Annotated in this window: 48 protein-coding genes, 1 tRNA gene, 2 rRNA genes and 1 pseudogene (2 of these 52 cut by a window edge); 30 read left to right on the top strand and 22 right to left on the bottom strand. The window is 40.8% G+C overall.

From position 1 onward, the window contains the following. From IPF37_03140 to IPF37_03090, 11 genes are all read right to left on the bottom strand, one after another. Nucleotides 1-253, bottom strand: partial view of a hypothetical protein gene (locus IPF37_03140; protein QQR49810.1) — the 5' end (the start) only. It extends 425 nt beyond the left edge of the window; the window shows 253 of its 678 coding nt (coding positions 1-253); it begins with the start codon at nt 251-253; the stop codon falls past the left edge of the window. 138 nt (nt 254-391) lie between these two features. Further along, a tRNA-Asp gene (locus IPF37_03135) sits at nt 392-468 on the bottom strand. 94 nt (nt 469-562) lie between these two features. Further along, complete coding sequence (locus IPF37_03130) at nt 563-2,449, bottom strand: transketolase (protein QQR49809.1); 1,887 nt, start codon at nt 2,447-2,449, stop codon at nt 563-565. Between the two features lie 4 nt (nt 2,450-2,453). Further along, nucleotides 2,454-2,705, bottom strand: a complete 252-nt coding sequence (locus tag IPF37_03125) for a nucleoside triphosphate pyrophosphohydrolase (GenBank protein QQR49808.1) — start codon at nt 2,703-2,705, stop codon at nt 2,454-2,456. Nucleotides 2,706-2,783: 78 nt separating this feature from the next. Further along, nucleotides 2,784-3,470, bottom strand: a complete 687-nt coding sequence (locus IPF37_03120; protein ID QQR49807.1) for a hypothetical protein — start codon at nt 3,468-3,470, stop codon at nt 2,784-2,786. 70 nt (nt 3,471-3,540) lie between these two features. Beyond that, the gene (locus IPF37_03115; GenBank protein ID QQR49806.1) at nt 3,541-5,763 is read right to left on the bottom strand and encodes a hypothetical protein; all 2,223 of its coding nucleotides are present in this window, start codon (nt 5,761-5,763) and stop codon (nt 3,541-3,543) included. Nucleotides 5,764-5,841: 78 nt separating this feature from the next. Further along, nucleotides 5,842-6,456, bottom strand: a complete 615-nt coding sequence (locus IPF37_03110; protein QQR49805.1) for an ankyrin repeat domain-containing protein — start codon at nt 6,454-6,456, stop codon at nt 5,842-5,844. Nucleotides 6,457-6,473: 17 nt separating this feature from the next. Beyond that, the gene (locus IPF37_03105) at nt 6,474-7,715 is read right to left on the bottom strand and encodes a hypothetical protein (protein ID QQR49804.1); all 1,242 of its coding nucleotides are present in this window, start codon (nt 7,713-7,715) and stop codon (nt 6,474-6,476) included. Between the two features lie 106 nt (nt 7,716-7,821). After that, nucleotides 7,822-9,030 carry a hypothetical protein gene (locus tag IPF37_03100; GenBank protein QQR49803.1) on the bottom strand — a complete coding sequence of 403 codons (1,209 nt, stop codon included), beginning with the start codon at nt 9,028-9,030 and terminating at the stop codon, nt 7,822-7,824. A gap of 2 nt (nt 9,031-9,032) precedes the next feature. Continuing rightward, complete coding sequence (locus tag IPF37_03095; protein ID QQR49802.1) at nt 9,033-10,349, bottom strand: hypothetical protein; 1,317 nt, start codon at nt 10,347-10,349, stop codon at nt 9,033-9,035. A gap of 8 nt (nt 10,350-10,357) precedes the next feature. Beyond that, on the bottom strand, nt 10,358-11,764 hold the full coding sequence (locus tag IPF37_03090; GenBank protein QQR49801.1) for a hypothetical protein: 1,407 nt from the start codon (nt 11,762-11,764) through the stop codon (nt 10,358-10,360). Nucleotides 11,765-12,015: 251 nt separating this feature from the next. Between IPF37_03090 and IPF37_03085 the strand changes: the two genes are divergently transcribed. The 3 genes from IPF37_03085 to IPF37_03075 all read left to right on the top strand — a co-directional run bounded on the left by IPF37_03085 (nt 12,016) and on the right by IPF37_03075 (nt 15,681). Further along, nucleotides 12,016-14,466 carry a leucine--tRNA ligase gene (locus IPF37_03085; protein QQR49800.1) on the top strand — a complete coding sequence of 817 codons (2,451 nt, stop codon included), beginning with the start codon at nt 12,016-12,018 and terminating at the stop codon, nt 14,464-14,466. Between the two features lie 64 nt (nt 14,467-14,530). Continuing rightward, nucleotides 14,531-15,025, top strand: a complete 495-nt coding sequence (locus tag IPF37_03080) for a hypothetical protein (protein QQR49799.1) — start codon at nt 14,531-14,533, stop codon at nt 15,023-15,025. Then, on the top strand, nt 15,022-15,681 hold the full coding sequence (locus IPF37_03075; protein ID QQR49798.1) for a fructose-6-phosphate aldolase: 660 nt from the start codon (nt 15,022-15,024) through the stop codon (nt 15,679-15,681). The genes IPF37_03080 and IPF37_03075 overlap by 4 nt, the downstream gene beginning before the upstream one ends. Here the strand turns inward: IPF37_03075 and IPF37_03070 are convergent. Further along, nucleotides 15,670-16,326: a DUF1669 domain-containing protein gene (locus IPF37_03070; GenBank protein ID QQR49797.1), complete on the bottom strand. Its 657-nt coding sequence runs from the start codon at nt 16,324-16,326 to the stop codon at nt 15,670-15,672. The two genes, IPF37_03075 and IPF37_03070, sit on opposite strands and share 12 nt — an antisense overlap. 129 nt (nt 16,327-16,455) lie before the next feature. On the opposite strand from IPF37_03070, the gene IPF37_03065 reads away from it, so the two are divergent. Further along, on the top strand, nt 16,456-17,043 hold the full coding sequence (locus IPF37_03065) for a hypothetical protein (protein ID QQR49796.1): 588 nt from the start codon (nt 16,456-16,458) through the stop codon (nt 17,041-17,043). Here IPF37_03065 and IPF37_03060 read toward each other — a convergent pair. The 3 genes from IPF37_03060 to IPF37_03050 are packed head-to-tail and all read right to left on the bottom strand — an operon-like array spanning nt 16,995 to nt 20,920. After that, entirely contained in the window at nt 16,995-19,763 is a 2,769-nt protein-coding gene (locus IPF37_03060; protein ID QQR49795.1) for a translocation/assembly module TamB domain-containing protein, read from the bottom strand. The two genes, IPF37_03065 and IPF37_03060, sit on opposite strands and share 49 nt — an antisense overlap. Further along, nucleotides 19,744-20,298, bottom strand: coding sequence for a hypothetical protein (locus IPF37_03055; GenBank protein ID QQR49794.1), 555 nt, complete (start codon nt 20,296-20,298; stop codon nt 19,744-19,746). Before IPF37_03055 ends, IPF37_03060 begins: the two co-directional genes overlap by 20 nt. A gap of 19 nt (nt 20,299-20,317) precedes the next feature. Continuing rightward, the gene (locus IPF37_03050) at nt 20,318-20,920 is read right to left on the bottom strand and encodes a Holliday junction branch migration protein RuvA (GenBank protein QQR49793.1); all 603 of its coding nucleotides are present in this window, start codon (nt 20,918-20,920) and stop codon (nt 20,318-20,320) included. A gap of 193 nt (nt 20,921-21,113) precedes the next feature. Between IPF37_03050 and IPF37_03045 the strand changes: the two genes are divergently transcribed. The 4 genes from IPF37_03045 (at nt 21,114) to IPF37_03030 (ending at nt 25,813) form a co-directional block, all read left to right on the top strand. Next, a complete protein-coding gene (locus tag IPF37_03045; GenBank protein QQR49792.1) occupies nt 21,114-22,739 on the top strand; it encodes a trypsin-like peptidase domain-containing protein in 1,626 nt (541 codons plus the stop codon). A gap of 141 nt (nt 22,740-22,880) precedes the next feature. Continuing rightward, on the top strand, nt 22,881-24,413 hold the full coding sequence (locus IPF37_03040) for a trypsin-like peptidase domain-containing protein (protein ID QQR49791.1): 1,533 nt from the start codon (nt 22,881-22,883) through the stop codon (nt 24,411-24,413). 20 nt (nt 24,414-24,433) lie between these two features. Then, entirely contained in the window at nt 24,434-24,907 is a 474-nt protein-coding gene (locus tag IPF37_03035) for a trypsin-like peptidase domain-containing protein (protein QQR49790.1), read from the top strand. 42 nt (nt 24,908-24,949) lie between these two features. Further along, complete coding sequence (locus IPF37_03030) at nt 24,950-25,813, top strand: hypothetical protein (protein QQR49789.1); 864 nt, start codon at nt 24,950-24,952, stop codon at nt 25,811-25,813. A 90-nt stretch (nt 25,814-25,903) separates the two neighbouring features. Here the strand turns inward: IPF37_03030 and gatB are convergent, their stop codons facing one another. Together gatB and IPF37_03020 are read right to left on the bottom strand one after the other, a co-directional pair. Beyond that, nucleotides 25,904-27,367 (bottom strand): Asp-tRNA(Asn)/Glu-tRNA(Gln) amidotransferase subunit GatB, encoded by a 1,464-nt coding sequence (gene gatB / locus IPF37_03025; protein QQR49788.1) that lies wholly within the window; start codon nt 27,365-27,367, stop codon nt 25,904-25,906. Between the two features lie 33 nt (nt 27,368-27,400). Then, nucleotides 27,401-28,912: an Rne/Rng family ribonuclease gene (locus IPF37_03020; GenBank protein QQR49787.1), complete on the bottom strand. Its 1,512-nt coding sequence runs from the start codon at nt 28,910-28,912 to the stop codon at nt 27,401-27,403. Between the two features lie 229 nt (nt 28,913-29,141). On the opposite strand from IPF37_03020, the gene IPF37_03015 reads away from it, so the two are divergent. From IPF37_03015 to IPF37_02920, 20 genes and pseudogenes are all read left to right on the top strand, one after another. Continuing rightward, entirely contained in the window at nt 29,142-29,837 is a 696-nt protein-coding gene (locus IPF37_03015; GenBank protein ID QQR49786.1) for an OmpA family protein, read from the top strand. A gap of 147 nt (nt 29,838-29,984) precedes the next feature. Then, nucleotides 29,985-31,691 carry a type II secretion system ATPase GspE gene (gene gspE, locus IPF37_03010; protein QQR49785.1) on the top strand — a complete coding sequence of 569 codons (1,707 nt, stop codon included), beginning with the start codon at nt 29,985-29,987 and terminating at the stop codon, nt 31,689-31,691. A 104-nt stretch (nt 31,692-31,795) separates the two neighbouring features. Beyond that, on the top strand, nt 31,796-32,359 hold the full coding sequence (locus IPF37_03005; protein ID QQR49784.1) for a dual specificity protein phosphatase family protein: 564 nt from the start codon (nt 31,796-31,798) through the stop codon (nt 32,357-32,359). A 112-nt stretch (nt 32,360-32,471) separates the two neighbouring features. Next, a complete protein-coding gene (locus IPF37_03000; protein ID QQR49783.1) occupies nt 32,472-33,038 on the top strand; it encodes a hypothetical protein in 567 nt (188 codons plus the stop codon). Next, nucleotides 33,035-33,367: a hypothetical protein gene (locus tag IPF37_02995; GenBank protein ID QQR49782.1), complete on the top strand. Its 333-nt coding sequence runs from the start codon at nt 33,035-33,037 to the stop codon at nt 33,365-33,367. The genes IPF37_03000 and IPF37_02995 overlap by 4 nt, the downstream gene beginning before the upstream one ends. Before the next feature lie 30 nt (nt 33,368-33,397). Beyond that, entirely contained in the window at nt 33,398-35,083 is a 1,686-nt protein-coding gene (locus tag IPF37_02990; protein ID QQR49781.1) for a type II and III secretion system protein, read from the top strand. A gap of 23 nt (nt 35,084-35,106) precedes the next feature. Beyond that, on the top strand, nt 35,107-35,700 hold the full coding sequence (gene cyaB, locus IPF37_02985) for a class IV adenylate cyclase (protein ID QQR49780.1): 594 nt from the start codon (nt 35,107-35,109) through the stop codon (nt 35,698-35,700). A 211-nt stretch (nt 35,701-35,911) separates the two neighbouring features. Next, nucleotides 35,912-36,217 (top strand): RNA-binding protein, encoded by a 306-nt coding sequence (locus IPF37_02980; GenBank protein QQR49779.1) that lies wholly within the window; start codon nt 35,912-35,914, stop codon nt 36,215-36,217. A 257-nt stretch (nt 36,218-36,474) separates the two neighbouring features. Continuing rightward, nucleotides 36,475-37,044, top strand: coding sequence for an ankyrin repeat domain-containing protein (locus IPF37_02975; protein QQR49778.1), 570 nt, complete (start codon nt 36,475-36,477; stop codon nt 37,042-37,044). Nucleotides 37,045-37,173: 129 nt separating this feature from the next. Next, complete coding sequence (locus tag IPF37_02970) at nt 37,174-38,703, top strand: YifB family Mg chelatase-like AAA ATPase (protein QQR49777.1); 1,530 nt, start codon at nt 37,174-37,176, stop codon at nt 38,701-38,703. Continuing rightward, entirely contained in the window at nt 38,700-39,128 is a 429-nt protein-coding gene (locus tag IPF37_02965; GenBank protein QQR49776.1) for a 4'-phosphopantetheinyl transferase superfamily protein, read from the top strand. The genes IPF37_02970 and IPF37_02965 overlap by 4 nt, the downstream gene beginning before the upstream one ends. Before the next feature lie 29 nt (nt 39,129-39,157). Further along, nucleotides 39,158-40,765: an ATP-binding protein gene (locus IPF37_02960; GenBank protein QQR49775.1), complete on the top strand. Its 1,608-nt coding sequence runs from the start codon at nt 39,158-39,160 to the stop codon at nt 40,763-40,765. A 133-nt stretch (nt 40,766-40,898) separates the two neighbouring features. Beyond that, nucleotides 40,899-41,486, top strand: coding sequence for an OmpH family outer membrane protein (locus IPF37_02955; GenBank protein ID QQR49774.1), 588 nt, complete (start codon nt 40,899-40,901; stop codon nt 41,484-41,486). Between the two features lie 22 nt (nt 41,487-41,508). Next, complete coding sequence (gene lpxD / locus IPF37_02950; protein QQR49773.1) at nt 41,509-42,570, top strand: UDP-3-O-(3-hydroxymyristoyl)glucosamine N-acyltransferase; 1,062 nt, start codon at nt 41,509-41,511, stop codon at nt 42,568-42,570. Nucleotides 42,571-42,573: 3 nt separating this feature from the next. Beyond that, nucleotides 42,574-43,509, top strand: a complete 936-nt coding sequence (locus tag IPF37_02945) for a ribose-phosphate pyrophosphokinase (protein QQR49772.1) — start codon at nt 42,574-42,576, stop codon at nt 43,507-43,509. Further along, nucleotides 43,503-44,069 carry an aminoacyl-tRNA hydrolase gene (locus IPF37_02940; GenBank protein QQR49771.1) on the top strand — a complete coding sequence of 189 codons (567 nt, stop codon included), beginning with the start codon at nt 43,503-43,505 and terminating at the stop codon, nt 44,067-44,069. Before IPF37_02945 ends, IPF37_02940 begins: the two co-directional genes overlap by 7 nt. Nucleotides 44,070-44,205: 136 nt before the next feature. Next, nucleotides 44,206-44,769 (top strand): elongation factor P, encoded by a 564-nt coding sequence (gene efp, locus IPF37_02935; protein ID QQR49770.1) that lies wholly within the window; start codon nt 44,206-44,208, stop codon nt 44,767-44,769. Nucleotides 44,770-44,803: 34 nt separating this feature from the next. Continuing rightward, nucleotides 44,804-45,343, top strand: coding sequence for a transcription antitermination factor NusB (gene nusB, locus IPF37_02930; GenBank protein ID QQR49769.1), 540 nt, complete (start codon nt 44,804-44,806; stop codon nt 45,341-45,343). Continuing rightward, nucleotides 45,318-46,164 (top strand): annotated as a pseudogene (gene kdsA, locus IPF37_02925) (3-deoxy-8-phosphooctulonate synthase). The gene nusB and the pseudogene kdsA overlap by 26 nt, the downstream one beginning before the upstream one ends. A 164-nt stretch (nt 46,165-46,328) precedes the next feature. Beyond that, a complete protein-coding gene (locus IPF37_02920; GenBank protein ID QQR49768.1) occupies nt 46,329-47,519 on the top strand; it encodes a hypothetical protein in 1,191 nt (396 codons plus the stop codon). An 82-nt stretch (nt 47,520-47,601) separates the two neighbouring features. Here the strand turns inward: IPF37_02920 and IPF37_02915 are convergent, their stop codons facing one another. The 5 genes from IPF37_02915 to IPF37_02895 form a co-directional block, all read right to left on the bottom strand. After that, nucleotides 47,602-48,321: a hypothetical protein gene (locus tag IPF37_02915; GenBank protein ID QQR49767.1), complete on the bottom strand. Its 720-nt coding sequence runs from the start codon at nt 48,319-48,321 to the stop codon at nt 47,602-47,604. Between the two features lie 228 nt (nt 48,322-48,549). Beyond that, nucleotides 48,550-48,957 (bottom strand): nucleoside-diphosphate kinase, encoded by a 408-nt coding sequence (gene ndk, locus IPF37_02910; GenBank protein ID QQR49845.1) that lies wholly within the window; start codon nt 48,955-48,957, stop codon nt 48,550-48,552. A gap of 139 nt (nt 48,958-49,096) precedes the next feature. Next, nucleotides 49,097-50,950 (bottom strand): 30S ribosomal protein S1, encoded by a 1,854-nt coding sequence (locus IPF37_02905; protein QQR49766.1) that lies wholly within the window; start codon nt 50,948-50,950, stop codon nt 49,097-49,099. A 132-nt stretch (nt 50,951-51,082) separates the two neighbouring features. Beyond that, a complete protein-coding gene (locus IPF37_02900) occupies nt 51,083-52,087 on the bottom strand; it encodes a PilN domain-containing protein (GenBank protein ID QQR49765.1) in 1,005 nt (334 codons plus the stop codon). Nucleotides 52,088-52,098: 11 nt separating this feature from the next. Further along, complete coding sequence (locus tag IPF37_02895; GenBank protein QQR49764.1) at nt 52,099-53,220, bottom strand: carbohydrate kinase family protein; 1,122 nt, start codon at nt 53,218-53,220, stop codon at nt 52,099-52,101. A gap of 645 nt (nt 53,221-53,865) precedes the next feature. On the opposite strand from IPF37_02895, the gene IPF37_02890 reads away from it, so the two are divergent. Together IPF37_02890 and IPF37_02885 are read left to right on the top strand one after the other, a co-directional pair. Next, a 16S ribosomal RNA gene (locus IPF37_02890) occupies nt 53,866-55,408 on the top strand. Nucleotides 55,409-55,632: 224 nt separating this feature from the next. Continuing rightward, a 23S ribosomal RNA gene (locus IPF37_02885) occupies nt 55,633-57,671 on the top strand; it runs 969 nt beyond the window's last position. Together the 16S and 23S rRNA genes form the textbook arrangement of a ribosomal RNA operon.

Raw genomic sequence — 57,671 nt, 5'->3', positions numbered from 1 at the left:
AAAAGCTCATATTTTCTGGTGTAATTTCAGGCATGACGTTATCAAACAAATTATCGATACCGACTTTTATCCAGAGATTTGGCATCATTAATTTTTGGAATTCTTTTTGAATTGAGCTCTTGCCAGAGCCAGATGGGCCGTTAAGAACGATGATAGTCCCTGAAGGAGCGCTATGTTTTTTGGTGTAAAACCAATAGCTTGAGCCGGTAATGAAGGTGAGTAGTACGAAGATATATAATTTATTTTTGTTCATATTCTTTGACCGTGCCGGCCCTACTTCGCTCTACGAGCTTCGAAGGGCATACTTCGCTTTATTCTAACGAGATATTATCTTTTTTAATATCAAGCCGTTAAAGAAAATGGCCGTGCCATACGAAGCCTTGGCGAAGTATGGCGGGGCTGACGGGACTCGAACCCGCGACCTTCCGCGTGACAGACGGACGCTCTAACCAACTGAGCTACAGCCCCTAAAATAAGTCAAAAGAACGACTTGAGTAGAGTTATTCTGCCATATTTAACGATTTTTGCAAGCAATAACTAAACTTTTGTCGTTCTTTTCTTTTTATCGCATTGATTCGATTGTTTGAACAATCTTTTCAGCATCTATGTCTGCATCGGCCAAAAGCCTGCTTGGGCTGCCAGAGCGCGAAAAATGCTTGACCGCGAGGCTCTTGATGGCAACGTTTTCATTAACCAACGCATGTGCTACCGCTTCACCAAGACCGCCCTGGCTGTAATGATCTTCGACCGTAATAATGCCGTGATGAGCTTTTTTTGCAACGCGCAAGATGGTTTTTGTATCGATCGGCTTAACGGAATACAAGTCGATGACGGCAATGTGAATACCTTTTTCCTTTAACAGCTTATAGGCTTTTAATGCCTCATGCAGTGTAATGCCGGCGCCAATAACGCAGGCAATGTCTTGCTCGCTTTCATGCAAAACCTTGCAGCCGCCAATAGGGAATTTTTCGCACGTGTCGTATAAGTTGGCCGTTGCTGCCCGCGTTGTGCGCAGGTACGAAATACCGTCGTGATAGTTAGCCATTTCTTGTGTTAGTTTGTAGGTTGAAACGCCGTCGCTTGGGTATAAAACGATTGAGTTTGGGAGCGCTCTGAAAAGCGCAATATCTTCAAGTCCCATTTGCGAAGGGCCGTCTTCGCCAATCGAAACGCCGACATGCGAGCCGCACAAACGTAGCGCATTGCGACCAATGCCCGCCATTCTAATTTGGTCGTGAGCGCGCGTGAAAAAAGCAGCAAAGGTTGCTGCAAAAGGTATGTTGCCGCGTGCTTGCAAGCCCGTTGCAACGCTGACCATATTTTGTTCGGCAATAAAACATTGAATAAAGCGCTCAGGAAATTCTTGTTCAAAATATTCGGTGTAGGTTGAGTTTTTAACGTCGGCATCCAAAGCAATTACTGCCTTGCTTGCGCGGCCAAGTGCGGCTAGTGCATAGCCAAAAGCCTGGCGCGTAGCGATTTTTTCGTTGTTCTGAAAGTGCATTAATTGTGGGTCTTGCGTAAGATCGAGCTCAATGTCTGGTTGCTTCTTTTGAAAGCACATGTTGGTTGTTTCAGGAAAATGAATGGTGCGATGTTCAAGGTTATGATTATATTCATATGCTTCTTTGAACGTACTTTTGAGTGCTTCAATAGCTGCGTGCTCTTCGTTTACGCTAAACGGTTTACCATGAAAGCCTGGTTTGTTTGAGCATGAATCGAGCCCGTATCCTTTAAATGTTTTGGCAACAATAACAACCGGTTGTTCGCTGTGTTGTGCCTCGTGAAGTGTTTTTACAATTTCGGTCATATCATGACCATTGATAATATATGCTTTCCAGCCAAAGGCTTCAAATTTTGCGGCAATTTTTTGAACGTTGTGTTCGTTAATAGCTGGTTCAGATTGTGCCAAGCGGTTGCAGTCTACAATGCCAACCAAGTTATTGAGTTTGTAATGAGCAGCTAAGTCTGCTGCTTCCCAAATGGAACCTTCGGCAATTTCGCCGTCGCCCATCATGACGTATGTGGTAAATTTGAGTCCATAATGTTTTGCGTGCAGTGCCATACCAACGCCAATGCCCAAGCCTTGCCCTAGTGATCCCGTTGCTGCTTCGTTGTACATAAAGCGTGGTGTTGGGTGGCCTTCCAAAATGGAATCAAAATTTCGTAGGCTCAACAATTCATGATCGTTGATGATGCCCAGTGCTTTGTAGGCGGCATATACAACTGGAATTGCATGGCCCTTGGAAAGAATGAATCGATCGTTATTGGCGGCTTTAGGGTTTTTTAAATCATGTTTAAGAACATTGAAAAAGAGAGCCGCTATAATGTCAGCAGCAGAAAGGCAGGAAGTAGGGTGCCCTGATTTGCTGGCTGATGTTGCGCGAATAGAATCAATGCGAATGTTGAGTGCTTTATTTTCAAGAAAAAGGCGTTGGTCTTTATTCACTGCGTTACCCTTGTTCTACTGTTTTGATCAGAAATATGTTGTGCGAAAAACTGCCATTGCGGTGTTTTTTATCCAAGCGTGCTTGTTCAAGAACTTCGAAAGGAATCTTTTTTGCTGCCAAGATGGCATGAATAACTTCAAGAACGTCTGCTAATTCTTCCAGTTGTTGTGCTGGCGCTGCAGCGATAAATTCTTGTGTTTCTTCTGCAAGTTTTTTGGTCAACGCCCATTCGACTTCAAGATTATCAGTGAGCACTCGGGTCGTTGCTGTAATCTTTTTTGTTCTAAGAGAGTAGGTACATTATTACGAACGATTTTATGATGAATAATTTCTTTAGCCATTATTTCGTTCCTTCAAATAATTAAAGACCAATTGTGTCCATGTTTCCATAGCATCATAGAAATTGGTGCATTCTTCGAGGGTGAGTAAATGCCCTTCTTTGAGCTCAGAGCGTACGCTGATGTTTGGATTATCGCCTTTTAACAAAAAAGCAAAGCCGGTATGAACCATCCCAACATCGTTGCTTTCGTCGTTGATCAAACCTAAAATTTCAACATCAAGCTTACCTTCATAGTTAACTTCTTCGTGAAACTCGCGTTTTGCCCAATCAATAATATCGCTGCCGGTAATATCGTCTTCGCGGATGTGCCCACCAATGCCCAGCGTATGTTTGTTTTTGAGCCGTTGTTCGCTTGCTCCAGCTTTACGTTGCATTAAAAAATATCTATTTTCGTGTGTAAAAATAAGGTAAGGGATAATTTGTTTGTAAGTAACATCCTCTTCCATGGCTGAACGCCATAAAAATTCCTTGTTGGTGGCGATAAGATTGGCATAAAAATCAAAATCTTTAAGTGGATGAAAGCCATTGATAGAACTGCTCGAAAAAAGCTTGCGAGCAGGAACAACTAATATTTTTTCATCTTTTTTTGTAATGGGGATGTTTTTGGGGGTTGTTTGGCTCATAAGCTCTCCATAATTGGCGGGCAGTTGCGTAGTAATTTTCCCCATAAGTATAAGCATAATTTTTTTTAGGTGGCAATTAAAAAAGCCCCTCGATTTGAGCGAGAGGCTTTGTTTTTTTTGTTAGAGATTAGTTGTCAAGGGGTCCACCATGATCAAAAAAATCTCTAAGGACGAACAGTAGGCGAAGGATTCGCTTTTGTTCCTCATTTGCAGGAATATTATTATAGTTTTCTGCAGGCTTTTGTTGCCCGGAATAGCTTGTTTGTAGGATTGTCGTGATTTTATTAAGGTAGCTCTTGCGGAGGTTTTCATCAATGTCAGACCATTTCATTTGATATTTAGGATTTTTGTATTTATACAAAATTTCGTCTTGTATTGTTTTATGAAACGTAATTATGGTGCCGTAGTCCGTAAAATCGCACAATTGATTTTGCTCTAGATAAGTATTAGTAAAAAGCTGCGCAATAGTTATATTTCCTTTTATTGTATCGCAAATTTTTTTAATGATTGTTTGTTCTGAAGAGATGAGATTTGGTTTGTTTAAAGAGTCACAAAAAATAAAATAAATTTGTCCATGGCGTTTTGCCGCACAAAGAAGGTAATAGTGCTCGGCTAGGCCAAGAGTCCAAAACAACAATGCCGAATCTTTAGTATAAAAATTTTCTAAGCACGGTATAAAATCAGGCTCAATATTTTCTTCTGCTTTGAGATTTGAAATATTATAAAGAGATGATGAGTAGGGAAAATAAATAATCTCTTTATTTGCGATAAGTTCTTTGATGTCTGTATCAAAATTTTTTATAAAATCTAAATAAGTAGTTGATAAGTCTCCGCCATTTGCTTGCCAGTTATATTTGTCCCCAAAAGCATCAGCTGAATTTTCTATATATTGTTTCCATTGATTGATTCTTTGATTAAAAGCGGAGATGTATTCTTGATTGTCAGGAAGCGTTTGTCTTTTTCCTTCCCATAATTTTGAAAGATTTATGGCATTGACTAAGGCATGGTAACCACATGAAAAATCTGGATAAATACAATTGTATTGTGGGACGACTTTAATGTGGTAGATATTTTTTGCTTCGTCAGACTGACCGTTTGTAAGGATTTTTGTTTTTAGATGATCAAGAATTTTTTGAGTGTCGGCTAATGTTTTATCGGATTCTTGGTCCATTAAGTTTTTTATTTCTTGTTTAAATTTTTCTGATGATCCGTTTAGTGCAATATATTTTTTTACCATTTCTTCTGGTTTTTTTATCCAGGCAATGAGCAATGAAGTTAAGTATTTATTATACGCTTTGGTGGTTCGCCAGCTATCAGCAAGAAGAAGTTCTTCGATGTCAGAAAATTTATTGAGAATAAGAGTGATCCAGTGACGATTGCCATACAGCTGGGCATATGACCAAATGATAGGAATTACAATGGATTTTTCTTTTTTAAAGAGTTGTGCGATCTGTATAAGTTTTTTAACATCGTTTTCGGTTAACCATTGATTGTCTTTTTCTAGATTTCCTGTGAGGTATGGCTCACCCGTTATGCCCATTTGAGATTCTAAAATAAAAGTATTTTGCATATAGTTTGGTGAAAATTTTGGTGTAGAAATTTTGTTTTGACTGATGTTGTCTCTTAAAGCTTCAAGATCTACCGGTAAGCCGGTTGGTGTGTAAATAAGATCAAGAGGAGTGGCGTTTTGAGCGTATGACTGCCCTGGCGGTGGAGATTGTTTACGTCGTTCAATCCATGAAGTTCCCCAAGATTTTTTGCCGTTTTTGGTAAATTCGAAATGTTTCATGAGTTTTAACGGTTTTTGAAAGTTTTCAATTAAATGATTTTCTTTTTGATCAAAATTTTGAGGCGGATATGATAATAATTTGCTTAGGTATATGGCATTTTTGATTGAATGAAAATCGCAGCCGAAGTGTTGTAGTAGATACGTTGAAGGGGCATTTGGTTTACCAATATCTTTCAACAGTTGTTGCACGGCTGGATCATTTGACCATGCGCTCCAAGGAGCTTTTTGTGTAAGAACAACGACGTCATAAATAAAAATACCTTCTTGATTGTCTGGAGTATTGTCATAAGAGCAATGTGGCGGCGTATGAACGATGGTTGGTTTTTTTGCATAGATAGATCCAAAAACTCTTTCTGGCTGTATGTAGTGAGATTTTTGAGGTGGATATGTTGGTTGTAATGATGACAGCGATACTGCAAGTGATGCAAGTTTTGTTTTTAAGGCTTGAAGTGACAGGCTTAGATCAGTGAGTTGTTTATTGGCGTTGCCGGCAGCTGAGCAGCTTGCTGCAAAAATATTTACGACAAGAAAGAGAATTTTGAATCTATAAAAATAATTCATGACGGTTTGCCTTGATTAAGATATGATGCAAAGCTTGCGGCCTTATTTTAAGGCCGCAAGCTTTGCATCATAGGTTTTTTAGTTGTCGATACTTCTTGTGGTAGTGGGGTTTTTCGCTAACGCTTGAGCGTACGCGTCGAGAAGTTTGATAATTTCAAGGTGATTGTTTTCAATGGCAGTGTGCATTGGAGTTCGTGCAAATTTGTCAAAAATTGTTGTATCGGCACCTTGAGAAATAAGAATTGCTGTAATATCTTTACTTCCTTTTGCCGCTGCGTAATGTAAAGCTGTTTTGTCTTTAGCTGTTTTTGCATTTACTTTTGCTTTGCTGGCAATGAGCGCTGCAACAATCTTGCTATTTCCTGTTTTTGCGGCCATATGAAGAGGTGTTTTATTTTTATTGTTGGCAGCATTAGGGTTAGCTTTTTTGTTGAGCAAAAGCGATACCGTTTGTTCGTTGCCAAGTTTGGCTGCTTGATGCAGCAAAGTATTGCTCTCAGTATCGTGAGAATTAACGTTGGCAGAATTAATAAATTTATTCAAAAATGATTGATTGTGTGTTGAGACGGCTGTTGATAATTTTTGATGATTTACGGTTTTGGCTTTTTGTTCAAGTGTTAGTTTGTTTTCCACGGCAAAGCATGACGATATAAAGCAACCAAGAACAAGAGTGCTTTCTATTATTTTTTTCATACAATTATTTCCTTAAATTAAGCGTAGGTATTTAAAAAATTAATCCATTGTGATTGTTGATAAAACGTTGTTGCATTGTAGCCAGGGCCGAGTGGTAGGGCTGTTGGGAAGTAAATAGAGATTCCTTTGGCATTAGGATAAGCAGAGCCAGTCCCATTTGCAACAACGGCATTGGTAATTGCTTTCATGCCTGCAGTGAGTGCTGTTTGTAGCGGGGTTACGTTAATGCGAGGAGCTTTGTTTTGTGCACGATACGCTTTTGCTTGTAACGAAAGCTTGCTGAAGAAGGTGTATAAATCAATATAGCTACTGATAGCAAAGCTGGTTGATTGAGCATAAGCTGCCGTGATCATATTTTGCATTTCCACTGGATTGTTTTGCGCTATGTTGCTAATTGCTTGAACAACATTATTGAGCGCTGTGTTTAGCGCTGCTACTTTGCTGAGATCAATTGAAGAAAGCGTTGTTGCGGAGTCTACCTTTTTGTAGTAATTTTTGTATGCAGTAACCATTCGTTGAGAGAGTGTTAATGCTGATTGTTTTGGATTTGCTACCAGCGGGGCCAAGAATTGTGAATATGGCCAGCCGTAACCTGGGATAGTTTCTTCAGAAGAGACAAGATAGTTTGCGTTATCTTTCACTTGAGTTGCTATTTCCAGCATTGCCATTAAGCAGGCGTCCATGCCCAAGATATCAAGCTTTTGGCCAAGAATGCTCTGCGCTTGCTGGACAACCGTTAAAAGATCTGGGTTGTTTAAAAATGTTCCTTGTGTGTAGTCGTATAAAATGCCGCGTTCATTGTTGTGTGGCACGTTATTGTGTCCTGGTAGCGTGAGCCATGAATGTGAGGGTACGGTATTGTTCTGCGATCTGTCCAGTACGCCCATGCCATGGTCCCACAAAATGAGAGCGTATTTCTTTGCGGGATAGTTGGCTTTAATCCATTGCAAAGATGTAATAAGTTCTTGAGCTGGTTGATGCCCCATTTCAGTATTCAATGAGCCAACCTCTGTGCGGGAGCCTTTGTTTATTTTGTATCGCCATGTTTTATTATTGTTTGGTTGGTCCCATTGAACGATAATGTTGACATTTGAGGTTGAACCAACTTTTTGCATGTCGTTAATGTTGGTATAGGCATAGGGAGCAAGATTGCTGTCCGCTTGTATATATGTTAAAACGGTCCATTCGGCTATTGCACTTGCCGTTTGTTGCGTCAAAATAAGAATGCATACAAAAGGCACTAAAAAACGTTTTTTCATAAATGTCTCCTTGATTACGGGTAACTCATTCCAGAACAACTGGCCAAGTTTAAAAATCTGCATAACGCGTAATCAAGAGTTGAGATTAATAATTAAGATAAGAAGCTTAAGGACGATGTTCTTGAATAAATGAGAGCCAGAAAGTATCTTGTGCAAACATGGTAGAGCGGTATGATGGATGAAGTGATTTTTTTGGATAATAGATTGTAAGCCCTTTTGATTTTTTGTATAAAATGCCGGTTTTGTTTACTACAACTGCTTTGCGAATACTTGAACAAAGAGTATGCAATTTAATGGCTAGGTTTTTGAGGATTTCTTGATCATGAGCAGTTCTTTTTTTGGCAAACTTTTCGATGCCGTATGCCATATTAAAAAAAAGATGGTGAGCGTCCAGGTAGCCAAGCTTATCAAACTGGTTGGTTGCTGCATAAGCGGTATACAAAACTTTTTCAATATCGGTTCCTACTATTTCTTGACTTGCATAAAAAGCTTCAATAACAGCATTTATTTTTTCAGGCAAGTCGTTAAGATTGCTCAATTTTGTCCCTGATAATGTGTAGCGAGCGCTGCGTGTTGTATTGGCGCTGGAAAATGAAGAAACAATAATATTCATGAGTTGAACAGGTGTCATACTATTTTGTTCAACAAGCCTGCGTAAAAATCCGGCATAAAGCCAGCCGGGTGTTAGTTCAACGTTTTCTGAAGCAATGAAATAATCGGCATAATCTTTTATTTGATAGGCAACTTCTAAACTTCCCATGAGGCAAGCGTCCATGCCAATAATATCAATATTTTTGCCACGAATAGTTTTGATACGTTTTAAGGCGTTTTCGAGTTGTTGATGGCTTAAAAAAGTTTCATGATGATAATTGTAAAGAATGGCGCGTGTGTGCGTATATTTTTGTCGATGTTGAGCATAAATTTTTTTGTTTTTTTCTTCGTTAATAATGCCGGTGCCATGACTCCATAAAATAAGCATAAAGTGCTTTGCGGGATAGTTCGTGTGAGCCCATTGGATCGCGTTGACCAGTTCTTGCTCAGGGCTTACGCCCATTTCTTTGTTAAATGGTGCGTTTTGTGCGCTACCATCCTGGCTTATTCTGTACCGATGCGCTTTGGTTGGTTCAGAATGTTGAACTAAAATATTAACGTTTTTTGTTGAGCCAATGGCTTTCATTACATCAATATTTTTTTGAGCAGACGATGCAATGTTGTTATTTGCTTCAATATAGTTTAAGAGAGTCCAGTCAGCTTGAGCATTTAAGGTAGTCGTAAAAATAATGAGTGTGATGCTAAGTCTTGATGTTGTTTTCATGATCAGTCTTCTTCAGTAAAGTTGTAATAAGATGTAAAGAAGGTTTCTAAAAAATGAAGCCATAAACTATCGTTAGCAAACATAGTTTTTGCATATGAACTATGAATTTTTTTGCGTGGCACATAAATTGAAATCCCATGAGCCTTGCTGTACTGTGGGGCTGCGGTTGAGTGGTAAACTGCTTGATTAATAGAGGTAAGGCCATCGCGCACAATTGCCCGTACATCGTGCAAAGCAGCTATGTATTCATGATTATTTTTGTTCGCTTGCTTATTGATAATTGTTCCCTTGATGGCATTAAGCAAAGCGGTATAAAAAGAGTGAAGATCAATAAAATCGCTAACATGAAAATTCAGTGCTTTGTTGCTGGCTGTTTGGATGACAGCTTTAATTTTTTGTTCATTTAACATTTTGCATTGTTCAAGGCTGGCAACAAGTTGATTGATATTCTCTTTGATCGGGTCAATAGCGTTTAAATTGATCGCGGATTGCGTATAAAAATTTACGCTGCCGGCATAGAGCTTTTGGTAGGTATTCACAATGTGTTTACTTAATTTTGGTGCATTAAAAAGATGTGGATTTTTGCTAAGGTTGTTTAAAAATGCTTCGTAGTGCCATCCTAAGCCTGGCTCAGAGTTTTGTGAAGCAACTAAAACTTTGGCATGATCTTTAATTTGATAAGCAACTTCAAGCATTGCCATAAAGCAAGCGTCCATACCAACGACGTCAATTTTTTTTCCAAGAATGAATGCAATAGCTTTGAGTGAGCGTGTTAGTTGTTGATTATTAAGATAAGTACGGTTGGTATCACTGTACAAAATGCCTCGAAATGGTGATTTTTTTTTCAACCCAGGAACTTCAAGCCACGACGTATCATTGAGCGGTGATCGTATTTGATCTCTGCCTTTTAAGTAATTTACGCGATCAATAATACCGCTTCCATGATTCCAAAGATTGAGCATATATTTTTTTGCAGGGTATCTCAAAGCTGCCCACTGCATGGCATCAACAAGGCTTTTTTCGTGATCATCATAAGTTTTGATTCCAATATTTTTATCTTCAATGAGAGCTTTTTGAGTAACGCGATAGCGTACAATGTTTCTATTTTCTGGCTGATTCCAGTGGACTAAAATATTGATATTGTTGTTCGATGCCGCTTTTTGCATGTTTTGTATATTTTTCAAAGCAAAAGAAGCTAAGCTATTGTCTGCTTGAATGTAGGTTAAGATTGTCCATTCAGCTTGCTTGGCAGCATTGATAGCCGGCATGACTATGATAGCGATAAGCAAAAAGTAGACTACTTTGTTGCGAATGCTCATCGTTACTCCTACTGAAGCGCAAGTATTTGTTGTAAAAAGAGGTGCCAAGTTGAATCTTGTGCAAACTCAGTTTTGGGATACGAAGTGTCTATGTCTGTTTGTGGGTAATAAATTGAGAGTCCTTTAACATTTGCTAAATAGCGTCCCGATGTGTTAGCAATAACAATATCTGCCAAAATTTTCATACTGAGCGAAATCGATTCTTGGAGCTTACGGTTTGCTTCGGTCAGTGGATGCAAACGCTTTGATTGAGCGCGATTGGCATAAGTGCTGGTTATTTGTTTTGAAAGCTCCGAGAAAAAAGAATGAAGGTCGATATAACTTTGTGTGCTGAATTGAATACAGTTGCTACGGGCTTTTTTTATAACATCGATAAATTTAATTGGATCAAGGTCTTTGCATATGGTTATGTCGTGAACAACGGTATCTATAGAATCTTTTAAGAGATCAATCTTTTCAAGATTAATAGCCGATTGAGTATAAAATTGTATCTTATTTTTATAAAGATTCTGATAATTGATAACGATTTCTTGAGCAAGTTGTGCTGGCGTTAACGTGTTGTTGGTAAGTTTATGCAACAATGGTTGGTATGCCCAGCCCGATGCTAATTCAACTTCTTGTGAGCTTACCATGTATGATGCGTAGTTACGTACTTGGTAACCAACTTCAATCATGGACATTAAACAGGCATCCATACCAAAAAGATCAATTTTTCGGTCGTTAAGTACGCGTGTTTTGATTTCGTTTAATGCTTGCGCAAGAACTTGATTGGTCATGTAGGTTCGTGAGTTTTCGTTAAATAAAATACCACGATGGTCTTTTTGTTCTACTGATGCTTTCTTTTTTTCTTGAGGTGCTGCTTGTGTGAGGCCTTCGATCTGAATGCGCGGATTATTTTTCATCATTTTTGGTTGAATCATTTGGAGAGATTTCCCCCACAATGGATCGATAACGCCCATGCCATGGTTCCATAAAATAAGTGCGTACTTTTTGGCTGGGTACTTGCTTACCGCCCATTCCATTGAATCTACTAAGTCTTGAGCTTTGTTGCCGTCTGTTGGTTCTGGCTTGTATTCGTCCAGGTCCATTCGTTCTTTGTTGATTTGGTAGCGCCAAATGCCTTGCTGTCCGGGTTGGTACCATTGAACGAGAATGTTAAGATTCTTGCTGGAGCCAACGGTTGCCATGTCAGCAAAATTGCGATGAGCAAATTTGCTGAGTGAGTTATTGGCCTGCGCATAAATAAGGATGGTCCAGTCTGCTCCTGCTGAGGCAACTATCTTTGAGGCTGGGGATGTTTTGGGGCGTGAGACTGCCCCTGCCATTGTGATCGCCGGACTCAAAAAAAACACAAATAGAAAAATAAATTTATTTTTGGCAGCAAAATTGTTGAATCTAAGGTTAAAAATCTTCATTATTATTCCCCCCCTCAGAGGATCAAATGTTTCAATTGTTCAGGTCTTTGTCATAATGCTCTATTTTCATGCTAGCTAAATTCGGCCACCAAAGTCAATAATTCTTATTTGTAATTATTTTTTACAAATGGTGTTAAGATGGGCGTGAGCGATTTATTTTTGGTCATTTTTTTGATTTTGGACTACAATGGGACAGCTAAAACTTTATATAAAGATTTATAAGGAACCCACCTTTTTACGGTAACAAGGGCATGATAATGAGTTACGATTTTAAAATTGTTGAAGAAAAATGGCGTAATTCTTGGCAAAAGGATCCTTATTTTAAAATGAGGAACGATACTACCAAGGAAGCGTTTTATTGTTTGGATATGTTTCCCTATCCTTCCGGGTCTGGTATTCACGTGGGTCATTGGAAGGGTTACGTATTTTCAGATGTTTATGCTCGGATGAAATGGCTGCAGGGTTATGATGTTTTGCATCCAATGGGGTGGGATGCTTTTGGTCTACCGGCAGAAAATGATGCTATTAAAAAAGGCATTCATCCAAAAGGTGGGACGGCTGCCAATATTGCCAATTTCAAGCGCCAACTTGCCAATATTGGTGCGATTTACGATTGGAGCAAAGAGGTTGATACTACCGATCCTGCGTACTACAAATGGACGCAATGGATCTTTTTGCAAATGTACAAAGCAGGCCTTGCTTACCAAGACAGCATGCCCATTAACTGGTGCCCAAAATGTTTGACTGGCCTTGCCAACGAAGAAGTGGTGGCGGGTGGATGCGAGCGTTGTGGTTCTCCAACCGAGCAAAAGCCGGTGCGTCAATGGGTTTTGCGGATTACTGATTATGCTGAAAAATTGCTTCAAGGGCTAGAGACGCTTGAGTGGCCAGAAAAGGTCAAACTCATGCAAAGTAACTGGATTGGCAAAAGCGAGGGCCTGATTTTTACCGCCCCCGTCAAAGATACCAACCTGACATTGCAGACTTTTTCAGCTCATTTTGAGGCTTTTATTGCCGATACGTTTGTGGTGATAGCGCCTGATCATCCGTTTTTGCAAACGTTGGTGGCGGGTACTGAGCGCGAGCAGGAAGTGCTTGAATATTGCAAAAAGCTTCTTCAAAGCCGTGCTGAAAACAAATTTGAAGAAAAAGAAATAGAAGGTATTTTTACCGGTCGTTATATTGTTGACCCGGTTGGTAATGGCGATTTGCCTATTTGGGTAGCAAGCTTTGCTATTAAAGATTATGGTACTGGTGTTGTGAAATGTTCGGCTCACGATGAGCGTGACTTTAAGTTTGCCAAAAAGTATAGCATTCCGCTTAAAGCTGTTTTATTGCCTGAGGATCCAGTGTTGGCTGAACAAGTAAAAAATCTTGAAGTGTGTTATGCCGACATGCAGCATGGTATTTTGCAAGCTCCGGCTCAGTTTGCTGGCAAGCGTGCAGGCGATGTTCGTCACGCAATTATTGAATATTGTGAGCATAAAGGCCTGGCCAAGCGTAAAATTTCTTATCGCTTGCGTGATTGGATTTTTTCACGCCAACGTTATTGGGGTGAACCTATTCCACTTGTTCATTGCGATGTCTGTGGTGTGGTGCCGGTGCCTGAAAGTGAACTGCCAATTGTTTTACCTGAAGTTGAGCGTTATCAGCCAACAGGGACGGGAGAGTCACCATTGGCGGCCATCAGCGAGTGGGTTAATACTCCCTGTCCGCAGTGTGGCGTTATGGCCAAACGTGAAACCAATACCATGCCTCAATGGGCCGGTTCATGCTGGTATTTTTTGCGTTATCCAAACCCAGGGCTGACCGACAAGCCGTTTAGTCAAGATGATATGAAGCGTTGGCTGCCGGTTGATTTGTATGTTGGTGGCATTGAACATGCTATTTTGCATCTTTTGTATGCGCGTTTTTATGTCAAAGTATTGCATGATCTTGGGCATTTGCCCTTTGATGAACCGTTCAAACAACTGTTCAATCAGGGCATGGTGTGTATGAAGAGTTCTATTTCTGGTCGTGTTGAAAAGATGTCTAAATCAAAAGGCAACGTAGTTAACCCAGACGAAATTGTTGATGAAATGGGCGCTGACACGTTGCGGATGTACATGCTCTTTATGGGGCCGCCAGAGCTTGATACGGAATGGCAAACATCATCAATTAAGGGCGTTTACAGTTTCTTAAATCGCTTGTGGTTGTTTTTGACAAGTGAAGGTACGTTGTTGCCAGCCGGTACCAAAGCAGACAATCCAACACAACGTCGCTTCCACCAGTTCTTAAAAGATTACCAACTACGTTTGGAAAGTTTTAAAGTGAACACGGCAGTGTCAGCGATTATGGAATATTTAAATGATTTAACTGGACAAAAATTGCAGTTCGATCATGAAATGCTTGAACAATTTTTGACTGTTTTGTCAGTAATGGTTCCTCATTTTGCTAGTGAATTATTAGAAAAGTTGTTGCATAAGCAGTTGGCTGATTGCGTGTGGCCAGTGTACAACGCTGAACTTGCGCATGTTGCTGATGTTGAGTATGCCATTCAAATTAATGGTAAGTTGCGGGGCAGTATTGTTGTAGCCAAAAACTTGGCGCAAGCTGATGTTGAGCCGCTTGCCAAAGAACAAGTTAAAAAGTGGCTTGAAGACAAAAACATTTTAAAAACAGTCTTTGTTCAAGATCGTTTGATTAGCTTTGTAATTAAATAATCGCAAAAAATAGAATAGTGCGGATTAATTTTTAGTCCGCACTATTTTTTTATTATGGGAATTGATGAAAAAGATACTTAAGATACTGATGATATTGGGTAGTTTGTATGCAGATGTAAGTGGGGAGGTATGTTTCCACAATAATACTGGCGTCTCTCTTGGTTTTGCTGTTTCAGAAGGTAGTAGTTCTCGTTATAAATCATATGATATTTGTAATCATTCGTTTTGCATTATCTACCCGTATGCTGCGATTGCAACTGGTTTAACGTTGTATGTTGAAAGTGATTATAGTTTTAGGGTTGATATTAAGCAAACGATATTGAAAGATGATTTTAGTTACGAACTCTTTTTTTTCCCTGAAAGCCAAGCTATTGTTATTAAATCGATGAAATCTTTTGATGTATGGTTTTTGCCTTTAGAACCAGTTGGTAACCATTTAAAGTATATGCTTCCATCAGAAGTAACATTAAGAAATCGTGCTCAATTAGTGCAACAAATAACCGTATGGCAACGTGATCGTTGTCGTAATCATGCTCGCGTTTCAATGGAGAAATTATGAAAATTTTTATAGATACGGCTAATCGTGATCTTATCAGGCAATGGGCTTCAACGGGTATTCTTGATGGAGTTACGACTAATCCCAGTACGCTGAGCAAGGAAGGCCAAAATTCCAAAGCAGTTTTGCTTGAAATATGCTCTCTGGTTGCGGGCGATGTGAGTATTGAAGTTGTTGAAAAAGAACCAGAAATGGTGTATAAACAGGCGCGTGAAATTTCGCAATTGGCGCCCAATGTTGTTGTAAAAATTCCTTTTGCCAAAGAATATTTACCGGTCATTGCGCGGTTGGCGCACGAAGGTATTAAGCTGAATATTACGCTGGTGTTTTCAGCAATTCAAGTCTTACTGGTTGCCAAACTGGGCGTCACGTACATATCGCCATTTGTTGGTAGATTAGACGATATTGGTGGCGATGGTGTTGGTTTAGTTAGAGATGCGATGCACATTGTGCAAGAGTATGATTTTGATAGCAAAATTTTAGCAGCTTCAATCCGTAGCGTGAAACATTGGCAAGATATTATTGCTGTTGGTTCTGATGTTATTACGTTGCCGCCTGCGGTGTTGGCAGATGCGATGCATCATCCGTTGACGGAAAGTGGGATTGTAAAGTTTGATAAAGATTGGCTTTCTTTGGGCAAGAAAGATTTACTGACCTAGTTTTTGTGGTTTTAAGACCATGGTGTGGAGAGCGCGCAAAAAATTAACGATGCGCGTTCTCACGTTTTCTTGTTGGCGGGCTTTTTTAGGAGCTCGCGTGCCAACCGCGCTACACTTTTCTTTTAATGTTTCAAAGCGATCGCTAAATGCAGCATGCAGATGTTTATCCGCTAAAATGAGTGCGTTTTCTTCATTACGATAATTTGCAGATCGTGTCCAATTAAAAGAACCGGTCCATAATTTATCATCGATTATCGCAAATTTGTGGTGCATGAGTGCCGGGTATTTTTGGTAGATATTATCGCTTGTTGGTTTTGAGCTGAGCGGATGGTATACAAAAACACTGATGCCATTTTCTTGTAAAACCTGTGCTTTGCCGTATATGCTTTCGACGGTTGTTTTGTCTACAATAATTTGTACATCAACTTTGCGTTTGTGCGCGTTAATGAGAGCGATTGCAATTTTATTATCAGTAAACATGTAAACGGCGGCATGAATTTTCTTTTTTGCCTGATCGATCATTTTAATAAGTTCATTGCCCGGTTTATCGCCTGGCGCGAAAAAGACTTGATGTTTGCACCAGACGCTGTCTGATTGAGTCATGATCAGAATAGTCAGAGCAATAAAACAAAATTGTTTTTTCATGGTATAAGCCCCTTCTTAGGCTTTCAATTTTGCATCATATTGAATTTTTCAATCTGAACGTCTAAGGTTATAGAATCTTGTATAAAGTTACAAAGTAAATTTTGATTCTTAAGAAAGAGGGTAGTTTGAATGAAGATATCTTGCGTAGGAATATGGGTATTGAGTTTTTTATTGGTGCCGGCAATCTTTTTGAATGCAGATAATCTAGAAACGTTCTATAAAAAAGTTGGTGAAGAGTTGGTAGCTATTCGGCAGGAGTTTCCGCAGTCGCAACCCAAGGTGTATCGCATTCTTGATCACGTTGATCAATTATATAAAAAAGCCGAAACGGCTATGAAAAAAAAAGAAGAACTTGTTGCTCAAAAAGATGCGCTTACCGCGCAGTTAACTAAACATAATCAAGAAATGACCACGCTGCAACAAGAAGTGGCACAACTTAAACAAGCGTTTGAAAAAAATCAGCAAGAGCTTGCTCGCGCTCATGCTCGTTTAAAACAAGAGCAAGGGCGTGTGGTTGATTTGGCAAAACAGAAAAAAGTATTGCAACAAAAAAAGCATGTTGATATATGCGCGGAAGAAAATGCTGAGCAGCCATTATTGGCAGATCAAGAAAAAATAGAAGAAAAATCATCTGATGAATTATTGAGTATGATCAATGACGATGATCTTCAGAATTTAAATCTTACTTCAACTTCAGACCCAATGTCACCACGCTGATCTTTTACTGCTTTTAGGTTAACGTCGTCTGACAGGAAGTATTCCACTTGGAAGGCAAAGTCATCTTGCAAGTTAAAATTCTTTTCGAGTTGTGCGTGTATCTGTTTATTTAAGTCAATTGAGATGGTGCCACGAATACCGCCACGACCTGTTTGGTCGGTAAAATTTGGCGATATTTGAACGTATTTAAATGGTCGGGTAACCTTTTCAAAAAATGAGGTTGTTTTTGGCAGTACCGCTTTGCTGCCAAGAACTATGTTGTGTAAATTTTGCATTATCATTGCTGGTAGGTCTGCTTGCAAGGTGGCATTTTCTGAGCCGGCCAGCAAGAGCCCCAAAATTTGTTCTTCGCTTAGAGCGGGGGATGATTCTAAAACAATATTCGGTTTTTGTAAGGAGCCGGTGACATTCAGGTTGACCATGTATTTATTAATTCTATTTTTGGCGACCAGATCGATGAGTGGGTCGTTGGCGTGTGCGGTAACAAATTGAATTTTACCGTATTCAATAAATAATTTGTTACGCAGAAATTTTATAAAGCCATTATCGAGAGTAATTGAGCCGTTAACGCGCGGCAAGTGGGCAACATTTTGTTGTTGATATTGTACGTGCAGATCAAGATGTGCCGTTGTTTCAAGAGATGGGGTTACAATTTTTATAGGAATTTCGTTATTAATGCGTAGGTCAAGATCAAGAGTATTATTATTTTGAGCCAGAGGACTTGAAGGCAAGAAAAAGCGTGTGTTTGTTTCCTCGGAAAATATATTATTTTTAAGTAACGATTTTTTTACAATAACGTTGCCAGACGCATGAGCTGGGGAGCCAGGAAATTTAAGGAGCAACAAATTACTGTCGATAAAGCCATAAAAGTCTTTTTTCCAATTTACAAATAAGTTATCGATTTGAATTGGCGCGTGAAGAAAATTAAGATGGTAACTATCGTTAAACGTGAGTGTTGCTTGCGGGCAGCTAACACTGCCTTTGCAGAAACCAATCACGTTATCGGTAAGTACCATTTTTTTGTTTTGCGGATAGAGGGTAAAATTACTTGCAATTTTTTCAATAAGGTTTCTGCTTTCTGGGATATATAATTTCCCTTGTTCAAAGCCGATTGCGCCAGTAATTTCTTTTAAATTTTCTTGATTGATCGTCAGATGTAAAAAATTTTTACTGCCTAAAACTAATCGTTTGTAATGTTGGTTGAGCAATGATTGAACAAAAGGATAGTGGATACTTCCTTCCAAAAGCATGCTGTCTGGTTTTGTTTTCATGTTCACGACGGGAAGTGTGTTCTTTTGTTGGTAAAGAATTGTTGAAATATGTGGATTTGGATTGGCATGAGCTTGAATGACATAAGAATCTTTTTTTAGGCTGCCATTGATCGTAAGCTCTTGATCGTTCATTTTCCAAATGCCTTTTAATGGCAGCGTGTTACCAATCAGCTTGTTGTAAAGGGTCCAATTGTACTTACCAGTGCATAACCATGGCGTTGTAATAGTTGCTGTTACTGTGCATTGCTGTGGTTTTGTAACCCAGCCTGTTTCTACTTTTCCTGTTGATGGAGCAAGTGAGAGCTGTTTTTTATTGAATATGCTTAGTGTGCCTATTTTTTTATCTAAGTTCCAGCCAAGGTTGCCGTCAAATTCAATAGTGGGGGACATGCGAATAGAGAGATTTGCAGAGAGATTATGTTGATTAAAAAGAATATTAGAGCATGTGCATTCTTCAATGACATAATCTTTGTAACGAATTTTTTTTGTGGTTATGGTGCCGATAGTATGTCCGTTGTTATCAAGTAAAAGATCAAGGTTGCTCATGCCGTTAATGGTTGTATGGACGTCAGGTTGTGTGTTGGTTGTGAAAAAGTTAATGCATTGCTGGGCGCATTCAAGAGGGATGTTGCCTGTAATAACGAATTTTTCTTGCGCGCGTTTAACGCTAAGATCAAGTTTTTGTGGTTCATGATGAATGCTTACCCATTGTTGATCGGCAGAAAGGGTGCTCCGCACATCGTATGGTTGTTGATCAAATGGCATAAAGAGCTGGTGTTTAGCTTTCATGGTCCATTGTGTATCATGTGTACCTTTATTCAACGTGGTAACACCGGTCATGTTGGTAATGAGTTGTTTGCCGTGTACGTTTACGTTACCACTTTGTACAGTAAGTTGCCCTTCCCACCTATTTTTTTTATTAGGTAGTTTCTTTTTTTCTAAAGCGAAGGTGCCGTTGATTGTTGCTTGTAATGGTATTTTTTCAAAAGTAGTATCAATATTGATGTTATGGAGTGATATGCTACGCGGGCTTACTTTAATATTGGTAGGCTTGGTTGCAAAAATATTATAGAGGTGGGTAAGTATGTCGGGTGTTTTATCAGTAAAGCCTGATGTGCCAGAAACCGTGTAGAATGTTAAGTACAAATGAATTTTTTTGTCGCGCAATAGCGTGAGTGGACTGATATAAACATTTGCTTTTTCAAACTGCCACGAGCAGCCTTGATGATTGGTTGATGTTACCGAACCATGGTGCAACATGATGGCGCTGGTAAAAAAATTGAACGAGCTTGATTCGATTGTAATGGTGGCATGCCATTCTTGTTCCAAAAATTCTACAAGTTTGGTTAACGCCATGCGATTGATGATGGTACTGTTTTGAACCATGAGCATGGTAATAATAAGACTGGTAAGTAAGCTGAGTATTATTCTACGAAGCCATTTTATCATGGTTGTTTTTTTTGCCTGTTGGCACGATGTGCCATCTATTATTTTGGTAACGATACTTTCTTATGTAGCATACCTCAGAGATGGCACAGGTTAAAGCGCCCATGATTTTTTGATGTTTATCCACAATATAGGCGGTTCCTGGGCTTATTTTACCATCATGAAAAAAGATTACTTGTTGTTCTGGTTGAAAAGTTATTGCGGTATTTATTATTTTTTTTGGCCAGGCGGGAGGGCCTTTAATATTGGATAAAAATCCAAACTTTAATGAGCTTGGCAAGCTGAACGTGTGAGGTTTTTTGTTATGCAGATAAGTATATTCATTTTTTTTGTTATCAAAAACAAGTACCTGTTTTTGATGAGTGGCAATCGCTTTTTGCTGTAAATATGAGCAGACCATGAAAAGTCGGTTAAGTTCATGGTTCAAAATCATGTTGGTAAAAAATGAAAAACGCGGCAACGTAAAGCTGAGCGCGACGACCAAGACAGCGAGTGCGATTTGTAATTCGATGAGCGAGAAAGACTTGTGTTTAAGCACCCAAAGCTCCTTGTAGGGCTTAAGGATTACCCGAAAGGTACGACAATGCAGAACGAATAAGTTGGTCGAGAGTGCCGTTTTGGCCTTTGTATTTTTCGGTCAAGTAATTCATAGCTTTTGCAATTTCAGGTTTTGAATAATGCAATGAGCCCAGTACCTCGTTAACTTGCTGCCATTGTACAAAGCTTGTTTGTTCTTCAAAAGCAATTTCGTGCGATAGTAGTAATTTTTGTACTTTATGTTTGAGGTGCACAATAATTTGTTCAGCTTTTTTTGCGCCAATGCCACTGATTGAGCTTAAAGTTTTTTCATCGTTGGTGCTGACCGCCTCAAGGAATTGGTTCGAAGAGAGTTGGGACAAGATGTTGAGTGCAATGCCGGGGCCAATTTTAGGACAATCGATAATTAATAAAAAAACTTTACGATCAAGTTTTGAAAGAAACCCAAAAATGGTTGGGCCTTGCTCTTGGTTCCAGTGTAAGTAGGTAAAGACATGAATATCTTTATTGGTATCGATATTATGAGCTTGTGGGACGTTTATGGTCATCCCAATGCCTTTCATATCGAGTGTGATAGATTTTTCGCTTACTTCTTCAACCCTGCCGATTAGATAATCAATCACCGCCTGCCCTTACTTGTTTTAATACACATTTTCACATTTCTGGTAAAAAGATACGAGTTATCATTTCTTATAGCAATCTTTTTGTAAAAGGAGTTAGAGATTAATGGGATTTCATTTAACAAAAAGAAAAACATTGTTAGGCTGGAGCTAGATTGTGTGTAAGGATTCTTTAACAAATATATCTGGAAATTATATGAAACGAGTATTAAGCATACGCTTGGAGATGGTGTGTGCTGTATTTTTGGCGGCGTGCTATGCGTCAGAAGTGCAGAGTAAGAGCAAAGACGTGGTGCCACAAATTCAGTCAATAGCAACCATTGATAATTTTGAATATAAAAATCAACTACGTGTTGGCAACAATTGGTCTGATATTTGCAGCAACTATGGTAATGCGGTATTGCGGATTACGGCTTGCCATAACGTTATGAACATTATGGAGCCTTACAAAATCCCTGATCAAGTTTTTAGTACGGGTACGGGTTTTGTTATTTCGGGCGATGGGTATGTGTTGACTAATTTTCACGTGGTCAATCAGGGTAATCCGTTATATGCACAAGTACCGGCTTTCGGGCGTGAATATTTTGAGCTTGAATTTGTGGGCGCTAATCCGGAAAAAGATGTAGCGTTGGTTAAGATTGTTGATCGTGATGTAGAAAAAATCAAAAATACATTAAATGTTGATGAGTTGCCTTATTTTTCTTTTGGCGATTCAGACACGCTTGTTGAGGCTCAAGACGTTTTGATTTTGGGTTATCCGCAGGGCAAAGAGAATGTAAAAAGTTCTTTAGGGATTATTTCTGGCCGCGAAAGTACTTCTGTTGGCGAGTGTCTTCAAACAACAGCTCCAATCAATCCAGGTAATTCTGGTGGTCCGGCCCTTGATGAGTATGGTAACGTGGTGGGGATTTGTGTTCTTAAAGAAGTTGGCATTGAAACCGAAGGTGTTGCGTTTCTTATTCCCATTAACAATGCTAAAGCTATGTTGGGAGAATTCAAGAAAAATAAAATTATGCGTACGCCGTACTGGGGCGCTTTGTTGACCCCGGTCTCTGAAAACACGTTGAAATATTTAGGCAATCCTACCGATGGTGGGGTGTATGTTGCTAAAGTTAAAAAAGGTTCATTGGCTGAGCAGGCTGGCTTACAAAAGGGTGATATTGTTTATGCGGTCAATGGTACGGTTATTGATCGTTATGGTCAGCTCAATGTTTTTTGGACGCGCGATAAAGTTTCACTTAAAGATTTTATGGCGCGTATAGAACTGGGTGCGGTTGCAACGTTAGTGTACTTTCGCAATGGTGAGCGTCTTGAATCATCAGTAGTCGTGACTGGTAGTGATAATTTTGCTATCAAGCGTTACTACCCATCATATGAAGATGAGTTGCCATATGAAGTTTTGGGTGCGATGGTTTTTGTTACGTTGACGTTAGATCATATCGATATCTTTCGAGAAGTTGCGCGTCATTACTCGGCTTTTGATATCTCTTTGATTGCCAAGTATGAGAATGAAGATAAGCGCTTTGAGCCACGCTTAATTATGACTACTCTGTTACCAACGTCGAGCTTACATAAAACTCGTTGCTTTATTGAGGGCGATCGTATTTTGAGAAAAGTGAATGGTCTTACGGTTCATACAATTGATGAATTACGGGAAGCAATTGTTGCCAGCAAAGGCAATGAATATTTAACGATTGAATGTGAGGGCGGTTCATTTTTCTGCTTGTCAGTGCGCGATATCATTAAAGAAGAAGAAATGTTATGCCAGCAATATGGTTATGAAAAATCTGATTTGATTACGATTTTGCAAGAAGGTCTTTAGTTAAAAAAGAGTTATAATTTTAGAATCATAAAAAGGCGATGTTCAATGCGAGCATCGCCTTTTTTTATTATGCATTGAATTTTGGCATAGCTTTGTGTTCTACTCACACTATCATCAATAAAAAACGAAAGAGGGTGTTGGATGAAAAAAAAGAAAAGTTCCTTAGTGCTTTTGGGTTTTGCAACAAGTTTGTGTCTGTGTGTTTCATTGTGTGCTAAACGCAAGCCGCTTAGTAAGTCTGTTGATGTAGCCGCTCCTATTGCGCCAAATTGGCGGCAGGTACAAAAACGTGCTAAAGACACGGTGGTACAAGTATTTTCTGAAACATCGAGTTTTAATTGGAAAGAACCGTTTAAGTCGCCCAAACAAAGTCAGTCGTGGGGAACGGCGTTTTTCTTTAAAGAAGATGGGTACTTGATTTCTAATTATCATGTTATTGACGAGTGTGTAGCGATAAAAATTCAGCTGCCTTCGTTGGGCAAAGAACGCTATGATGTTAAGGTGGTTGGTGTTTGTCCTGAGCGTGATATTGCGGTATTAAAGCTTACTGATGATGCGCGTGAAAAAATAACTGAAGCGCTTGGAACATTGCCATTTTTAAATTTGGGTGACTCCGACAAGATAGTGCGTACACAAGAAATTTTGGCGCTTGGTTATCCGCTTGGGCAGGAAAAGCTTAAAAGTACGCAAGGCATTGTGAGTGGACGCGAGGGTTTGTGGGGGGAGTCTTATATTCAAATTACGGCAGCTATCAACCCTGGTAATTCTGGTGGTCCTTCGTTGAATTCTGATGGCGATGTTATTGGTATCAATACTGCTTCCATTGCCAAAGCGCAAAATGTTGGTTACATCATTCCGATCAATGATGTGATGAATGTTATCGATGCCTTGCATACCACAAAATTGTTGCGCAAGCCGCTGTTGGGTGCCAAGTTCAATAATAGTAGTAAAGATATGCTCGATTATTTTAATAATCCGTTACCGGGTGGTATCTACCTTGCGCGTGTTTATAAAGATACGTTACTTGAAAAAGCAGACCTTAAAGAAGGCGATATGTTGTATGGTATCAATGAGCATGTTCTTGATTTGTACGGCGAAGCACATGTGTTGTGGAGTGAAGACAAAGTGCCTCTGGTGTCGTTGCTCAATCGGTTCAAATTGGGACAAAAAATTACCTTAGATTTTTATCGCCATGGAAAAAAAATGAATACAGCATTTGATTTTACGTTGCAAGAGCCACTGCCTATTCGTAAGTTTTATCCCGAGTTTGAAAAGATTGATTATGAAATTATTGGCGGGATGGTGGTGATGGCGCTTACGCAGAATCATATAGATATTTTTGAAGAAGTTCATGATCAGTTGTCCAAATATCGTCGACGTGAAAATCAGTATCAAGCGCGATTAATTTTGACGCATGTTTTTAATAATTCTCCCACACAGCGGGCTCGAGTTCTTGTAGCAGGAGATATTATTGAAGAAGTTAATGGGCAAAAAGTTTATACGTTGGAAGATTTTAGGCGTGCGGTCAAACAGAATAAAGACTTTGTATCGGTAAAGACTGACACAAAGCGGTTTATGGTACTATCAATGGAAACCGTATTGCAGGAAGAAGATCAACTTGCGCGTCAAAATTTTTATAAAAAATCACCTCTGGTGCAAGAGCTTGAGGCATAACATTTCAGCGGGAGAAAAGGATGAATGATCAGCAAAATTCCGTCGTACAGTTGCTTGTGCAAGTAGCTGAATTTAATTGGGCAGAGCCTTATCGCCAGCCAACGGGCTCAAACGCCTACGGCAGTGGTTTTTTCATTGATGCGCTTGGGCATTTGGTTACCAGCTATCATGTAGTGGCGCAAGCGGTGAGTATAGAATTTTATTTGCCTTCGTTTGGTAAAGAGAGATTTCAAGCAAAAATTGTTGGTGTGTGTCCCACGCGTGACGTTGCTTTGCTCAAAGCGACTGATGAATCGATTGAAAGAATAAAAAAAACACTTGGTGAGATTTCATTTTTAAATCTTGGTGATTCTGATAATGTGATACGGACACAAGAAGTTATTACGCTTGGCTTTCCGCTGGGGCAAGACGCTATCAAAAAGTACACAAGGGATTGTGAGTGGCTGGCAGCATATTATGGGCGAGTCGTTTATTCAAATAACAGCAGCGCTTAATCCGGTAGTTCTGGTGGGCCATCGATAGATAAAGATGGCAGTGTGATTGGTATTAATACTTCGATTGTGCCTGAAGCGCAAAATGTTGGGTATATTATTCCTATTAGCGACATTAAGGGTGTTATTGAAGATTTGCACAAAGTAATGTTGTTGCGTACGCCGCGTCTTGGTTGTGAATTGAATTATGGCTCATTAGAGATGCTTGAATATTTAAACAATCCGCAACCTGGTGGTTTATATGTTTCGCGTGTGTATAAAAATACGTTGTTGGACAAGGCTGGCATTCAAGAAGGCGATATGTTGTACCACATTGGCGGGCATGAGTTAGATTTGTACGGGGAAGCGCATGAGCCGTGGAGTGAAGGTAAAGTTTCGCTTACGGCGTTGCTTAATCGTTTTCGAGTTGGGCAAAAGATTCCGTTGGAGATTTATCGTTCTGGAAAAAAAATAAAAACAAGTGTTTCGTTTGATATTCAAGAGCCATTGCCAATTCGCATGATGTTTCCTGAGCTTGAAAAGATTGAAATTGAAATGTTGGGTGGTATTATCGTAATGCCTTTAGCGATGAACCACTTGGCGTTTTTTGCTGAACTTAATCCATTTTTACTTGATTTTAATCGTCGAGAATTGCAAGAAGAACCGCGTTTGCTTGTGACATCAGTGTTGCCAAATACGCAAGCATATAATTGTCGTACTATTTTTCCTGGCGATATTTTGGAAGAAATTAATGGTAAAAAGGTGCGTACGCTTGATGATTTTAGAGCGCATATTCAGTTGGACAGTAAATTTTTACGTATAAAAACACAGAATAGTAAATTTGTTGTTTTTTCCGCTTCAAAAATAATTGAAGAGCATGAAGGGCTCATTCGAGCACAGGATGCACAAGAAGGAAAGGGCAGTACGTAAATTTTAAGACGTTGAGAAATGGGAAGGTTGAGAGTAGTAGTGCAGAAAAGGGCGCTGGATTCCAGCGCCCTTTTCTGCGAGTGGCTTTTTTTAAGCGAGATACTTTTTCAGCAATTCATTAATAACAGCTGGGTTCGCTTTGCCTTGTGTGGCTTTCATAACTTGACCTACAAAAAAGCCAAATACGCGGTCTTGGCCGCCTTTAAATTTGGCAACTGAGTCTGGGTTGCTTTCAACAATATTTTTGACGAGTGCTTCAAGTTCGTCAGTTGAGCCAACTTGTTTTAAATCTTTTTCTTCGATAATGACTGCCGGCATTTTGCCGCTTGTTGCCATTTCGGTAAAGACTTCTTGAGCAATTTTATTGTTGATGGTGCTGTTTTCAATTTCAAGAACTAATGCGGCCAAATGGTGTGGCGTAATTGGGCTTTCTGTTAATGAACGTTTGCTTTCATTTAAAAAACTTAACAAATTACGTAGCATCCAATTAGCAATTGGCTTTGCTGGGGCGCCGTAGTTGACTGCTGCTTCAAAAAAATTAGCACGTTCTTGGGTGTCGATCAAGATGGTAGCTTCGTAGTTTGAAAGGCCATATTCTTTTTGAAAGCGCATCAGTTTTGGGTGTGGTAGTTCTGGAATAAGTTTGCGTAAGTCTTCAATCCATGCATCATCAATTACGATCAATGGTAAGTCTGGCTCAGTCAAATAACGGTAGTCTGCCATTTCTTCTTTTGAGCGCATGAAGTAGGTTTTATTTTGTTTGCTGTCCCACAGGCGTGTTTCTAGATTTATTCTTTCGCCCGTTTCAAGCGTGGTAATATGTCGCTCAATTTCGTAATCAATGGCTTGGCCAATGTATTTGAATGAGTTAATATTTTTAACTTCAACGCGTGTACCAAGTTCGGTTGCTGTTCTTTTTTTCACTGAAATATTCACATCAGCGCGAAATGATCCTTTTTCCATGTCCGCATCGCTGATACCAAGATATTGTACTAGTGAACGCAAGCGCATTAAATAGGAACGTGCTTCTTGAGCGTTGGCAATGTCAGGGTGGCTGACAATTTCTAAGAGTGGGGTGCCTGCGCGGTTTAAATCAACCAAGCTGGTGCCCATGGACGTATGAAGATTTTTACCGGCGTCTTCTTCCATGTGCATGCGGATAATGCCAATTTTTTTTTCAGAGCCATCTTCAAGTTCAATAGCGATATGCCCATTTTTGCAAATTGGGTTATCGTCTTGTGTGATTTGGTAATTTTTTGGCAGATCAGGGTACATGTAATGTTTGCGAGCAAAATCTGTTTTTTGAGTAATGGAGCAATCGGCCGCAAGGCCAGCCATGATGGCAAAATCAACAACTTTTTTATTTAACATTGGCAAGGTACCCGGATAGCCGGCGCAGACCTGGCAAATATTAGTATTTGGTTCATCGCCAAAATGATTGGAACAACCACAAAATATTTTTGATTTTGTTTTAAGTTGAACATGCACTTCAATACCAATTGTTGCTTGGTACGAAGGATATTTTTCTAAAACGCCTTTTGTTTGTACTGACATGCGATATCCTTGCTTATGCGACGGGAAAGCTGATTAACCTTTTGTGATCTGAAAGTGGTTACCTTCAAGATCTTCATTACTTTCTAAAACAATTTTTATGCTAAGCTTTTTTTCCAGTTGTAAAATTGATTTATACTCATGATGAATGAGATAGTCAAATACCTTGAGTGGGATGCTCAAGACAATGGAATCTTTAATATTTTTCCGTACAACTTCTTTGCTAAATTCTTGCAATAGTTCAAAGCTGAGTGTTGATGTTGATTTCACGGCGCCACTGCCATGGCAGGTTTGGCACACATGCATCAGTTGCTGCACCAATGTTTTGCCTGAGCGCTTACGTGTCATTTGAATAATACCAAATTCTGAAACTTTTAAAGTAACCGATTGGTATTTGTCGCGTTCGTGTAAATTCTTTTCAAAATGGCGGGAAAGTTTTTGACGATTGCTTTGGTTGGCCATATCAATAAAATCGATAACGATCAGACCGCCAATATTGCGTAAGCGTAGCTGTGTTGCAATTTCTTCAGCTGCTTCAAGATTGGTGCGTAGAATAGTATCTTCCATGTTGTTGGAGCCTGTGAATTTGCCAGTATTGACGTCAACAACCGTCATTGCTTCGGTTGATTCAATGATCAACGAGCCGCCTGACTTGAGCTGTACCTTTTTTTGCAGTGCTTTTTCGATTTGTTTTTCGATATCAAACTTATCAAAAAGAGGTGGTGTGCCTTCGTAAAACCTTATACGGTTGGCAAATTCTGGCGTCAACGCTTGTACAACGGAAGTAAGTTTTTCTTGGTCTTGCTTGTCGTCCGTGATGACCGCCTCAACGTCATCGTCCAAATGGTCGCGTACAGTACGCAATGAAAGCGAAAGATCTTCGTGTACCTTTTCGCCTGGTTTTGCTTTGGCAAACTTTTTTTGGACTGACTTCCAGGTTGAAAGCAGCACTTCGATATCTTTTTCTATAGCTTTTTGTTGGCGACCTTCTGCCGTTGTCCGAGCAATAGCGCCCATGCCTTCAGGAATGCATTGTGCTACAATTTCTTTTAAGCGCGTGCGTTCGTCGCGGTCTTCAATTTTTTTTGAAACACCAATTTGTGGAATATTAGGCATGAGTACTACAAATTTACCAGGTAACGTAAAGCAAGTAGTAAGTTTTGCGCCTTTTTCATGAATGGGTTCTTTAATAACTTGTACTAAGACGTCTTCACCTTCATTGAAGATTTTGCTGATATCAAGTGATGATTTAAACTCGCGTTTGCTCAATTCTTCTTCGTCGTCGAGTTGCAAAAATTCTGAAATTTTTTCAGTTGCAAGAGAGCGGTCAACTTCAGTGATATGCAAAAAACCAGACTTGCTGTGGCCGATATCAACAAATGCCGTTTGTATGCCAGGGAGAACTTTGGTGATGCGGCCTTTAAAATAACAACGTTCAAGATCTTCCTTACTTTTGGTATCAAAGTAAATATCCTGAAGTTTGTTGTCATTTAATAGGGCAACGCGCGTCTGCCACAGTTCATTGTTGATAAGAATTTTTTTTGCCATGATGCCTCAAAAAACGGAATTTTTTAATAGTTTCTCTAATTTCAAAAAATAAAAGATTTAAGCGATTCATTCGTCATTATACTCTATCCTAAAAAAAGTGAGTAATAGAATCAACAAACTGAATAAATTAGTAGTAAAATCGGACTATTTATGCTACCTTTTGTTGCAATTGGAGTAGACAACTCATAGAAAAATGGTTTTATTGTTTCAGATGTAATAGGAGTATACGATGAAAAAATTGACACTTGCTGGTCTTGCTTTAGTAGTACTTGTTTCAGGTTGTGGTAAAAAAGAAGAAGCTGAGCATTGCGATGCTGGCAGAAAATTTGTCCAAGCTGATGCCCAAGGCGAGATCCCTGTTTACACAGCAGAAAATGAAGCATTGTTCGATGATTCAGCGTTGACTGACTTTGCTTTTGTTAATGAAGAAGAAGAAGGTCTTGTTGTTTCAAATCAAGAAGTAGATAACGAAGGCAACATGATTGAACGTGAAGCAGAAGAAGATGCAGATTTGTTAGTAGCTAACGAAGCGTTTGAAGAAGATTATGAATTTCAACGTGTACATTTCGGATTCAACGAAAACGATATCAAAAAAGATCAAAAACCAGTAGTGGAAACCGATTGCAAACTTGCAAAAAAAGCTATTGAAAAAGGAAAGACGGTAACGGTTCAAGGTCATACCTGCCAAATGGGCGCAGCTGGTTACAACCTTGCACTTTCACAACGTCGTGCAGAAGCAGTTAAAAAAGAAATGGTTGCACAAGGTCTTCCAAAAGAACGTATTAAGACCATCGGTCTTGGTTACGAATCACCATTGGTTTGGACCAATGAAACCGACCGCGACAAAAAGATTGAAGCATTGTCAGCAAACAGACGTGCTGAAGTTGTGTTAGAAGATGAGCAAGAATCATTAGTAGGTGCATAACACGCTTTTAAAGAATGTATAAAAAGAGGCTCGGTATATCCGGGCCTCTTTTTTTGCATTTGTCTAAACTGTTGCCCGCGTCGTACCCATCTGATACACTCTGAGCCACGTAGAGAAATCTGATGCTAAATAAAGGAGCAGGCGCGCATGCTAAGAAAAAAGATCGGCGATATTCTTATCGACCTTGGGGTTATTACCAAAGAACAGCTTGATGAATGTTTGAAAGAACAAAAGTCAACCGGGACTTTGTTGGGAACTATTCTTGTTGAGCGTGGCTTTGCTTCAAAGCATGAAGTTGCGCGCGCGCTGAGCGAGCAGATGCAGCTGCCTTTTATTCAAAGTATTACCGAGCAAATGGCCGGTCTTGATTTGTTGCGTAAAGTGCCTCTTAAATTTTTGCGCCAACATATTGTTATGCCTATTATGTTTGAAGGTCAAAAGACTCTTGTAACAGCCAATCCTCACGATCTTCAACCGCTTGATGATCTTGCGTTACTCATGGCGGGTGATGTTCGCTATGCCGTTGCAACCGATCTGGTCATCATGGACGCCATCAATAAGTACTATCCGCTGGAAAGCAGCAAAGAAATGATGGAGGAGTTGACCGAAGAAGAAGATGAATTCGGTTTTAGCTCCATGGAAGGCAAAGATATTATGGAAATGGCTAACGAGGCACCAATTGTAAAATTGGTTAACCACGTTATGTTTCAGGCTGTCAAAGAAGATGCATCAGATATTCACATTGAACCGTACGAAAAAGAGCTGCGTGTGCGTTATCGCATCGATGGTAATTTGTACTCGCGCGTGATCCCACCCAAGCGTTATCAGGGAGCTATCGTTTCACGCATAAAAATTATGGCCCATCTCAATATTGCAGAAAAGCGGATACCGCAAGATGGTCGTATTCAAATTAAAGTTGGCGATCGTGCGTTTGACGTGCGTGTTTCCATTTTGCCGTGTAATTTTGGTGAGCGTGTAACAATGCGTTTACTTGATAAAACAAAAGTTTCTAAAGATCTACAAAAAATGGGCATGGCCGAGAAAGATTATAAACTGATTGCGCGGACTATTGAGCGGCCAAATGGCATTATTTTGGTGAGTGGTCCAACCGGTTCGGGTAAAACGTCTACTTTGTATGCTATTTTAAATCGTTTAAACCAACCAGATGTTAACATTATCACCGTTGAAGATCCGGTTGAATATACCGTACATGGTGTAAATCAGGTGCCCGTCAATGAAAAGACAGGCCTTACCTTTGCGGTTGCGCTGCGTTCTATTTTGCGACAAGACCCTGACGTGGTGCTGATCGGTGAAATTCGTGATCGCGAGACGGCAGAAATTGCAACGCAAGCTGCCTTGACCGGTCATTTGGTACTGAGTACCATTCATACCAACAGTGCACCGGCAACGATTACGCGGTTGATTGATATGGGCGTTGAGCCGTTTCTTATTGCCTCTTCCCTGATCATGGTCATTTCGCAACGCTTGGTGCGTACGTTGTGCCTTGCCTGTCGGCAGACCTACCAGCCAGATACTGAAGCTATTCGTCGGCTTGGTATTCCGCCAGCACAAGCAGCTACTGTTACCTTTTATAAAGCGATTGGTTGTGATGAGTGCTTGCAGACGGGGTATCGTGGTCGATGTGCGGTGTTTGAAGTCATGGAAGTTGATGATGCGATCGCGCGTCTTATCATCCAACGTTCAGATGCCAACGTTATTCGCGATCAGGCGCTAAAATCCGGCATGACCTTGCTGGGCCTTGATGGTGTGCGCTTGATTCAGGAAGGCAAGACCACGATTGATGAAGTGCTTTCTGTTGCTTACGTGCAAGAAGCCGATGACGCTGGTCAGTGAGGCCAGGGGGCTTTTGCGTGGTTGGTGACTTTTTGATAAAATAAGGTGTTCGTATGAGTTTTGGTTGGCGTTGTTGCCGCCGGAAAAACATCAGAGGAGCCTTTATGAAAAGAACGTTATTTTTATTAATGTTGAGTGTTGTTGTCATGAGTATTGCTCATAATTTGTCGTCTTCAATGCCTCCTAAAAATTTTTCTTGGATTTGTTCGACAGCCAAAAGTAAAATGGCGGGCATGGCTGAGCCAGCGTGCAAGGAGCACATTGCTTTTTTGGGTGAGCAAAATGTTGGATTGATTGTAACGCTTACCAAAAATCCATTGCCAATGGATTACTTTGTTGGCAATACGAGTATTAAAACTTTGCATTTGCCTATTTACAATATGCATGTGCCGACTATTGAGCAAGTTGAAGAGTTTTTGCGTGAAACAAAAGAAGCTCATCAACAAGATAAAGCCGTAGTGGTGCATTGCAAGCATGGCATGGGTAGAACCGGTACCTTTCTTGCCTGTTGGCTAATTGCCAACGAAGGCATTGATGCGGACCAAGCAATTCGTAAAATTCGTGAATTACGAAATCCTTCAATTAGTACGTTTGAACAAGAACAGTTTGTGAAGACGTTTCATAGATCACGTTTAGGTGTGTCAACAAAGTTAGCTTCTGGTAACTAAGTTATTTTTAGCTTTTTTATGTCGGTTGTTGGTTTTATTTTTTCTATAAAATCCAAACTATTTACATCGTTTTAATCTTCTGATTATGCTGATCATAAAAAAAGGAGAAGCGATGCCTTTTTGGCTACAAGAACCAATGTTTGCTGTGCATACGCGGCGCTTATCAACGCCGATGCGCCTACTGATAACGCTGTGTATCTTTTTACTTCTTGGCTCCGGATGGGGTATATTTTGTTGGTTGCCGTTGCGCAATGCTGTGGTGCAGGTAACATGTACCAATCGTGATATGCAAAAACATTTGGCCCAGCAGCAGGTGGTGCTCAAAAATCAGGAAGCAGTTGCCGTTTCTTATTTTGCAACCAGGCAAAAATATGAAGCGATGATTTGTACATTACAGCCTGAGCAGGCGATTGATGCCATGTTGGCTTCGCTTAAGCGCCACGAAATTGCGTGTAAGGGGTTGGAGCCACTGGCAAAACGGACTAAAAATTTTATTGAAAAAGAATATGTTTCGTTAAAAATGCGCGCGCCATATCGCCAGATTGTTGCATTTTTAAGTGAGCTTGATGCGCAACAGGGTCGTGCAATAAAGTGCAAAGAATGTCGCTTTAAACGTTGGCGGGATTCGCAGGTTCAGGTGCATGCGATCATGCGTTTAGCGCGATTGGCAGTGGTATGAAAAAATTTATAATCAATTTTTGTCTTGGTATATTTTTGGTTGGTTCTGTTTGGTCTCAAAAACAGCAACAACAACCAATCGCTGTTTTACGTGATCCGTTTTTTATCGAGAAAAAAAAGCGCGCAAAGCGCGTGGTTGATTACAAGCCTCAATTGGTGGGTATTGTGGGGCATGGCAAAGCGATAGGAGCGGTTATTGCACTAAGAGCTGACAAACAAAAAACAGTTTTTCAGGGCGATAGCATTGGTGGTTATCGTGTTCTTTTTGTTCACAAAGACAAGGTTGGGTTGCAACGAGGAAAAAGGATTACTACACTCTCAATGAACTAGCTATTTGGTTCTTAAAAAAGGAGAGTGTGTATGAAGTCTGGCAACATTGCAAAACTATTTTTTCTAGCCTGTTCCACCGTTTGTCGAGCTGAAGATTTGGGTGTGCGGTCGCGTTACGCGATGCCAGATATGCCGCCAACGACATTAAGTTTGATGGCGCAAGAGCATCAGGCAAAAGAGCAAGAGCAACTTGAAAATATTGAAAAATTAGTTAAACGTGTGGTGGTTGAGCAACACGATAAAAAAAATAAAACGAGTCGTCACAATAAGCAACATGACAAAAAATCAAAAACTGAACGGGTGTTGTCTGCCGATATCAAAAATACTCATACCGATCATGAAGTTTATGCCGTGTTGGCTGAGCAATATAAAAACCCTGTATTGCAAGAAAAGCGCGTGACCGTGAATTTGAAGAATGTTGAGATTAAACAAGCACTTGGCTTGTTGAGTAAACTTGCTGGGCTTAAACTTATGGTTGATGCCGAAGTTGAAGGCAGGGTGCCGGCCTTTGAGTTTCATGATATTTCGTTAGGTTCCGCGCTTAATATTTTGCTTAATAACCATGTGCCGCGCTTGGCGTTGATTAAAGATGTTGGCGTGTGGCGCGTGGTGACCGCGGCTACGGCGGCTCAAATCATGGCACTGCGGTTGCGTATTGCCAACAAACGTGCCTTGCAAAGTGATTGCATTACGATGTTTAATGCTCGTTGGGATGCTGCACTTAAAACGCGCGTAGAAAATTTGTGGCAGGGCATTGTGGGCAAAGAGGCGGGCAAGAATGGCGAATATTTAGTTTTTGATGATGAAGGCAAAAAGATTTTTTTACGCGCATCAAAACAGCAGGCTGATGATTTAAAGCGATGCTTTGCTGAAATTGATGCCAGAATCCCTCAAGTGCGGCTTGAGGCCCGAGTTGTGTTGGCTGAAAAGGATTTTGAAGATGCGATTGGTTTTGATTGGTCAGGGATTTACGATCGACGCGCTAGCATAAAGCATTTTGATTTTGCCGGTGTGGGGATTGGTGCGACTGATCCTAACAATCCGAGCGATCCTTTTGCCAACTTTTTTCCATGGGCGTTAAATTTTATACCAACCAATTTGATTGGGGGCTTTAACGTTAAGTTGCCGGTTGTTTTTGGTAATAAAACGCTTGAAACAAAACGGTTGAACTTAGTGCTGAATGCGGCTGAACATCGCAACGAAATGAAAACAATTTTAAAACCGACCTTGTTAATTAAAAGCGAAGAGATGGCTGAAATTTTGGTGGGTCAAGAAATGCCGCAAGAAATCAGATTACAAGAGACGGTTGAAGGCCAACCAACCAACGTTAATACGATCAATTACAAAGATATCGGTATGAAAATTTCAGTCAGGCCGGTGGTAGCGCCTGATCATCAATCGGTATTTTTAGATGTGTTTATTGAAAATTCTATGGTTGCTCCATCAAGTATTCCAACTGAAGGCGTGAGCTCGCACAATGGCGTACGAACCACTTTTAATTACACTATTCGTACCTCTCGCTCAAAAAGTAGGGTATTATTAGGTAGTGGCCAAACGACATTGATTGGCGGGCTGATTGAAGAACGCAATGAAAAATCGCAAACGGGCGTGCCGATATTGCAAGATATTCCGGTGTTGGGATGGTTCTTTAGAGGTCGGCGGACGGCAAAGGTTGACAAGCAACTGTTGATCTTTTTAACGCCAACGCTGATATAAAAATTTTAAGAAAGTTGACGACAATGTATGAAATTGAAATAAAACTTCAGCTTGATGCTGAGCAAACAACCCTCATGCGCACCTGGCTTGCCCAGCATGCGCAGCTTGAGCCAACACAAATGATTCAGGATTATTATTTTGATGATCCTCGAGATAGTTTTTTCTTTGACTCTCCGCATGGCTTTATAGAATATGCTAAATTGTTGCGCGTACGCAAAGCGGGGGATAAGGCCTTTGTCACGACTAAAATACGTACTTTTGATGAGCGGTTAGGAGCTATTATTGCTTGCCAAGAGAATGAGACGCAGGTTGCTGATGGCCAGGCCATGATGGATTTATTGGCTTCGTTGGGGTACATAGGCCGGCTTATTGTAGAAAAACGGCGGACGGTATGCCGCGTTGGTGAGTTTGAGATAGCTTTTGATGAATTGCCCATGTTGGGCGGTTTTGTTGAAATTGAGCTTAAAGATTCGCAGGCGCAGCCGGGCCCTGGAATGGCAAAAGTGCATGATTTTTTAAGAAAAATAGGCTTTTCGCGAGTTAAAACTATATCCAGAGGTTATTTGAACTTGCTCTTAAATCCTGCATGGGACTTTTCAAAAATGCTTGATTTATGAGTTAAATTTTGAAAAGAGGCCCCATTCCAATTGACATTTAGCTTTGCCTGTGTCACTATGACTGAGTAGCTTCTTTAACATATGTTTTATTCAAGAGAATGTTTCTAGATCAGTTCTTTTGGTTAAGTCCCATTTTTTATGGTTAGAGCGTATGCCCAAAGAGGCGTGTAGGTAGTATCGTTTTTTAGTCGTATTTCCAGAGAAGATTGTTATGAATAATCGCAAATTGTTCGTTGGTAACGTTGGTTACTCAGTTACAGAAAATGAATTGAGAGACTTGTTTGCTCAAGTTGGCAACGTTGAGTCAGTAAACATCGTTAAAGACAAATTTACAGGCAACTCCAGAGGTTTTGCATTTGTTGAAATGTCTTCATCCGACGAAGCAAGACAAGCTGTTCAAGATTTGAACAACAAAGACGTTGGTGGACGTTCACTTAAAGTAAGTGAAGCAAGATCCCGTGAAAACCGTGACAGCAATGGCAACGGTAGCAACCGCGGTGGTTTCTCACGTCGCTAATCGTCCGTTATTTGAAATTTGATTTTGCAGTAAAATGCATCTTAATTAGATTTTAAGTTTTAAAGAGCCTTATCAGAGTAATCTGGTAGGGCTCTTTTAGTTTTTACCACTTGACGCATTCAGCGTTCAAATTTTTTAAAACTTTTCTTTTCTTGAAAATTTTTTCGTTATCATGCTTGACTGATGTGTGGGTAAAGATCTGGTGGCGCTTACAGATCAATGATGTTTGTTTTTTGTATGCGATATGGAGATTGAGCATGAAAAGACTTGGTATGTTTATACTTATTTGTTGTATGTTTACGCTAGAAGCTGCGATGAATAATAACTCCAGGGATTGTTCAAAACCTGGAGAGGACGTTGATTCTTCACAAGCAGATCGTTTTTTTGTGCCACCATCAAATTTAAAAAGAACTATTTCAAGCGGCAGTGGTGGTTATGGTTCATGTTCTAATCGCGAAGTTTCTCCCTTGACACTTGTGCCATCGTCCGTTTCAAAGACGCTAGAAGAATTTTTACTGGAGGAAGAGCCTGAAGGCGAAGGCTTTACGCCGTTTCATACAGCAATTATTAATTTTGATAATGATGCTGTTGATGAATTTATTAAGCGTAACCTTGACCTTGAAAATAATGAGAATACAAAGAAAAAAACACCGCTCCATGTTGCTGTTGAAGTTGGCAATATTTACGCCGTTAATCAGCTACTTTTCAGAAAAGTTAATATTGCGTGTGTTGATAGTGCTGGGCGTACGTCTAGTCAGTTGCCAAGTAAAAAAAATGGGGAAGAGATTCAAGCATTGCTTGATCTTTATGCTGATGAAGATGAATAAATTTTTTATAAAAAAAATGTAGCGCTTGTAACATCTTTTGCAAATTAGAAAAATTAATGTTATATCTACAATGCTTTATTTGTCGATATAAGTAATTATTGTTTTCATATTAAAAATTTTTTAATCATTATGCATGCAAAAGTTTACTCAGCAACAACGGTCGGTATTGATGCTCACGAAGTCCAGGTAGAAGCGGACCTTTCTTTTGGTATGATCAAGTTTTATATCGTCGGTTTGCCAGACAAGGCAATTAACGAAAGCAAGGATCGTATTCGTGCTGCTATAAAAAATAGTGGTATTCGACTTCCCGAACGGATGATTACGGTTAACCTTGCCCCGGCCTCGCTTAAAAAAGAGCATATTCTTTTTGACGTGCCCATTGCTGTTGCTATTTTGCAAGCTGCTAAGTTGATTGATCTTACACCCACCTTTATCGATGAAACAGTGTTTTTGGGTGAGCTTTCACTTGATGGCTCTATTCGTTCGGTCAAGGGTGTTTTGTCCATTGCGCATGGTGCGCTCAAGGCAGGCAGAAAGCGCATTATTATTCCCAAAGCCAACATGTACGAAGCGAGTTTGATTAAAGATATCGATATTATTGGTGTTGAGTCGCTCTCTGAGTTAGTGACGTATTTGCGCGGCGAGATGACAATTGAGCCAACGCCATCATCGTTTGACAATGTTCAAACAACGTTACAAAAGCATCTGCTTGATTTCGATCAAGTTAAAGGTCAATTATTGGCAAAGCGTGCGCTGCAAATTGCGGCAGCTGGTCGGCATAATATTTTGTTTATTGGGCCTCCTGGCTCTGGTAAAACAATGTTGGCTAAGCGTTTTGCAACTATTTTGCCGCCCATGTCTTTTGACGAAATTATTCAAACGACAAAAATTTATTCGGTTGCTGGGCAGCTGGGCACTAGTTCGCTGATGGTGCATCGACCATTTCGCGCACCTCACCACACAATTTCGCAAGCAGGCTTGGTGGGTGGCGGGTCTAATCCACGGCCTGGCGAAATCAGTTTGGCGCACAACGGTGTTTTGTTTTTGGATGAACTTACTGAGTTTAATCGTCCAACGCTTGAAGTGTTGCGTGAGCCATTGGAAAACAAAAAGGTGCTCATTTCACGCGCGAGTTGTGCGGTTGAATATCCGGCTAATTTCTTGCTCGTGGCCGCTCTCAACCCATGTCCGTGTGGTTATTATGGCGATAAGAAAAAGAAATGCGTTTGTACTGAACAAAAAATTTCGAATTATATCAGCAAGCTTTCAGGGCCGCTGTTGGATCGCATTGATCTGCACATTAACGTTTCTGGTGTTAATTACGAAGAAATCAAAAACGTCGATCACAACAGCATGAGCTCAGCCCAGATGCTAAAAATGGTTAATGGTGCAGTTGTTTTGCAAGAGCGTCGCTTTGGTTCCATGCGTAATGCGTTTATGAATGCGACACAAATCGAACAATTTTGTACGCTGACAGACAGTGCTGAGCAAATCGTTAAGCTGGCCTTTGATCGTTTGGGTTTAAGTATGCGCGGTTATCATAAAATTTTAAAAATAGCACGTACGATTGCCGACTTGGATCAATGCGAGCAGATTGATCGTAAGCACATTCAAGAGGCAATTATGTATCGTTCGTTGGACCAAAAGTTAGAAGCATGATTGTTGGTATTGGTACAGATATTGCCGAGGTTGCTCGCTTTGAACCGTGGCTTTCTTTTTCTCGTGAACAATTATATAAAATTTTTTCTGAACAAGAACTGGTTGAGTGTGGCTTTACATCGTTGCCGGCCCACGAACAAGCTCAAAAATTGGCTACACGCTTTGCGGCAAAAGAGGCTGTTTTTAAGGCGCTGAGCGCAGCGCTGGTGCAGCTTGGCCTAACGCGTACAACTTTTTCTTTTTTATTTTTATGCAAGCATGTTCATTTGCTTAAACAAACGTGGGATGTTCCGCAGCTTTATGTAGATTGGCGGGCTCTTGAGCATAAGATTGGTGTGGCCTTGCCAGTGCTTAAAACTCATATCTCGGTAGCGCATGAACGATTACATGTTGTTGCTTTTGTGGTATTAGTTAAAGAATGTTAAAAACGTTGATACTTCGCAAAGGAACGCTCATGGTTGATCATAAAAATCGTAAATGCCTTGGACATGTACTGCTTGGCTCGTTGGTCGAGGGCCTGATAATGCGCTTAAATGCTGACTGTTCGTTGGAAGAAATTAAGACCGGTAAATTTGTTTCGATTGTTGGTAAGCACTATCGCTTCTTTTCGTTAATTACCGATTTGCAACTTGAAGTTACCCATCCCGATATTTTGCTTTTTCCGCCGTCACCAGACGAACAGCTGTTAACAGACATGCTTAAACAGCGTGACATGTACGCAAAAGTTGAGTTACGGCCAATGCTTATGATTGATCAGCTTAATCATAAGATGCCGGTAAAAACTATTCCTGGTCATTTTGCGCAAGTGTTTGATGCTAGTGAGCAAGATGTTGCCGATATTTTTGGTGATGAAAAATTAGATAAAAAATACTTTCATATTGGTTCTCCGCTCGATATGAAAACGCCGGTTTGTTTAGACCTTGAGCGTTTTACTGAGCGGAGTAATGGTATTTTTGGTAAAACAGGAACGGGTAAGACGTTTATTACGCGGCTTATTTTGGCGGGGATGGTTAAGTCTGAACAGGCAGTGAATTTGATTTTTGATATGCATAGTGAATATGGCTATCAAGCACGCAAAGAGGGCGGAGGTCATTCGTTTGTAAAAGGCTTGAAAACACTTTTTCCTAATAAAGTTGCTATTTTTTCGCTTGATCCTGACGCAACGCGTCGTCGTGGTTGTACGCCTGATTATGAGGTGGTACTTGGCTATCAAGACATTCATGTTGAAGATGTGATGTCGTTGCAGCAAGAGCTTAACTTGCATCCAACCGCCTTGGAAGCTGCCTATTTGATTGCCAGTAAGTACAAGGGCCAGTGGCTTGAAGTTCTTTTGAGCCAAGAAGGAACGCTTAAAGAATTTGCCGATCAAATTGGCGCGCACGTTGAGTCGGTTGGCGCCTTGTACCGCAAGCTTAAACGCATCGAACGTTTTCCCTTTTTAAAAAAAATGGCATCAAATAATTCAGTGATCGATCGCATGATGGAATGTTTGGATAAAGGCATTCACGTGATTTTGGAATTTGGCAATCAGACATCAATGTTGTGTTATTTGTTGGTAGCCAACATTTTAACGCGGCGCATTCATGAAGAATATATGGCAAAAACGGAGCGCTTTTTGGCATCGCAAAATAAGGGCGATGAGCCGCGAAAATTGCTGATAACGATTGAAGAAGCGCACAAATTTTTAAATCCAGAAGCGGCTCGACAAACTATTTTTGGAACTATTGCGCGCGAAATGCGTAAATATTATGTTTCACTGTTGGTTGTTGACCAGCGGCCTTCGGGCATTGATCCAGAAATTATTTCTCAAATTGGGACTAAGATTGTTGCATTGTTAAACGACGATCGTGATATTCAAGCGGTGTTGACGGGCGTGAGTAATGCTACGGGCTTGCGTACTATTTTGGCAACGCTTGATAGTAAAAAGCAAGTGTTGTTGATGGGGCATGCGGTACCAATGCCGGTTGTGGTGCGTACACGAGAGTACGATGATTTGTTTTATGGAGCAATGGTTACCTCGCCAACCAAAGATCTAAAAAATATCATTGATGAGATTTTTTAGAGCACCAAAAAAGAGGTAATCTAAAATACAAACCAACTCAATTTGACGTTGGTTTGTAAAAGAGCTACGATTTCTATGATCAAAAGAAAAATGTAATTGTTATGTATCACTGATTTATTTCAAAGGAGTAATTATGAAAAAGGTATTATTGGGGCTTGCGCTTGCATCAGCATTCAATTTCAGTTTTGTGTCTGCAAAAAATGAAGCATTAGTTTCGATTGACAGTATGTATCTTATGCAAGAATCACAAGAAGGCAAACTTCTTACTGAAGATATTAAATCAAAGGTACAAGCATTTCAAAATTATGCTAAAGAATCCAACGAAAAAATTAGCAAACTTAAACAAGAAATCGAAGACCAAAAAGAAGTTTTGAGCGAAAAAGCATTATCTGAAAAGAAAGAAATGCTTGCACAAATGGAAAGCACCGAAAACAAGACCCTTTCTCAAAGAGAACAAGGTCTTCGTATGGAAATCCAAAAAACCCAAATGCAATTGCATGACAAACAACGTAAAGTTGCTGACAGACTTATGTCTGAACAAAACTGGAGCATGATTATTGACAAAAATACTCCTGGTGTATTGTGTGTTTCAAAAGCTATCGACAAAACAAGCGATGTTTTAAAGGCTCTTGATGCTGAATATTCCAGCAAAAATGAAGCAACAAAGTCAGTAGCTCCTGCAGTAAAAGGCAAAGAAAAAGCAACCGTTAAAACTGCGTAATTAATTTTTTAGGGACGGCTTCATGAAAATTGCATTACAACTAGGGCAAATCAAACAAATTCTTGGCGAGGGTATCAGTACTCTTGACGATTCGTTTGTGGTCAACAATATTTCGTCGCTAGAGCATGCCCGTCCTGAAGATTTGGCAGTTATTTTTGAGCGTGGCGATGCTTCAGTTTTTGATAATGTTTCATCAAAAATTATTGAGCAGAGTGGTGCGGGACTTTTGTTGGCGGCGCAAAAATTAGTCGACAACAAGCAGTACTTGCTGGTTAATGACCCGCTGCAAGCGTTTCAAAAATTAGTTAATTTTGTACAAAATAAAGATCGAGCCTTGCAAGAAGCTCGATCTTTATTTGAAAATGTTCAGGTTCATCCATCGGCAGTGGTAGCGCCAGGGGCCAGCATTGGTGCTGGTAGCCATATTGGCGCGCTTGCGTATGTCGGTCGTAATTGTGTTATTGGCCAGCGCGTTCTGGTTTATCCGGGGGCCAAAATTCTTGATGAATGCATTATTGGTGATGATAGTATAATTCACGCTGGAGCTGTTATCGGCTCTGATGGTTTTGGTTATCAGGTTGGTAAACAGGGTTTGCGCAAAGTGCCGCAAATTGGCATTGTAAGACTTGGCAAAGAAGTAGAAGTTGGTGCTAATTCAACCATTGATCGCGGATCATTTGATGAAACGGTAATTGGCGACATGGTTAAGCTTGATAACAATGTTCACATTGCACACAATGTTCGTGTTGGCCAAGGTACCATTATCCTTTCATTTACTGCCGTTGCCGGTAGTGTAACGATTGGGGCGGGCTGCCAGATTGGTGGGCTTGTTGCTATTCGTGACCATATAAAAATTGGCAATCGTGTAAAAATCGTTTCAAAAAGTGGCGTAATGAGCGATGTTGCCGATGGCAGTGTGGTGGCAGGGTTGCCCGCTATGCCTTTTGGTACGTGGAAGCGCATGCTTGTTATGCTCAACAAATTGCCAGACTTGTTTAAAGTTGCCAATGACGTGCAAAAAATTGTTGAGCATCATAAAAAGCCGTTCTGGAAAAAGTTTTTCATAATTTATCTGTGTGAGTAAGTGGTGATTGTAAGTCGTAAAAATTCAAAACTTGCTCAATTATTGAGTGCTCGGCTAGAAAAGCCTTTAATCGGGTACGAACCTATTAGTTTTGCCGATACAGAAACGTTGATTAACCTTGATTCGTTTGAGCATACTGAAACGCCGGTGGCTCTTTTTGTTTGCCAGTTTTCTTCCTTTTGTTTACAAAGTCAGTCGAGCTATCATGTAAACAATGAGCTCTTGCAGCTTTTATTGGTAGCAAGCATGCTGAAACAACGTGGTGTTAAAAAGCTTGTTGGTTTGCTGCCATATCTGCCGTATACGCGTCACGACAAAAAAGATGCAGCTGGCAATCCAGGACACTTTGAGTCGGTTGGCAAGTTATTGCAAGCAGCAGGGTTTGATGAAATTATTACGTGTGATATTCATTCTGAGCAGAATGCTTTATTGCTGCCATTGCCACTTCGTACCATATCGCTCGTGCCACTTTGGGCCGATTTTTTAAAACAACAGGATCTTGAAAAAGATACCTGCATTGCTACGCCAGATGTTGGGGGGGTGGCTCGTGCTCAAGAACTGGCTGATGCTCTTGGTTTAGAATTGGTGATGCTTGAAAAAAAACGTATTGGCATTGATCTTTCAGTTTCATTAACGTTGACTGGAGATGTTGCAGAAAAACGGGTAATCGTGATCGATGATATTATTGATACGGCAGGTACCGCTTTGCATGCGTATCAAACCATTCGTCAGCATGGTGCGCGTCGCGTTGAGGGTTGTTTTTCTCATGCAGTTCTCTCTTCGCTGGCTCAGCGCTTTGTACACCATGATTTTTTTGATAAACTTTACGTTACGAATTCATTAGGACTTGATCAAAAACAGTTTCCAAAAGCGATTACGGTTGTTCCGATAGAAGAATTTTTGGTGCATGTTGTAGCAGAAGAAAAGGATTTATGGTGAGTAAGGCTGGGCATGTTGAGACACTTTTTGATGGCAGTACAATCCGGGCCGTAATTGGTCTTGGCAATCCGGGTGCGAAATACAGTAAGACGCGGCATAATATTGGCTTTCGCATTGTTGAGGCATTGGCAGAGCAAGCTAATGCCGTGTGGCAGATAACTGATAAAATGGAAGTAGCTCAGGCATCGGTTACCGCTAAGGGCGGAGTTGCAAGTATGTACTTTATTAAGCCGCTGACGTTTATGAATGAGTCTGGCAAGGTTATGGCTTTTTTAGCCAAAAAAGGAATTCAGCCAAGCCAGATTGTGGTAGTGCATGATGAGCTTGAAAAGCCTTTTGAAAACATAAGTATCCGCTTTGGTGGCAGTGCTAAAGGCCATAACGGCTTGCGATCAATAATGGGGATTGTTGGCGCTGATTTTTGGCGTTTGCGTTTTGGCATAGGTCGGCCAGTTAACAAAGACGAGGTTGGGGACTATGTTTTAAAGCCGTTTTCGTCGCAAGAAGAGCAAAAAATGGACTATCTTATTGATCAGGCCTGTCGGCTTATAATTGGCTGATTTGCCGTTTTAATACTTTTTTTAACAAAAAATCTTTATATTGCTGGATTAAGTTGAAAAAAACTGTATGTTGATTTACCTTTATTCATATGGTTTTTCAAACACAGGAACGTTTTAAAAGAGGTAAGGGTATCTCGTGATTTCAACATCAGATTTCAAAAAAGGTTCAACTAAAATTTTGTGGAACAATGAGCCTTGGCTTATTATGGATTATCAATTGGTTAAGCCAGGCAAAGGTGGCACGTATTTGCGGACCAAAATGCGCAATTTGCTGACTGGTCGCACGTTGGAAGAAACCTTCCGTTCTGCTGAAAAATTCCCAGAGCCAGAAATTGAGCAAATCAACATGCAGTATCTTTATACTTCAGATGATTTGTACCATTTTATGAATCAAGAAAGTTTTGAACAAGTTGATTTGAGCGAAGATCAAATTGGTCGCGCAAAAGATTACTTGAAAGAAGGCGAAATGTACAGCGTGTTAACGTTTAAAGATCGTGCGGTCAACGTTGATCCGCCAATGTTTATGCAATTGACCATAACAGAAACCATGCCTGGAGTTAAAGGTGATACCGCACAAGGTGGTAGTAAGCCTGCAACGCTTGAAACCGGTTTGGTTATTAGCGTGCCTTTGTTTTTGCAAGAAGGCGATAAAATTAAAATTGACACACGTGAAGATAAATATATTGAGCGTGTAAACTAGTTTGAATTTAGTTGGGCGGTAAGGGTTAAGTGCCATGAATGAAAAAGACATTAAAGATCAAAACATTGTTGAACAGGAAAACAATGAGCAAGAGTTTTTCCTGGGAGAAGAGTATCCACTAAAAGCGGCGTCCAGACGTGATGAACGTTTTGTGGCGTTTCATTTAATTTATGCGCTTGACCGCTTAGATTATACTATTCATCTGGATGCGTTGATTCAAGACTTCAAGGATGGCTTTAACTTAGACGTTGAGCCTGAGTCATTTGCCTATAAATTGGCGGATGGTGTTATTGATCAACGAGCTGAGCTTGATGAACGCGTTAAGCCTTTTTTGAAAAATTGGAAGCTTGAGCGTCTTGGTTGCTGTACGCGCCTTATTTTGCGCATGGCATTGTGGGAGTTTGAACAGCCTGATGCGATTGTTTCAATAGTTATCAACGAAGCAGTTGAATTGGCAAAAGCTTTTGCAGAAAAAGATTCGTATAAATTTATCAACGGTATCTTGGACGAAATGTGCAAAAATATGGTAAAGAAGGTAAATGGAGACGATGAATCAAAAACACCTTTGGCTTGAACAGATGAGTGGCAACGAAAAGCCGCTCTTTTTTATTTTAGGGCCATGTGCGTTGCAAAGTGAAGAACATACGCTCATGCTTGCTCATGAGCTTAAAAAATTATCTGAAAAACTTTCGTTCAATCTTGTTTTTAAAGGTTCCTTTGATAAAGCAAATCGTATATCCGCCAAAAGTTATCGCAGTCTTGGAATAGACGAGGGTTTGCGTATTTTTGAAAAAGTTAAAGCAACACTTGATCTTCCCGTGGTGACCGATATTCATGAATCGTGGCAAGCGGCTCATGTGGCCGATGTTGCAAATGTTTTACAGGTACCAGCATTTTTATGTCGCCAAACAGACCTGTTACTTGCTGCTGGTAAAACTGGTCGTACGGTGTTTATAAAAAAGGGGCAGTTTGTACGACCTGAAAAAATGGGCGCCTTGGTTGATAAAGTTGCTTCAACAGGTAACGAACGCGTATGGCTTGGTGAGCGTGGCTTTACGATGGGCTATGAAGACTTGGTTGTAGATCCGCGAAATTTCTCGATTATGAAGCGTTTTGGTAAGCCGTTTAGTTGTCATTGATGCCACCCATTCCGTGCAGCGTCCTGGGCAGCTTGGTGATTCTTCTGGCGGGGATCGACATTTTGTGCCGCCGGTTGCCGCTGCGGCGGTAGTTCAGGGGATAGCAGGTGTTTTTATGGAAGTTCATGAAGAACCTGAAAAGGCCTTGTGTGACGGTCCAAATTCTGTTCGTCTTTCTCAGTTGCCTGATGTTTTACGATATCTGATCGATCTTGATGCGTGGGCTAAACAGCACCCTGTTCCTGAGTGCGTATAAGCTTTTTTATCAGCAGAGTAAGGCTTTCTTTGTTTTCTTTATAACTAAATCATTGCTTTTTTGTCCTATTTTTTTCTATTATTAAATTTAGGGCCAGCCTTGTAGTCTGGTTGTAAATTTGATTTTTAGAAAATATGGTAAATGAGAGCAAAGGAGATATGATTATGAAAAAACTGTGGAAGGGTGGCTTACTAATTCTGTTGGTGGCCTTTTTTGCCGCTGATTGTACGGCTCGACGTGGGGGCGGTGGTCGAGGTTCTCATAGCGGGGGTGGCCGTTCTCATTCATCTAGCTCCGGGCGAAGGTCTTCGAGCGGGAGTTTTTCACGCCGCTCAGGTGGGTCGAGCCCATCTCATTCTCATCGTCGCTCAGGCGGGCGCTCTTCGAGTAGGCGTTCGTTGAGCAGAAGTGGGACAGTAAGATCTGCGAGAGCCAGCGGTTCTGGCCGTAGTTATTCTCGATCTTCAAGAGTGAGTGGAAGTTCGCGAGCTGGCTGGCGTCGTTCGGCTGGATCCGGTTATCATCGCCGTTCTTCGTTGTTTTCGCACCATCGATATCGATCATATTATTGGAACAGACCACTTGGCTTGTGGGGCTGGGGACTTTTGGGGTCAGGGTGGAGTTACTTTGATCCGTTCTATGGTTTCTATTACCCAGGTTATGGTTATTACTATTGTGGTGGGGTTGGCTTTTTTGTGCCTCATGCACGCTTCGGTTATCGCTATGGTTATTGGACGTATCCATTTGCAGATCTTACGTATACCGTTTATGTTGCAGATCAGTCTGATCGAGAAATTGTTTTAAGTAACGGAACGCAAAGCGATTTGTACTTTGCTTTTTATTATCAAGATAGTAATGGTACGTACGTTCGTGATGGTATTCCTCGTTTACTTGAGCGTATTGATACTGGACAGAGTTATGTTCCGCGTGCTCGTCGCGGCATGAGTCGCTTTGTTATCATGTCGCATAATGACGGTGATCTTGGTCGAGAAATAGCGCCAGAAGCTGCACAACGTTTAACAACACGAAGTCTTGATGTTGGCAGTGGGCGTCTTATGCTTAAAGCGATCGAAGATAACAATACACGCTTAACGCGCTTGATTGATTTGACAGAAGAAGAGCTTAATAAAATTGACGAAATACAAAAACGCATTCAAGAAGATAAAGACTATCTTAAGCAAGCAGAGAAAGAATATGAGCAACGCAAGGGTTCTAGTGATTTTTCACATGACTCAGAAGGCCGAGGATCTGATGATCAGCCTCGCAAGTATCGCAAAGCTATAGAGCGTGAATTAAGCGATAATGAGCGTGAGTTTGTGGATTTGTCTAGACAAGAAGATGATGACGGCTGGTAATCCAAACCCGTTGCTAAGTTTTGATTAAAAAGAGAGGGCTGCTTTAAAAAGTGGCCCTTTCTTTTTTTCTAGAGTTTACTAGTTAGTTGTTTTTGCTGTATTGTGGCTCATGTTCGCTGTCTATTACAATGCGTCCATGATCGTATGTAAAGCTTTCAAAGTTGCCAACCTTTTGTCGCTTAAGTTCGTGTGGAATACACAAGAGCCAGCGTGCCACCAGCGTATCGTGCAGCTCAGAATGTGATGGATTATTGGTAGCTGCTCGTGCGGCATCTTTAAGCGTAATCGAAAGATTTGCAATGCGTTCATGCGCAGGTAGCGTGCGCTGGAAAAGGCCAAGTACTGGCTGGATTAAATCGCCTTCAGAATAAAAATTATAAACATGCTCGATGGCGTTCATGCTGGGCATAAATGTTTGGCAGTCGATTGGGGTGCCCAGCAAGTAGGCCGCTTGAATGAGATAATTTTTGGGGCTGCGCCATTGGCGCCCAGATATCTCAAGCATGGTTTTTATGTGCATTAATGCCGTGCAAAATAAGCTAAGTAGGCACGGTTCAAGCGTTCGCGTAGTTGGCGTTAAGCTCAACAAAAAATTAGTCTCAAAAGTGCTGGTTGTTGCTGTGTTGAGTAGTTGGCTGGCGATATTTATAACGTTGCCGCCATGGCTATGACCTACCATTATAATTTGTTCAGTTGGTGGGTAGCTTAAAATCAGCTGGGCAAGGTTTTTACCGCTGGTGATGATGGTACTTGTGGTTGGCGTGCCTGGCCAGCAGAATGCTATCGTTTTGTGATTGAGCATGCGGGCTTGTTTTTCAAGTTCGCTAAAAAAATCACCGTTTGGTTGATACCATTGTTCTTTGTTGGCAAATGAGCCGTGAACAATAATAACAAGGCTATTGAGATTGAGAGTTAATAAGCAGCAGTATGAGAGAAAGATTAAAAGCTTACGTATGGTTAATCCTATCTGCTTGATTATCGAAAAATATGAGCAACAAAAAAGGGCCGGAATTTCCGGCCCTTTTTTTAATTAACTTAATTCAGGAAAGAAGAGAGCGAGTTCTTGTTTTGCTGTTTCTGGAGCATCAGATCCATGTGTAGCATTTTCGCCAACGTTGCCACCGTAAAGCTTACGGAGGGTGTTGTCTGCTGCTTGCGCAGGGTTGGTAGCGCCCATAAGATCGCGCCATGCTTTTACGGCATTTTCTTTAGCAAGAGCTATGACAATGACAGGGCCAGATGTCATGAATTTTACTAATTCACCGAAGAAAGGACGTTCTTTATGAACAGCATAAAAGCTTTTAGCTTGATCTTGAGACATGTTGATTTTTTTCATGCCAACAATTTCGAAACCTTCTTGTTCAATGCGGTCGATGATTTTTCCGCTGAAGTGCTTTTTTACTGCATCAGGCTTAATAATTGCAAAAGTAAGTTCCATGTTTGTTGCTTTCTTTGCCGATTGGTTATGATGATCAGAGGCGGTTTTAAACAACGTACACCCTGCAAGTGCTAACACAACAGGAAGGCACAGTACTAAGAACTTTTTCATGATCATCATAACCTTTCGTTAAATAACGTTATTCTTTAGAATTATCGTCTTTTTGCATATGCTTTTCAAGCGCTTGTTGCAACGAACTCTTCATAACAGATTGCTGTTGAGCTGGCTGTTGTGTTTGTTGTTGCTTTTCTTTACGAGGAGCTTGTTGCTCTGCTGCTGCAGCTGCTTTTTTCGCTTGGATTTTTTCAACTGCTGCTTCTTCGCGTTGCTCTTCTTCAGTTGGCGCGCTCTTTACCTTTTCAGGCTTCAAGCTTAAGCCAAGCTTACGCTCTTCTGGGCTGACCTTGATAATTCTAAATTCTTTGGTTTCGCCAACTTTGATAATGTCTTCAACCTTTTGAACATCGCCTTCTGAAAGTTCAGAAATATGTACAAGGCCTTCAATGCCGGTAGGAAGCTTAATGAATGCGCCAAAGTTGGTAATTTTTGACACGGTTCCTTGAATCGTGCTGCCAACTTTGTACTGGCTTTCTACGGTTGTCCATGGATCATTTTCAAGTTGTTTGATGCCCAAAGAAACCTTGCGGTTGTCTGGATCGATTGACAAAATGACTGCATCAACCATTGCGCTTTTTTGATAACGTTCACTTGGATGTGAAACATGATCAGTCCAGGAGATGTCTGAGATGTGCACAAGGCCATCAACGCCATCAAGCAATTGTACGAAAAGACCAAAATCGGTGATGTTGGTAATTTTACCATGAATCTTGTCGCCGACTTTGAATTTGTCTGCAACGGTTTTCCATGGATCTTCGTTAAGTTGCTTAATGCTCAAAGACATTCTGCGGTTGTCTTTATCAAGAGCAACGACCAATGCTTCAATTTCTTGTCCAACATGGAAATAACGTGACAGATTGTTGATACGTTCTGTCCATGAAATTTCTGAAATATGAACAAGACCTTCAACGCCTTTTTCAACTTCAATGAAAAGACCGTAGTCGGTGATGCTTGAGATTTTGCCTTTGATTTTACTGTGCAATGGATATTGCTGAGCAACATGTTCCCATGGGTTTGGCGTTAATTGCTTCATGCCCAATGAGATTTTTTCATGCATCTTGTCAAATGAAATAACTTTAACGGTGATGGTGTCGCCGATTCTAACCATTTCACTTGGGTGTGCTATGCGGCCCCATGACATGTCGGTAATGTGGAGCAAGCCATCAATTCCGCCAACGTCAACGAATACGCCGTAGCTGGTGATATTTTTAACAATACCTTGTAAGATTTGATCTTCTTGAATTGTTTCAAGAGCTTTTTTCTTGTCTTCGAAGCGTTGTTCTTCAATGTATTTTCTACGTGAGATAATAACGTTACCGCGCTTTTTGTTAACTTTAAGAATTTTGCAGGTAACTTCTTGACCAACAAATTGATCAAAATCAGTAACACGTTGAATGTCGATTTGTGATCCTGGCAAGAACGCAGGGATCCCAACGTCAACGCTCAAGCCACCCTTAACTTTATGGGTAACAACGCCGCGTACTGGTTGGTCAGATGTTGCCAATTCAGTGATATTGTCCCAAGCCTTAAGCGCTTTAGCTTTTTGGTATGACAATACAACGCAACCGCCTTCATCTTCAAGACGATCAAGAAGTACATCAATTTCTGTACCTGATTGAAGGCCTTTAAGTTCGTAGTCTGAAAATTCGTACTGAGGAATCAGTCCGTCAGACTTGTAGTCGATATTAACAAGCACGCCATTGCTTTCTTTTGCAATAACTTTACCTTTAATAACTTTACCAACTTTGAACTTATTTGAAATATCATCATAAAGTTCAGTAAGTTCGGTTTTTTGCACGTCACTGAGTTGAAACTCATCTTCAATGAGCTCAGCACTCCAGCGAGAAGAAATCATTTTCTGATTGTCTCTGATCATGATAATCCTGAATCAACACAACAGCAGTAAAAAGGCAGAAGCCTTTTTGAAGCAGCTATATGGGTTAAAGGTTATACTTATACAACAAATAATACGATCTCAAGGGTATCAAAAAACAAGCCCCTTGGCAACTTAGACCTTGAGGGTGGCTGAAAGTTTGAAAAAGTAGCATTTCCTACTTTTGGCAGGAGTTTTCTTGACCATTTTGATGGTGGCAGGTTCAACTTCTTTGATAGAGGGCATTTTTTGTAATTGAGCTCTAAAGGCAGTAATTGCTTTGAGTGATCGGCTGTTGCCCTGCATGGTCATGGTATAGGCAGTGGCAGCTGGCTTTTTTGTGCTTTTTATTGCGAGATGGTTTTTGATGGCTGATGCGTTGAGTGACTCAATCCAACAATTTGGTGGAATAGCATGAGAAAGCTGTTTCAAAAAAGTACTAAATTGAAAAGGGGTTTTCGTTGGGTTGAGCATCGTGAGGCGCTTGGCAAGCTCTTCTTCGGATTGTTTAACCTGATTAAGTTGCTGGATGTTCTGTTCGAGTTTTTGTGTGGTTACTTGGATTTGTTCGTTGGTGCTGGTGGTTGTTTGTAAATCTTGTTTCAATATTGAGCTGATTGAATGAAGTGCTAAAAGTATAACGCCTGCAGTTGCGCACGTTGAGCCAAGCCACCAGGTTGGTCCGTGTTGATTATAATGTTTGAATGGTGTGAGTAGATCTGGATGGCTTGCAAGGGTAGTGTAAAGTATTGATTTTTTGTTGAGCTCCAACGGCGGTGTAACAAGAGCAAGAAGTTTGATGGGAGTTTTGACGGTGAACAGCGCCGTTTGTAGTGTTGTTAATTGTTGCAATGCTGGGGTATGAGTAGCTAAGTCTGCAAAGCACATGATTGTCTTTGGCCTGATAAGGCCGTGTTGGGTGGTAAATTGGCTGATGAGTTGCGCAAGGGTCGTTGGGTTGTAGATGATGCCATTCATAATGACCGTTGATTCTAAGGGGAGGACAACTTGTTTTTTGATGTACAACGTATGGTTTTTTTTCCTGAAGAGAATGCAAGCAACTTCTTTTTCGCTCAATTGTAGGTAGAGTAGATTTGAGCGTTGTCTGAAGCGTTTAAAAATAGTTGCTAAATAATTCATTATGATTGATTTTAGGTAAGAGTGTAATGTTGTAACAGGTTTGGATCCAGCTGAGCTGCTTGTGTTTCTAGTTCTTTATCATTTAAGATATCATTTTTGGCGCCAATTTTTGTTAAAACAGACGCGCTATTCAAAACGCCGTGTCTGAGTGCATCGTAGGGCGCAAAGCCTTTTTTTAAGCTGGCAACAAAGCAGGAGCCAAAAGCATCGCCTGCGCCAACGGGGTCGACTACTTTGATTGGTATGCTTGGATGGAAGTAAACATCATTTTGTGTTGCGACATATACGCCGTTTGCGCCGTTGGTAATGACAACAATGCGGGGGCCCATGCTTAAGATTTCTTTAAAGAATTTTTTTGCGCTAAAACAGGTGCCATCATATACCACCGGGTTGGTGAGTAGGTAGGGTTCTTCGTTGCAGGTAGTGGTTGAGCAAATGATTGGCGCGTGCGTTTCCAATATTTTTTTATAAGTTTCGTCTGTTTGCACTAAAGAAAGCATAAATTTGCGTGCTTCGTTGGCATTAAGAATGAGTGTTTCCACAAAGGGAAGTGATTCCCGCAATGTTTGTATGCCTTGCGACAGTTGACTGCCTCCTGGATTTATGGCGACAGGTTTTTTGTTTTCATGAGCAAAGCGTACGATTTCTGGCAGCAGGGTTGCTGAATCTTTACTTAATGATGTTATGTATAATTGATCGCATTGTTTGATGGCGTCAAAAGGTATGTTCTCGTGCTTGAGAAATGCATTGGCGCCGCGATGGACAAAGATCGTTCGTTCATTTTGGAGCGATTTAATGATAAACGAAGATCCCGTTGGTTGTTCTGAGGTTTGTTGGATAAGGCTGGTGTTGATTCCGCGTTGTGCCAAGTCGTCAATAATCATGCGGCCGGCGCTATCGGTACCAACTTGGCAAAAGCATGAAACATCAAAGCCGCGGAGTTTAAATGATGCGGCAGAGTTAGTGGCGCCGCCGCCGGTTAAGTACAAAAGTTGGTCAATGCCGATCTTTTCGCCTGTTTCGAAGAGCATAAAGGTTTGCGATGCTGTTTTTTTGTTAATGATCATATAATCAGCGCCTGCGTAATCAAGGTAGATATCCTGGGTTGCGCCGCCTATGGTTAAGATATTCATAGATAAATTCCTTTTAGATGGTACTAGAGAAGACTTGATTAGTGTAAGCGTATGATTTTTAAGATGCAAGAATATTGGTTTATGAGGCCTAAAAAGCCCTATTTTCCTTCAAAATATGCTGTTTTGAGACCCTTGATAAAAGAAGGCTTAAAAAGAAGTGTCAAAAGTACCCATTTTTTGAGGTGTTTTCTAGTGCTCCTTTCCTTATATATAATATACGCCTAGAAGATCCTGTTTTTGAGAGACCAAAAGAGGTTTTCAGGTGGATGCTTTTTTGAGGGGTTATTTGAGATGTTTTCGCGACTGATTTTATAACTTTTTTAAAAATATTTTTAAAAAAGTTTGAATATAATAGTTTTGTATCTTCGAAAACATCGACCCAGTCGACGTTTTAAGAAAATAAAAAAATATTTAAATATTTTGTAAAAAAAGCTTGCTAACTCAAAAAGAAAAAAGTATAATACTTCTACAATCAAGGAAATGAGATGAAACGAACGAAGTTAAGACACATTGAAATTTAGATTCCTGATTGAAAGAATAACTAAAGAAAATTTGAACTATCTTTGAAATGTACGAAACGACGTCCGCATAAAGATAGGTAATTAAAAGATTACCTCTGAGTGCAATGACCTTGTGTCAATTTTTGATACGGAGAGTTTGATTCTGGCTCAGAATAAACGCTGGCGGTGTGCTTAACACATGCAAGTCGAACGAGAAAATTCCTTCGGGGATGAGTACAGTGGCGAACGGGTGAGTAACACGTGAGAATCTGCCCATTAGTGGAGAATATCTTCGAGAAATCGAAGTTAATACTGCATAAGTCCAGCTTGCTGGAGAAAGACGGCCTCTTTGCTGTCGCTGATGGATGAGCTTGCGTCCTATTAGTTAGTTGGTGAGGTAAAGGCTCACCAAGACGATGATGGGTAGCCGGCCTGAGAGGGTGTACGGCCACATTGGGACTGAGATACGGCCCAAACTCCTACGGGAGGCAGCAGTGGGGAATATTGCGCAATGGGGGAAACCCTGACGCAGCGACACCGCGTGGAGGATGAAGGTTTTAGGATCGTAAACTCCTGTTAAGTGGGAAGAAAGAACAGTATCTAATACATACTGGAGATGACGGTACCACTAGAGAAAGCACCGGCTAACTTCGTGCCAGCAGCCGCGGTAATACGAAGGGTGCAAGCGTTATTCGGAATCACTGGGCGTAAAGAGCGCGTAGGCGGCTTATTAAGTTGGTTGTTAAATCCCTTGGCTCAACCAAGGAACTGCGATCAAAACTGATTTGCTAGAGGATAAGAGAGAGAAGTGGAATTCTCGGAGTAGCGGTAAAATGCGTAGATCTCGAGAGGAACACCGGTTGCGAAGGCGGCTTCTTGGCTTATTCCTGACGCTGAGGTGCGAAAGCGTGGGGAGCAAACAGGATTAGATACCCTGGTAGTCCACGCCGTAAACGATGATCACTAGATGTTGGTAATGCTTAGCATTATCAGTGTCGAAGCTAACGCGTTAAGTGATCCGCCTGAGTAGTACGGTCGCAAGACTAAAACTCAAAGAAATTGACGGGGGTCCGCACAAGCGGTGGAACATGTGGTTTAATTCGACACTACGCGAGGAACCTTACCTAGGCTTGACATGTAATTGTTACTGGTAGAAATATCGGGTTCTATGGAAACATAGACTGTTACACAGGTGCTGCATGGCTGTCGTCAGCTCGTGTCGTGAGATGTTGGGTTAAGTCCTTTAACGAGCGCAACCCTTGCCATCAGTTGCTCATCCTTCGGGGTAGCACTCTGGTGGGACTGCCTTGGAAACAAGGAGGAAGGTGGAGATGACGTCAAGTCAGTATGGCCCTTATGCCTGGGGCTACACACGTGTTACAATGGCAAGTACAACGGGCTGCAATACCGCGAGGTGGAGCAAATCCTTCAAAACTTGTCTAAGTTCGGATTGGAGTCTGCAATTCGACTCCATGAAGTTGAAATCGCTAGTAATCGCGTATCAGAACGACGCGGTGAATACGTTCTCGGACCTTGTACACACCGCCCGTCACACCATGAGAGTCGCCAGCACCCAAAACTGTCTTAGCTAACCTGTAAAGGAGGCGGTCAGTAAAGGTGAGGGGATGATTGGGGTGAAGTCGTAACAAGGTAGCCGTAGGAGAACCTGCGGCTGGATCACCTCCTTTCGAAGGAGATAAAGATCTATAAGATCTTAAGGTGTTATTTAATATAGAAATAAATGCAAGTAGTTGCACTCAGAGGCATATTTTATAAAAGACGTTTCGTTTTGTGTGTTTAAAGAAGATAGTTAATAAAAAATTAAAGATCTTTGAAATATATAGTCTAACTGAATATCGAAAATACAAATTTGAGTTTACTCAAAAGACAGTAATTTTGTATGAGAGTTTGTAGATAATTGAAAAGAGCATTTGGTGAATGCCATGGTATCAGGAGGCGATGAAAGAAGTGGAAGGCTGCTGTAAGCCTCGGGGAGCTGCCAATCAAGCTTTGATCCGGGGATTTCTGAATGGGGAGACCCACCTAGGTGAAGCCTAGGTATCTTTATCTGAATACATAGGGTAAAGAGGCGAACGACGTGAACTGAAACATCTAAGTAGCGTCAGGAAAAGAAAACGAATGTGATTCCCTAAGTAGTGGTGAGCGAAACGGGAACAGCTTAAAACTTGTGCTGTGTAAGCCTGCATGCGTTGCAGTACAGGGGAAGCGAGATGTGATATCTGAACAATGCAGTTGTTCGGGTCAAGTAGTTAGCATATTTGAAGGCACTGGGAAGTGCGACCAAAGAAGGTTATAGTCCTGTAAGATAAATGCTAAAAGCGCTTGATAATTGCACTCTCAAGTATTACGGAGCACGTGAAATTCCGTGAGAATCTGCCCAGACCATTGGGTAAAGCTAAATACTACCTGATAACCGATAGTGAACGAGTACCGTGAGGGAAAGGTGAAAAGAACCCCGGGAGGGGAGTGAAATAGAACCTGAAACCAAATGCTTACAATCGGTGGAAGCACTATATACGAATGTGTGACCATGTACCTTTTGCATAATGGGCCAACGAGTTGCTCCTGCGTTGCAAGGTTAAGTCTGGAAAGGACGAAGCCGTAGCGAAAGCGAGTCTGAATAGGGCGTTTAGTAGCGTGGGGCAGACCCGAAACCTAGTGAGCTATCCATGAGCAAGGTGAAGTCTTGGTAAAACAAGATGGAGGCCTGAACCCGTGTGGGTTGAAAACTGCTGGGATGACTTGTGGATAGGAGTGAAAGGCTAATCAAACTGGGAGATAGCTGGTTCTTCTCGAAATATATTTAGGTATAGCCTCGTTTGATCGCAGATGGCGGTAAAGCACAGTTTTGGCTAGGGGACGCAAGTTTACCAAACCATTACTAACTCTGAATGTCGTCTGTTTACAGAACGGGAGTCAGACTGCGAGGGATAAGCTTCGTAGTCAAAAGGGAAACAGCCCAGACCATCAGCTAAGGTCCCAAAGTATTCATTAAGTGGTAAAAGATGTGGAAATACACAGACAGCCAGGAGGTTGGCTTAGAAGCAGTCATCCTTTAAAGAAAGCGTAATAGCTCACTGGTCAAGTGTTTTTGCGCTAAAACATGAACGGGGCTAAATGAATCACCGAAGCTATGGATTGCATCTTTGGATGCAGTGGTAGAGAAGCGTTCTTTTGTGGCAAGTTTGACCGTAAGGACAGATGGGGACAAAAGAAGTGAGCATGTTGGCATAAGTAACGAAAAAACAGGTGAAATTCCTGTTCGCCGAAAGCCCAAGGGTTCCGTGAGAAAGGTTCATCCACTCAGGGTTAGTCGATACTCTAAGCCGAGGCCAATTGGAGTAGGCGATGGGAAGCAGGCTAAATATTCCTGCACCACTTTTAGCGTTTGAGTGAAGGGGTGACGCAGAAAGATAGGTTGACGTGGGGTATGGTTTACCACGCTAAGCATTTAGGAGGATTTTGTAGGCAAATCCGCAAAATCATCACTCTGAGGTGTGACGGGCATATCAATTCTAAGTGAAGAGATATGTTCAGCTGATTCTCCGCTGACTAGAAAAACCTCTAGCGAGCAAAAAAGTGATCGTACCGCAAACCGACACAGGTGGGCGAGTTGAGAATACTAAGGCGTTGAGATAACTCTCATTCAGGAACTCGGCAAAATAGCCTCGTAACTTCGGGAGAAGAGGTGCCAATGTCGTCATCTTATGAGAGTAAGAGAAGCGATTGTTGGTTGCAATAAAGAGGTCCAAGCGACTGTTTAACAAAAACACAGGGCCATGCAAACTCGTAAGAGGAAGTATATGGTCTGACGCCTGCCCAGTGCTGGAAGGTTAACAGGAGATGTTAGTTCTTCGGAGCGAAGCATTGAATCGAAGCCCCAGTAAACGGCGGCCGTAACTATAACGGTCCTAAGGTAGCGAAATCCCT

The organism is bacterium (assembly GCA_016699045.1).
Taxonomy (GTDB): domain Bacteria; phylum Babelota; class Babeliae; order Babelales; family RVW-14; genus AaIE-18.
Note: the sequence above shows the minus strand (reverse complement) of the source record. Positions and strands in the feature narration are given on the sequence as shown.

Bases quoted from the DNA above. Each gene is read 5' to 3' on its own strand.
- IPF37_03120 (QQR49807.1), bottom strand. From the start codon at position 3,470: ATGCTTATACTTATGGGGAAAATTACTACGCAACTGCCCGCCAATTAT.
- IPF37_03115 (QQR49806.1), bottom strand. From the start codon at position 5,763: ATGAATTATTTTTATAGATTCAAAATTCTCTTTCTTGTCGTAAATATT.
- IPF37_03110 (QQR49805.1), bottom strand. From the start codon at position 6,456: ATGAAAAAAATAATAGAAAGCACTCTTGTTCTTGGTTGCTTTATATCG.
- IPF37_03105 (QQR49804.1), bottom strand. From the start codon at position 7,715: ATGAAAAAACGTTTTTTAGTGCCTTTTGTATGCATTCTTATTTTGACG.
- IPF37_03100 (QQR49803.1), bottom strand. From the start codon at position 9,030: ATGAAAACAACATCAAGACTTAGCATCACACTCATTATTTTTACGACT.
- IPF37_03095 (QQR49802.1), bottom strand. From the start codon at position 10,349: ATGAGCATTCGCAACAAAGTAGTCTACTTTTTGCTTATCGCTATCATA.
- IPF37_03090 (QQR49801.1), bottom strand. From the start codon at position 11,764: ATGAAGATTTTTAACCTTAGATTCAACAATTTTGCTGCCAAAAATAAA.
- IPF37_03085 (QQR49800.1), top strand. From the start codon at position 12,016: ATGATAATGAGTTACGATTTTAAAATTGTTGAAGAAAAATGGCGTAAT.
- IPF37_03080 (QQR49799.1), top strand. From the start codon at position 14,531: ATGAAAAAGATACTTAAGATACTGATGATATTGGGTAGTTTGTATGCA.
- IPF37_03075 (QQR49798.1), top strand. From the start codon at position 15,022: ATGAAAATTTTTATAGATACGGCTAATCGTGATCTTATCAGGCAATGG.
- IPF37_03070 (QQR49797.1), bottom strand. From the start codon at position 16,326: ATGAAAAAACAATTTTGTTTTATTGCTCTGACTATTCTGATCATGACT.
- IPF37_03065 (QQR49796.1), top strand. From the start codon at position 16,456: ATGAAGATATCTTGCGTAGGAATATGGGTATTGAGTTTTTTATTGGTG.
- IPF37_03060 (QQR49795.1), bottom strand. From the start codon at position 19,763: ATGATAAAATGGCTTCGTAGAATAATACTCAGCTTACTTACCAGTCTT.
- IPF37_03045 (QQR49792.1), top strand. From the start codon at position 21,114: ATGAAACGAGTATTAAGCATACGCTTGGAGATGGTGTGTGCTGTATTT.
- IPF37_03040 (QQR49791.1), top strand. From the start codon at position 22,881: ATGAAAAAAAAGAAAAGTTCCTTAGTGCTTTTGGGTTTTGCAACAAGT.
- IPF37_03035 (QQR49790.1), top strand. From the start codon at position 24,434: ATGAATGATCAGCAAAATTCCGTCGTACAGTTGCTTGTGCAAGTAGCT.
- gatB (QQR49788.1), bottom strand. From the start codon at position 27,367: ATGTCAGTACAAACAAAAGGCGTTTTAGAAAAATATCCTTCGTACCAA.
- IPF37_03020 (QQR49787.1), bottom strand. From the start codon at position 28,912: ATGGCAAAAAAAATTCTTATCAACAATGAACTGTGGCAGACGCGCGTT.
- IPF37_03015 (QQR49786.1), top strand. From the start codon at position 29,142: ATGAAAAAATTGACACTTGCTGGTCTTGCTTTAGTAGTACTTGTTTCA.
- gspE (QQR49785.1), top strand. From the start codon at position 29,985: ATGCTAAGAAAAAAGATCGGCGATATTCTTATCGACCTTGGGGTTATT.
- IPF37_03005 (QQR49784.1), top strand. From the start codon at position 31,796: ATGAAAAGAACGTTATTTTTATTAATGTTGAGTGTTGTTGTCATGAGT.
- IPF37_03000 (QQR49783.1), top strand. From the start codon at position 32,472: ATGCCTTTTTGGCTACAAGAACCAATGTTTGCTGTGCATACGCGGCGC.
- IPF37_02995 (QQR49782.1), top strand. From the start codon at position 33,035: ATGAAAAAATTTATAATCAATTTTTGTCTTGGTATATTTTTGGTTGGT.
- IPF37_02990 (QQR49781.1), top strand. From the start codon at position 33,398: ATGAAGTCTGGCAACATTGCAAAACTATTTTTTCTAGCCTGTTCCACC.
- cyaB (QQR49780.1), top strand. From the start codon at position 35,107: ATGTATGAAATTGAAATAAAACTTCAGCTTGATGCTGAGCAAACAACC.
- IPF37_02980 (QQR49779.1), top strand. From the start codon at position 35,912: ATGAATAATCGCAAATTGTTCGTTGGTAACGTTGGTTACTCAGTTACA.
- IPF37_02975 (QQR49778.1), top strand. From the start codon at position 36,475: ATGAAAAGACTTGGTATGTTTATACTTATTTGTTGTATGTTTACGCTA.
- IPF37_02970 (QQR49777.1), top strand. From the start codon at position 37,174: ATGCATGCAAAAGTTTACTCAGCAACAACGGTCGGTATTGATGCTCAC.
- IPF37_02965 (QQR49776.1), top strand. From the start codon at position 38,700: ATGATTGTTGGTATTGGTACAGATATTGCCGAGGTTGCTCGCTTTGAA.
- IPF37_02960 (QQR49775.1), top strand. From the start codon at position 39,158: ATGGTTGATCATAAAAATCGTAAATGCCTTGGACATGTACTGCTTGGC.
- IPF37_02955 (QQR49774.1), top strand. From the start codon at position 40,899: ATGAAAAAGGTATTATTGGGGCTTGCGCTTGCATCAGCATTCAATTTC.
- lpxD (QQR49773.1), top strand. From the start codon at position 41,509: ATGAAAATTGCATTACAACTAGGGCAAATCAAACAAATTCTTGGCGAG.
- IPF37_02940 (QQR49771.1), top strand. From the start codon at position 43,503: ATGGTGAGTAAGGCTGGGCATGTTGAGACACTTTTTGATGGCAGTACA.
- nusB (QQR49769.1), top strand. From the start codon at position 44,804: ATGAATGAAAAAGACATTAAAGATCAAAACATTGTTGAACAGGAAAAC.
- IPF37_02920 (QQR49768.1), top strand. From the start codon at position 46,329: ATGAAAAAACTGTGGAAGGGTGGCTTACTAATTCTGTTGGTGGCCTTT.
- IPF37_02915 (QQR49767.1), bottom strand. From the start codon at position 48,321: ATGCTCAATCACAAAACGATAGCATTCTGCTGGCCAGGCACGCCAACC.
- ndk (QQR49845.1), bottom strand. From the start codon at position 48,957: ATGGAACTTACTTTTGCAATTATTAAGCCTGATGCAGTAAAAAAGCAC.
- IPF37_02905 (QQR49766.1), bottom strand. From the start codon at position 50,950: ATGATCAGAGACAATCAGAAAATGATTTCTTCTCGCTGGAGTGCTGAG.
- IPF37_02900 (QQR49765.1), bottom strand. From the start codon at position 52,087: ATGAATTATTTAGCAACTATTTTTAAACGCTTCAGACAACGCTCAAAT.
- IPF37_02895 (QQR49764.1), bottom strand. From the start codon at position 53,220: ATGAATATCTTAACCATAGGCGGCGCAACCCAGGATATCTACCTTGAT.